Here is a 42,876-nt window from a genome sequence, read left to right as displayed (position 1 = left end):
CCGCGATCGCGTCGTCGAAGTTCAGCGCCTTGCCGACCCCGCCGATCAGGTACGCGGACACCAGCGCGAGACGCGCGAGCGGCAGCACCCACGGCTGCGCAAGCAGCGCGCGGATCCAGGCGGGATTACCGCGGCCGGTCAGTGTCGTCATGTCAGACTGCCCAGCAAGAGCAGCCTAGCGCGCCCCAAAAACTCTTGAGATCCGCGACCGGGAGCTTGCTGCTCCATGCGCTCGCGTGCCGGTGCGCGTGAATCCCGCAATTGTTCGCACACGTGCAAGTGCTCGCGGCCTCCCGCACCACACGCTGCAACGACACGCCGGCATCGGTGTCCGCCCAGCCCGCATACCCGCCAAACGTGCGCGCGGGTGACCAGTCGGGCATCGCCGGCGGCGGTGCGCCGTCGTCGTGCTCCGCGAACGGACCGGCGCCGTAGACGACCTTGCCGCCCACCATCGTCAACAGCGACGTGGTATCCGCGATTTCCGCTTCAGCGCATGCAAAGAAATCGCGGTCGGGCACGATCAGGTCGGCGAGCTGCCCGGCCTCGATACGTCCCTTCTTGCCGATCTCGTTCGAGAACCACGTCACGTTCTCGGTCCACATCCGCAGCGCGGTTTCACGGTCGAGACAGTTCGCGCGCGGATACAGTTGCAGGCCGCCGACCGTCTTGCCGGTCGTGAGCCACGACAGCGACACCCACGGGTTGTAGCTCGCGACACGCGTCGCGTCGGTGCCGGCCGACACCTTCACGCCTTTCGCGAGCATCTTCGCGACAGGCGGCGTCGCCTCGGCCGCCGCGTTGCCATAACGCTCGACGAAGTACTCGCCCTGGTAGGCCATCCGGTGCTGCACCGCGATCCCGCCGCCGAGCGCGGCGATCCGGTCGATCGATTGGTCCGAGATCGTTTCCGCGTGATCGAAGAACCAGTGCAGCCCTTCCAGCGGGATATCGCGATTCACGCGCTCGAACACGTCGAGCGCGCGGCTGATCGTTTCGTCATACGTAGCATGCATACGCCACGGCCAGCGGTTCTGCGCAAGCACGCGCACAACCTCCTCCAGATCGCCCTCCATCTCGGGCGGCATGTCGGGGCGCGGCTGCCGGAAATCCTCGAAATCCGCTGCGGAGAACACCAGCATTTCGCCCGCACCGTTGTGGCGGAAGTAGTCCGAGCCGTCCTGGTAGCGCGACGTTGCGGTCCAGTTCAGGAAATCCTCCTTCTCCTGCTTCGGCTTCTGCGTAAACAGGTTGTACGCGAGGCGGATCGTCAGCTGGTTCGCCTTCGCGAGCTGCTCGATCACCGCATAGTCGTCCGGATAGTTCTGGAACCCGCCGCCCGCGTCGATCGCACCGGTCACGCCGAGCCGGTTCAGCTCGCGCATGAAATGTCGCGTCGAATTGACCTGATAGTCGAACGGCAGCTTCGGCCCCTTCGCGAGCGTCGCATACAAAATCGCCGCATTCGGCTTCGCGATCAGCAGCCCGGTCGGATTGCCGGCCGCGTCGCGGACGATCTCGCCGCCAGGCGGCTCAGGCGTGTCCTTCGTATAGCCGACCGCCCGCAGCGCCGCGCCGTTCAGCAGCGCGCGGTCGTACAGATGCAGCAGGAACACCGGCGTGTCCGGCGCGACGAGGTTCAGTTCCTCGATCGTCGGCAGGCGCTTCTCGACGAACTGGTGTTCGGTGAAACCGCCGACCACGCGCACCCACTGCGGCGCTGGCGTGACGGCCACCTGCCGGCGCAGCATGTCCATCGCGTCCGCCAGGCTGCGCACGCCATCCCAGCGCAGCTCCATGTTGAAGTTCAGGCCACCGCGAATGATGTGCAGATGGTTGTCGATCAGCCCCGGCAGCACGAGCCGCCCTTGCAGGTCAATGATCCGCGTGGCGGGTCCGGCCAGTTGCAGCGTCTCGTCGCCGCCAACGTGCACGAAGCGAGCATCGCGAATCGCCACGGCGGTGGCATGCGGATTGGCGCGATCGAGCGTCGCGAAACGGCCGCGGTGCAGGATCAGGTCGGGATGCGCGGTGTTCTCAGCCATGGCGATGTTCTCCGGGATTCGTCTCGGTGGTACCGGCGGACGCGACCGTCGGCGCCGGCGATTTCGGGCAGGTCGGCAACTGGCCGAACATGTGCGGTTGCACCTGATGCCGCAGGAACGACGTCTGCTGTGCCTGGGGCGCGACGAGACGCTTCACGAGTGGTGGCACCTGCTCACCGAGCAGGATGCCGAGCAGGCCGACCAGCGCAATGACAGGCGGCGCCGGCGAGCGCACGTTGAATAGGCCGTAGATGACGCCGACGAGGACGCCCATCGCGAGTGACGCAACGTAGACTTTCATGACTGAAGGTTCCGTGAATGCCGCCCCGTGTGCGCCGGGCGGACGTACGACGCGATCGCCGGCGCCACGCATGCGCTGCGCGAGCGGCGACTCATGTCCCACTATCTCAGCGCCGCGCGGATCCGTATTGAACGTAAGTCGCCAGATTTGAACAATTGCCGCAACGCATGCAGTCACGCAACGCGGGGCGACAGGCGGACACGGATTGCGTCGCGCGCTTCACGCGACTTGCCGACAAATTTCGCCACTATCGTTCAAGACCGTGCGCGATCGGCCACCTAACATTCGTCGTGTCATGGACGCTGGTCGCGCCGCTCCTCGTCGATCGGGCAGCGCGCTTGGTCACGCCCATGCAGCGCGTGCTGCATCGCACTGCGATGCAGCCGCGACCCGCACCGTCGGGCGTCACCCGCTCGCACCCTCTTCGATACCGGATCATCACGGAGCCCACCATGGCAAACCCGAAGCTTGAAGTCCTCACGCCGCACAACAGCCAGCTGATCTTCATCGATCACCAGCCGCAAATGGCGTTCGGCGTGCAATCGATCGATCGGCAGGCGCTAAAGAACAACGCGGTCGGTCTGGCGAAGGCGGCGAAGATCTTCAATATCCCGACAACGATCACGACCGTCGAAACCGAATCGTTCTCCGGCTACACGTATCCGGAACTGCTCGACGTGTTCCCGAACCAGCATGTGCTCGAACGCACGTCGATGAACTCGTGGGACGACCAGAAGGTGCGCGATGCTCTGAAGGCGAATGGCCGCAACAAGGTGGTCGTGTCGGGCCTGTGGACCGAGGTCTGCAACAACTCGTTCGCACTGTGCGCAATGCTCGAAGGCGGCTACGAGATCTACATGGTCGCCGACGCATCGGGCGGCACCAGCAAGGACGCGCACGACTACGCGATGCAGCGCATGATCCAGGCCGGTGTCGTGCCGGTCACCTGGCAGCAGGTGCTGCTCGAATGGCAGCGCGACTGGGCGAACCGCGACACGTATGACGCGGTGATGAAACTCGTGAAGGAACACTCCGGCGCGTATGGAATGGGTGTCGATTACGCGTACACGATGGTCCATAAGGCGCCGCAACGCGCCGAAACGCCGCACGAGGCGCTCGCCCCCGTTCCGGCACGCTGACGCAAGCGACACCGGCCGCCGCGACGCATCGCGAAGCGACAGCCGGCGCGCGGGCCGCTTCGAACCGGCCCGCGCGCGGCGTTCATTCGCCGAGCGCCCCGCCTACCCGTTTCTCAATGTCGTCCCGCCTCTGTATGTCGCAGCAGTGACATCAGCGGCCTGCATGCGCGTTCGCAGTTGCGCGAGCAGGCACGCCTGTCGCGGCGAGCGCGTGCGGGCCGTGGCACGTATGTCGATCGCCGCCGCACACGGTGCCGGCGATCGCCCGATCGGCGCGCAAACGGCGTGACGTGTCGCGCGTGCAACGAGCTGTCGGAGCATCCATGAAACACAAACGACTCTGGTTCCGCGTCGCCGGGATTGCGCTCGTCGGCCTGGCGATCGCGATCGGCATCATGGTCGAGCCGTCGATCGCACCGGTCGCACCGCCAGCGCCTGCCTCATTCGACGCGCAGCTCGTGCGCGCGGGCGCGCGCGTCGTCGCGCTCGGTGACTGTGTCGTCTGTCATACGGCGAAGGACGGCAGGCCGTTAGCGGGCGGCTTGCCGCTCGCGACGCCATTCGGCACGATCTACGCGACCAATATCACGCCCGATCCGGACACAGGCATCGGCCGCTGGTCGCAGGAAGCATTCGCTCGCGCGCTGCGCAGCGGGATCGCGCGCGACGGCCATCAGCTCTATCCGGCGTTTCCGTACACCCATTTCACGCGCATCTCCGACCACGATATCGCGGCCGCCTATGCGTACCTGATGACCCGCGAGCCCGTGCACGCGTCGACACCTGCGAACGCGCTGATCTTCCCGCTGAACTTCCGCCCACCGGTAGCGTTCTGGAACATCCTGTTCCTGCGCAAGGGCGAGTACCAACCCGATGCAACGCAATCGGCACAGTGGAATCGCGGCAAGCTGCTCGTCGACGGCCTCGGGCACTGCGCATCCTGCCATTCGCCGCTGAACGCGATCGGCGGCGAACAGTCCGGCAAAGCGTTCGACGGCGGGATCGTCGATGGCTGGGAAGCGCCGCCGCTCAACGCGCTCGGTCATGCGGTGCAACCGTGGACGCAGGCACAGCTCGTCACGTATCTGCGGACGGGTCGCGCGAGCGAACACGGTGCGGCCGCCGGGCCGATGCTGCCGGTGACGCGTGATCTTGCGACGGTGCCGCTCGAGGACGTCGAGGCGATCGCGACGTACATCCTGTCGATCCAGAAGCCGGGAGCCACGGCACAACCGGTGATGACGAAGGTCGTAGGCAAGGCGATGACGCCCGCCGAGCAGCGTGGCTCGATGCTGTTCCAGGCATCGTGCGCGCAGTGTCACGGGCCCGGGTCGCCGATGCAGGCCATCGGCGAGCGGCCGACGCTCGCATTCAGCAGTGCGATCAGCGCGGATACACCGCGCAACGCGATCCAGATGATGTTCAACGGCATCGGCTGGCATGGCGAGGACGCCCTCAATTACATGCCGTCATTCATCGACCAGTACGACGACCAGCAGATCGCCGATCTCGCCGCGTACATCCGCGGCGCCTATTCCGGCCAGCCCGCCTGGACCGGCGTCGACACCATGGCCGCGAAGCTCAGAAAGGAGGACAGCGCGCGATGATTACCCTCACCGTGAATGGTGTCCAGCACACGCTCGACATCGACCCGTCCACCCCGCTCCTGTATGCGTTGCGCAACGACCTGCATCTGCACGGCGCGAAATTCGGCTGTGGTCTCGGACAATGCGGCGCATGTACCGTGATCGTCGACGACAAGCCGATGTTCTCGTGCCTGATTCCGGTCGCCGCCATCGGGAACCGCCGCGTCAGAACCGTCGAAAGTCTCGGCACGCCCGATCATCCGGGACCGCTACAACGTGCATTCATCGATCATCAGGCTGCGCAGTGCGGCTACTGCATCGCCGGGATGATCATGCGTGCGCAGGCACTGCTGGAGCACAACCCCAAGCCGACCGAGCACGAGTTGCGCGCGCACATGGAACCGAATCTGTGCCGTTGCGGTACCCATATGCGGATCCTGGCGGCCGTGCGCCAGGCCGCCGGCCTGCCGGTACCGGACGGCGCTTCCCAACCCGTCACAATCAACAGGCCGATCTGATGAACCACCACGACGACATCGATGAAGGCCGCCGGCATTTCATGGTCTCGGGCGCGCTGTTCGTCGCGTTCAGCCTCGCGCCAGCCGCCCGCGCGATCGCGCAGGAAGTGATCGCCGACGAAGGCGCCGCCGTCCATATATCGAAGGCAACGCAAGCGCTGGCGGGCAGCCTGAAAACCAATCCGCTGCTGGACGCGTGGATCAGGATCACGCCCGAAGGCAAGGTCACCGTGTTCACGGGCAAGGTCGAACTCGGTACCGGCGTGCGTACCGCGCTGTTGCAGGTCGCCGCCGAGGAGCTAAACATGAAGCCCTCGCTGATCACGTTCCTGACCGCCGACACCGGCGCATCGCCCGACGAAGGGCTGACCGCCGGCAGCCATACGATGGCTGACAGCGGCAGTGCACTGCTGAACGCCGCCGCGCAAGTGCGCGGACTGCTGGTCGATGGCGCCGCGAAGCACCTCGGCGTCGACGCGCGTACGCTGACGGTCAGCGACGCGGTGATCAAGGCGCCCGACGGCCGCTCGATGAGCTATCGGGATGCAGTGCGGATCGTCGACCTGCATCGCAAGGCCACGCCCACTTCGCCGCTGAAGGATCCGGCCACGTTCACGGTGATCGGAACGTCGCTGCCCCGGCTCGACATTCCGAACAAGGTCAGCGGCGGCGTCAGCTACGTGCAGGACATGCAGTTGCCCGGCATGCTGCATGCCCGCATCGTGATGCCGCCCGTCTATGACGCGAAGCTGCTGTCGTTCGACGAGGCAGCGATCGTGCGAATGCCCGGCGTCGTGCGGATCATCCGTAACGGGAGCATGCTCGCCGTCGTCGCGCGCGGCGAATGGCAGGCGGTGCAGGCGCAGCGCGCACTCGCCGCCGGCTGCCGCTGGTCGCCTGGCCGCCCGCTCCCCGATCGCGAGAAGGTTCACGACGAGCTGAAACGCATCGCGACGCAGCGTATCGAGATCGCCAACACGCACACGGCGGTCGCGCCGGCAACCAGGACCTTGACCGCGACCTTCCGGAAGAACTACCTGCTGCACGGTTCGATCGGGCCGTCATGCTCGGTCGCGCAACTCGAGAACGGAGTCCTGACCGTATGGACCCACTCGCAAGGCGTGTATCCGCTGCGCGATGCGCTCGCCGAGATGCTGTCGATGCCGAAGTCAGGCATCCGTTGCATCCACACCGAGGGCTCCGGCTGTTACGGACATAACGGTGCGGACGACGCAGCCGCACACGCGGCTTTGATCGCGACTGCGATGCCGGGCCAGCCGATCCGCGTTCAATGGATGCGCGAGCAGGAGCACACGTGGGATCACTTCACGCCCGCGATGGTCACCGAGGTCCGTGCATCGCTCGACGCAAGCGGCCATATCGTCGACTGGCAGTACGCGCTGTGGAGCAGCTCGCACAACGAGCGGATCGTCAACGCCGGTCGGCTGCTGCCCGCGCGGATGCTCGAGCCGCCGTTCGTACCGGCGCCGTCGACGCCGATGCTGCAGCCCGAGGGCGGTGGCGACCGCAACGCGATTCCGCTGTACGCGCTCCCGAACCTGCACATCGTCAACAACTTCTCGCCGACGATGCCGCTGCAGACGTCAGCGATGCGATCGCTCGGCGCGCACACGAACGTGTGCACGATCGAGAGCTTCATGGACGAGCTCGCGCACGCGGCCGGCGTCGATCCGGTCGAATTCCGGTTGCGCCACATGCAGGATCCGCGCGCACGCGCGGTGATCCAGCTCGCCGCGAAGCAGTTCGGCTGGCCGCGGCCGCCGCGCGCACGCAATCGTGGCGTTGGCTTCGCGTTCGGCAAGTACAAGAACCTGATGGCTTATGTCGCGATGGCTGTCGAGATCACGGTGGTGCCCGAAACCGGCCAGGTGATCCTCGATCATGCGGACGTGGCCGTCGATGCCGGCCAGATCGTCTCGCCCGACGGCATCCGCAACCAGATCGAGGGCGGTATCATCCAGGCAGCGAGCTGGACGCTGTACGAGGCGCTGAAGTACGACACGCAGAGGATTCGCAGCTTCGACTGGAGCAGCTATCCGATCCTGCGCTTCTCCGCGGCGCCGCGCGACCTGCGGGTCCACCTGATCAATCGCCCCGGCGCGCCGTTCCTTGGCGCGGCCGAGGCATCGATGGGGCCGACCGCCGGCGCGCTCGCGAACGCGATCTTCGATGCGACTGGCCAGCGCATGCGCGAAATGCCGTTTGCCGGCGACGGGCTCAGGAAACGCGTCGACGCGTAGACGCACGAAAAATCACTGGCGCGCTAGCGCCGACGATCCACCGGGAGGGGATCCGCCACTCATGGACACATTGCTTTCGATGCGCGTATTCACACGCATCGTCGAGACGGGCAGCCTCACACGCGCGGCGGATACGTCCGGCCTGACGACGCCGCGCGTGTCTGCGCTGCTGCGTACGCTGGAACAGCATCTCGGCTGCCGGCTATTGAACCGCACGACACGCAGGCTGTCGCTGACCGAGGACGGGCAGGCCTATTACGAACGCTGTGTCGCGGTGCTGTGCGAGATCGACGACATGGAAGCGTCGATGTCCCACTCGCGCAGCGCGCCGCGCGGCCGCCTGAAGGTGAGCCTGCCGCCGGCGATGGCCAAGCAGATCGTGGTTCCTGCATTGCCCGCCTTTCTCGCTGCCCATCCGGACATTACGGTGGAGCTCGGCGTGACCGACCGTCAGATCGACCTCGTCGGCGAGGGTGTCGACTGTGTCGTGCGGGTCGGCGCGCTCGACGACTCCGGGATGATCGCGAAGCGGATCGGCAGCCTCACGACCTGCACGTGTGCGTCGCCCGCGTATCTCGAGCGACATGGCGTGCCGGAAACGATCGACGATTTGACCCGGCATATCGCGGTCAGCCACGTGTCGGCCGACACGGGCCGGCCGCGAAGCTGGGATTTCGTCGTCGACGGCGACACACACATCGTGCAGATGCGCGGCACGGTCGCGGTCAACGAGGCCGATACCCACATCGCCTGCGGGCTCGCAGGGCTCGGATTGATCAAGACCACGCTGTTCTTCGTCGAGCCGCATCTGAAATCCGGCGCGTTGCAGGAGGTTCTGTCCGAGTTCAGCCCGCCGCCGCGGCCGATCTCCGTGCTGTATCCGCCGAATCGGCACGTACCGGCCAAGCTGAAGCACTTCGTCGACTGGCTCGCCAGCGTGTACGCGCAGATCCCGACACTTCAGGGCAAGCGGTGCTGAGCGGCGGCGGATGCGCAACCGGCGTGTCCGCGCCGGATAGTCAGCAAAACGCAAGGATTCCGACTTGCTTCGCGAATATTGACGCATGCTAGGATCGATCCACATGTCGACCATCGACCTGACCGGACTCGCATCACTGGCAGCCGAACTGCTTGCAAAGCTTCCACAAGCCGACGGCGCATGGCAGCCTGAACCCGCGTGGGAGCAGGGACTCGACAGGCTGGTGGAACGGTTGTCCGGCGGCGATACCGTCACGGTCCAGTTCTGCGGGTTGCTGCGCGATGCGCTTGCACGTCCGCACGCGCTGACACGGGACGTCGTCCACGGATTGCTGGTCGCGATTTACGGCTATGCCGCCGGATCCGGCAGCGCGACGCGCGCGTTCGAGCACCAGATCCGCGGGATGACCGAACGCCAGTACCGGGCGTTGCAGGACCATATCGACGCCAATCTGTCCACTTCGCTCTCGCTGGCCGATCTTGCCGCCGCATCGGCAATGACCGTCTCGCAACTGACGCGCACGCTCAAACGAGCGACCGGCGAGACACCGAAGCGCTGGCTGCAAAGGCGGCGCGTCGAACAGGCAAAGCAACTCCTCATACGAAACAACGGGTCGTTGAGTGAGATCGCCATCGCTTGCGGCTTCTCGAACCAGAGTCATCTGACGCGTGTATTCGTGAAACTGACCGGTACCACACCGCGTACCTGGCAGGCATCGAGACGGACAGCCGCGCAATCGCGGCCGGCAAGAGCGGGCACCGGCCCGGCCAGACCGCGTCGATCGCCGCCAACCCGCCCGCCGTTGCGCTGAGCCGGCGGACGCGAGCGGTCGCGCTACGCTCACTTGTGCCAACCCGCAGGAATTCGACGATGTCCGACCGATACGGCGACGATGCCGCGCAGTACTTCAACCTGCCGCCAATGCCGGTGCTCAGGAGTTCGATGCTCCAGACGCCTGACGTCACGATTACCCGCCTGACGTCCACGCCGGGCGCGGTCAACCTGACCGAACCGATCCCGCAGGAAAACGCGTTCGTGCTTTGCCTTCAACTGCAGCCGCTACCGAAGCACGAGCTGTGGCTGGACGGCAAACCGGAACGCGTCGCCCCCTATGCCAGCGGAGCCGTGTCGGTGGTCGACCTCGCTGCGCGGCCTTCCGCATTTCTGCCCACCGCATTCGATTGTTTGCAGTTTTACCTGCCGGAAGGCTCGCTGCACCGGATCGCCGCGGCGGAGGACTGCGTTGCGATCCGCGAACTTGCGATTCCGCATGGCATCCAGGATCCATTCATTCAGACGATCGGCAATATGCTGCTCCCGGCGCTCGCGGGCAAACCCGCGCCGCAACTGTTCGTCGACGGCCTGCTGATCGCGCTGCATGGTCATCTTGCTGCAACCTACGCTGGTGTTCGAATCGTTGACGCGCGCAAGACTGGCGGGCTCGCGCCGTGGCAGGAAATGCGCGCGAAGGCGATGATCGATGCGCACCTCGAAGACGGCCTGTCGATCTTCGAACTCGCCGCTGCGTGTGAGCTGTCACCGGCCTATTTCTGCCGCGCGTTTCGTCGCTCGACCGGGCTCGCACCGCATCAGTGGCTGACGCGCCGACGTATCGACGTCGCGCAGGATCTGCTTGCGCGCAGCAGCCTGCCAATCGCTGAGATCGCTATCTCATGCGGTTTTGCCGATCAGAGCCATTTCACGCGCGTGTTCTCGCGAATGACCGGCGTCGCGCCACGCGCATGGCGGCAAGTTCGGCAGCCACAAAGCCACGCTCCGGAATGAGACGGCGCCCGCCGTCCAACACTTGCGCCACGTGGCCCGCCGTCAGCCGTTCAGAAACGCGAGCAGGTCGGCATTGACCTGATCCGCATGGGTCACGCACAGGCCGTGCGGCGCGCCGGGATAGACTTTCAGCGTCGCGTCCTTCACGATCTGTGCGGACAGACGGCCGGAATTGTCGAGCGGGACGATCTGGTCGTCGTCGCCATGCAACACCAGCGTCGGTACGTCGATCTTTTTCAGGTCGTCGGTGTAGTCGACCGCGGAAAACTCGCGGATGCACGCATACTGGCCGAGCACGCCGCCCGTCATCCCCTGCGCCCAGAATGCGTCGACCGTCCCTTTGGACAGCTTCGCATCAGGTCGATTGAAGCCGAAAAACGGTATTGCGAGGTCCCGATAAAACTGCGAGCGATTCGCGGCGACACCATCGCGAATGCCGTCGAACACACTGAGTGGCAAGCCGCCAGGATTCGCTTCAGTTTTCAGCATGATCGGCGGCACCGCGCCGATCAGTACGACCTGCGCGACACGCGCGCTACCGTGGCGGCCGACGTAATGAGCGACCTCACCGCCGCCAGTCGAGTGCCCCACGAGCGTCACGTCGTGCAGGTCGAGCGCATCGATCACCGCGGCCAGATCGTCCGCGTAGGTGTCCATGTCGTTACCTTGCGACGGTTGCCCGGAACGGCCATGGCCGCGACGGTCGTGCGCGATGACGCGAAAGCCTCGCTGCGCGAGGAACAGCATCTGTGCGTCCCACGCATCCGCGTTCAGCGGCCAGCCATGCGAGAACAGCACCGGGCGCCCCGCGCCCCAATCCTTGTAGAAAATGGACGTGCCATCTTTCGTCACCACATTACCCATTTGCCGCCTCCGTCTTGTTTGTGGAGCAGGTTGTCATGCCCCACTATCTCAGCGCCGCGCGGATTCGTATTGAACGTTAGTCGCCTGATTTGAACGATTGCCGCAACGCATGCAGTCAAGCAACGCGGGGCGACATCCGGACACGGATTGCATCACATCGTGAAGCGATGGTCGGCTGCGGGCCGCTTCAAACCGGCCCGCGCGCAGCGTTCATTCGGCGAGCGCCCCGCGTACCCGTTCGGCGAGAAACGCGACGAAGGTCTGCACCTTGCGCGAATGACGCCGGTTTGGCAGATAGGCCGCATAAACCTGCGCGTCGCCCGTCACCGGCTGCACCGACCACGCGTCGAAGAGCGACAGCATCTCGCCGGCGACGAGATCGTCCTGCACGAGCCAGGTCGGCACAAGTGCGATCCCCTGGCCGTTCAGCACGCCTTCGCGCAGGATGTCGAGGCTGTTCGCGGTTAACCTGCCGTTCACACCCACCTTTTCCGTATGCCCTTCGCGTGTGAACACCCAGCTCTGCCGGCCCTGCCGGTACGGAAAGCGCAGGCAGTGATGCGCGGCCAGATCCGCCGGCGCCGTGGGGATGCCCATCCGCTCCAGATAAGCACGACTCGCGACGACGACGCGGCGATTGTCCATCACCTTGCGCACGATCAACCCCGGATCCTGCGTCGGCACGCCGATCCGCACCGCGACATCGAGCCGGTCGGCTGCCAGGTCGAGAAAGGCATCCGACACGACGAGATCGAGCGACACGCGCGGATACGCATCGAGAAACGCCGACAGGTGAGGCCCGAGCACGATCCGCGCATACGTGACCGGCACCGACACGCGCAACGTGCCGACCGGTTCGCCTCCCGCGTCCGCGACGCTCTCGTCGGCCTCGACCAGTTCGGACAACAGCCGACTCACCTGCTCGTGATGCGGGTGTCGCGCTGACCGACGTGACGCAGCACAGCGACGGCGTCGAGGCGGCACTGTCGGACGGGACACGGATTCGCGCCGATCTGCTGATCGGCGCCGATGGCCCGCAATCGACGACCCGAGCCCTGCTGCTGCCCGGCGCGCAGCCTGCCGCGCAGCCCGCCTATGCCGGCTACGTCGCATGGCGCGGGCTCGTGCCGGAAGCCGCACTCGACCCGCAATCGACCGCGCAGCTGGCGGATGCGTTTACGTTCCAGGAAGGCGCTGGCCATCAGTTGCTCACCTATCTGATTCCTGGCGACGATGGCTCGACGCGGCCCGGCGAGCGACGCTGGAACTGGGTCTGGTACCGTAGGCTGCCGGCCGGTGCCGAACTGGACGCGGCGCTAACGGACCGCGACGGCGCGCAGCGCACGCATTCGATCCCGCCCGGCGCACTGCGAGACGTGTATCGTGCGTGGCTGCGCGATGACACGTCGAGACGACTCGCGCCCGCGCTCGCGGCGCTCGTCCACGCGGCCGACGCACCGTTCCTGCAGATCATCCAGGATTACCAGGCGCCGCGGCTCGTCTACGGTCGCGTGGCACTGATCGGCGATGCGGCGTTCGTCGCGCGTCCGCATACCGGCGCGGGCTCCGGCAAGGCGGCTGCGAACGCGGTGTCGCTCGCACGCAGCCTGCAGATGCACGGCCACTCGATCGATGATGCGCTAGCCGAGTGGGAAACCGTGGAATGGCGCAACGGCCAGCAGCTGGCGCAGCTCGGCACGATGCTCGGCGCGCGCATCATGGGTGGCGGCGATGCGCATCTGAGTGCGTGAACGGCGCGCGTGAATCCGATGGTCACTTGAATAGCCAGTGGGCAACGAGCCGCGTATAGCGCGGCATCACCACATAGACCATCAGGAATACGATCGCCGCCGTCACGGCCGCCTTGTCGATCAACGAATCGCGGGAGAAGCCGAGGTGCGCGAGCACCGGCACGACGCCCCACGGGACGACGATGCTGAGCGGCAGAATGGCGCTCCACGTGACGAGCCACTGCTTCCATGCAGTCGGCACCTTGACCGGCGCGTTTTTCGGCAAGAACCAGAAATCGAGCCCGGTCCTGATCTCGTAGCGGTCGCCCTTGCGCAACGACGCCTGCATCCGAGCGATATGCTCGCGGCGCACGTCGGACTCCATCCATGCACTCAGTCTCGCGAAATCCGCAAACCGGATGATGGTCGCGTATTCGCGGCTCGTGCCGACGGGGCGGATCACGTCGGTACTCAAGTACCCGGGAAATGCCGAGCACGCGACGCGGATGTCCGTGAGCCATGCTTCGTACTGCTCGACTGCATCGGGTTCGACTTCGTGGACGATGATGCTCGTGACGATGTCCTGCGGATTGACCGGGCTCGGGTTCATCATCAAGCGAGCGCCGGGTAGTCGGTATAGCCGGCGTCGGCACCGCCGAAGAAAGTGGACGGATCGGGCGTGTTCACCGGATGCCCACCCGCGATCCGCGCGGGCAGATCCGGATTCGCGAGGAAGGGCCGGCCGAACGCGACCAGATCCGCACGGCCGCTCGCGATCGCCCGCTCGGCGCTGTCCGCGTCATAGCCGCCGGCGATCATCAGCACGCCGTCGTAGGCATCGCGCAGCGCGACCATCAGCGCGTCCCAACGCGGATCGATGTTGTCGTCCTTCGCGGTGCCGACCACGGCCGGTTCGACGAGGTGCAGGTACGCAAGCGGCCACGCGTTCAGCCGCTCGACGATATGACCGAAAGTCCGCTCCGGCGTGTCGTCGCCCATTCCCATGAAGCGCCCCATCGGCGTCAGCCGCACCGCGACACGGTCCGCGCCGATTTCGTCGCTGACCGCCGCGACCACATCGAGCAGGAAGCGCGCGCGGTTCTCCGGGCTGCCGCCGTACGCATCGGTGCGCCGGTTGCTGTTCGAATTGATGAACTGGTCGATCAGGTAGCCGTTGCCTGCGTGAATCTCGACGCCGTCCATCCCGGCTGCGATCGCGTTGCGCGCGGCCCGCCGGTAGTCGCCGACGATCGCTGCGATCTGCTCGACCGTCAGCGCCTGCGGTTCCGGCACGTCAGCCCATTCGCCGCCACCTGCCGAGTTCACGATGAACGTCTTGCCCGGTGCGCGGATCGCGCTCGGCGCGACCGGGGCCGCGCCGCCAGGCTGGAACACGGGATGCGACACGCGGCCGACATGCCACAGCTGCAGGAAGATCGTGCCGCGTTGCGCATGCACGGCGTCGCTGACCGCTCGCCAGCCGTCGATCTGCTCGGCGCTGTGGATGCCGGGGGTCCAGGCGTATCCCTGCCCCTGCTGCGAAATCTGGCTCGCCTCGGTGACGATCAGCGCGGCGGACGCGCGCTGCCGATAGTATTCGACGTTCAGCGCGTTCGGTACGTTGCCGGGCTGGCCGGCGCGCGAGCGAGTCAATGGCGCCATCGCAACGCGATGCGCAAGCGCGCGGCGGCCGATCACGATTGGTTTGAACAGATGCGGGTGCATGAGGGTTCTCCAGTCTTCCAGGCTATGAAATGAAGCCGACGGGGCGGCAGCCAGACGAAGGTTAAGACGCGGCCCTCCGCGTCGGAATGCCCCCGCATCACAATCCGGCGTTGCGCACACGGCAAAAGTCTCGGCTCACGCGATGCGTGCCGCGCTCCCGCCTCCTTTGCGCTGCGGACAATGCGGCGTTGCGTGTGGGCCGGACGGCTGGCAAGCGACGATGCATGATTTCGTGCTGGTCGAGATCCCGTTTGCGGTCCTCACCGATCTGGCTGGAGAGCGTGAAGTCCGCGGCTTCACGCCAACGGTCGCACACCATGATCGCCTGCTCGGCCAGATCGGCCGCACCGTCGCGCTCGCGCTGGCTTCCGACGACGACGCGAAGCCGCTGCTGCTCGATCACCTCGGACTTGCGATCGGCTCGCACGTGATGCAAACGTACGGGCAGGCGCCGCGCCTACGCGGCGCGCTGCACACGACGCCACACCAGTGGCTGATCGAGCAGCGTGTTGCGTCCGCGAAGGAACTGCTGTCGCGCAGCGACTGGACACTCGAGCGGATTGCGCAGCACTGCGGCTTCTCGAGCCAGAGCCACTTCACGCACGCGTTCGCGAGGCTGACCGGCACGCCGCCGGGTGCATGGCGCCGCAGGGCCGATGCGGTCGAACCCGAGCGTTGAATGCGAGGCGCGACGATTCACACTATTCGCGGCGCTCGCGCCGCCAGGTCGCCGGCGGTGTGCCGACCATGCTGGTAAATACGCGCGTGAGATGCGCCTGATCCGAAAAACCGCATTGCTGCGCGATATCCGCGATCGGCTCCATATGTGCGAGCAGGCATTGCTTCGCCCGCTCGATCTTGTGCTCGAGCAGCCAGCGATGTGGGGTCGTGCCGACCGTCTGCCGGAACGCCTTGATGAAATAGCTGCGCGACAGCCCGCAGGCGTTCGCGACATGCGAAATCGAAATTTCGGCATTCGCATGCTCCGCGAGGATCGCCTTCGCGCGCTCGACCTGCCAGCCGGCCAGCATCCCGCGTGCCGGCAACGCGCGTTCCGCCGTGCCGTAGCGCTGGACGACATGAAGCTGGATCGCGTGCGCCAATTGCCCGGCGAGCATCGGGCTAGCCGGGGTGCCACTGCCGGCCGCCGTCAGCAAGCCACTCGACAGGCATTGCAGTACCGCATCGGCCTTGCCGCGCGGACAATCGAGATCGCCGACATCACGCAGGCCCATCGTGCGTGCCGATTCGATCAGCGCGCACCGCGGCAGGCAGGCGAACAGCAGGTCGAACGGCTGGTCCAGCCGTGCGTGGTAGCCGTCGCCACCACGCGTGATCCACACGCCGGTGCGCGCCACGGGTCTGCCTGCATCCGCTGGCGGTTCGCCAGGCTCGCCCACCAGCGACATCCTGATCAGATAATGATCCGGTGACACGGCAAGCGCGACCGCGCCGAAACCCGGTGCGTCGTATCGAACGCGCGTCAATCCCGCGAAGCCATGCATTTCCGTCGATGCGTCGAGCGAGTCGATCGATGCGCCGTCGAACGCGGCCCGGATGCTCGTGGGCATTGCTTCCATCACGTTCATCGATTGGCTCCGTTCGTGTCATGATTCAGACCGTCCGCCCGCCGCGCTGCCCGACCAGCGCGTCGCCGGGAAGACGACATACGCGCAAGCATAGTTGTGCGGATGCAGCATCGATAGAACAAAGTCGCACTTTTTTCAGAAATGTCGTTCGGCTTGCCCAAGCACGCCCTTGCCCGCCTGTTTCCGCAAGCGGACGTTCCGCCGGAAATCAATCAGGCAAGAGGCTAGCTGCCACGCACTCGTCATTCTTTCCTGTCACGAACTCTTCACGCTGCCAATCCTGCCGACGAAGCATCCGGACTGTCCGCGTTGAACCGCGTCATGCAGTTCAGGTCGAGCCGCACCGGCGGACCGCCGCGAACGCGAACCGTGAATCAGCGTCGTTCGAGCCACTGGTCGAGCGTGATGCGGCCAAGTCGCGCATCGCCAAGCGGCACGAGCGACTGTTCCTCGACACGCCCGCCGTAGTACCGCGCGTCGGGATCAGTCACCACCGGGCGCGCGTCGCCGACCGACTTCAGGTAGTGCGCCACGATCTGCGCAAACGGCGCGCGGTCCGGGCCCGCGATCTCGACCGTACCGTTCAGCGGCACGGCAAGCGCGACCTGCGCAAGGATCGCCGCAACGTCTTCCGCGGCGATCGGCTGGAACAGGCCGTCGCCGATGCGCACCGTACCGCCGTCCGTGCCGAAATCCGCAATGCCACCGATGAACTCCATGAACTGCGTCGCGCGCACGATCGTGTACGGCACGCCTGCCGCTTCGATCGCCTGTTCCTGCGCCACCTTGGCCGCGAAATAGCCGTTCTCCGGCATCCGATCACAGCCGACGATCGACAGCGCAACATGATGACGCACGCCTGCGGCCACTTCGGCCTTGCCCAGATTGCGTGCCGACGTGCGGAAGAAGTCCAGCACCGCTTGCGGCTCCCATGACGGCGCATTGGCCACGTCGACGACGACGTCGGCGCCCGTCAACGCGTCGGTCAGGCCTTCGCCGGTGATCGTGTTGACGCCGGTACGCGGCGATGCGGCGAGCGCGTCATGGCCCGCGTCGCCGAGCAGCGTGACGACCTGCGAGCCGATCAGGCCCGAACCACCGATTACAACGATCTTCATCGTAAATTCTCCTGACGAAAGGACTTCACTGAACGGGGCGGTGCGGGGCGGGCGCCGTGTCGGATCGGGGTGGCCACGACCGTCGCATCGCGTGACGCAAGTGTGGAAGAATCATGTCCTATCGATAAGTGCCAAGAATCGTCGACCGGACTGATCCATCGCGGTTCCGCCCGGCCCCCTCCCCGCGAGACCGTGATGACCGCGCCAGCGCCCGCCCTCACCATCGAAATCGATCGCCGGCATCAACAGCCGATCTACCTGCAGATCTGCGAACGGTTCAGAACCGCGATCGCCGCGGGTCACCTGCGTCCCGGCGATCGCGTGCCCGCGCTGCGTGGCCTGGCGACGCAGCTGAACACGGCGCGCGGCACCGTCGAACAGGCTTACACGATCCTGGTTGACGAGGGCTACCTGCAGATGCGCGGCGCGGCCGGTACGTTCGTGTCGTCGTCTCTGCCCGAATCGCTGACACGCCCCGCGCCCGCGCGAATCGCCGAACCGGCGCAACACGCCGAAGCGGCCAGCACGCCTGCGGCATCGGACCCATCGCGCGATCGTCAACCGCCGCCACGCCAGCCGCCGATCGCCGTTGCGATGAGCGGGGAGCCACGCCCGTTGCAACCCGGCCTTCCCGCACTCGATGCGTTTCCGCGCAAGGTGTGGCACCGGCTCGTGTCGCAGCGCGCGCGTAGCGGCGAACGCGCGCTGCTCGGCTACCCGCATCCGGCCGGCTACCGGCCGCTGCGCGAGCACATCGCCACCTACCTGGCGCTGTCGCGCGGCGTGACCTGCGTGCCGGAGCAGGTGTTCGTCACCGGCGGTTACCGCGCGACGCTCGAACTCGTGCTGCGCAGCCTCGCGCGCCCGAACGATCGCGTCTGGTTCGAGGATCCCGGCTATCTGCTCGCACGCGGCTTTCTGTCCGAGACCGGCGTGCAGCTCGTTCCGGTGCCAGTGGACGCCGACGGGATCGACGTCGAGCGCGGCATGCAACTGGATGCGCACGCGCGCTTCGCGCTGGTCACGCCGTCGCATCAGAGCCCGCTCGGACATACGCTGTCGCTCGCGCGGCGGATCGCGCTGCTCGATTGGGCCGAGAAAGCGTCGGGCTGGATCGTCGAGGACGACTACGACAGCGAGTTTCGTTACGCGGGCCGCCCGCTGCCGGCGCTGAAGAGTCTCGACCGGCGCGATCACGTGATCTACTGCAGCACGTTCAGCAAGGTGATGTACCCCGGTTTGCGACTCGCGTACGCGGTCGTGCCGGAGCGTGCGGTGGAACGCGTCGAACGCGTTGCATGCAGCATGAATGCCGGCTCGCCGACGCTCCTGCAGGCAGCCATGGCCGATTTCATCGAGCAGGGGCACTTCGCGCGGCATCTGAAGCGGATGCGCACGCTGTATGGCGAGCGGCGCATGCTGATCGTGCACGCATTGCAGCAGGCGTTCGGCGAGCGGTTGATCGTCGAACTGCCGGCGGGCGGCGTCCAGTTCGCGGTGCAGTTCGCGCAGGGCTCCGACGGCCCGGTCGACGACGTCGCGGTGGCCGCGCGCGCCCGCGACGCGGGGCTCGCGGTGCTGCCGCTTTCGATCTGGTATGCGAATGGCCGCACGCAGCACGCGCAACGCGGCCTGGTGATCGGATTTGCGAACATCGTCGATGCCACCGAAGCGCGCCGCCTCGCACGCACGCTGCGCGCGTGCGTCGACGGCTGACGCACCGCGTGCGCGCGGCGTTAATAGGATGGTCAGCCCGATCCTCACTCAGTGGACTACGCTGAGTGAGGATTTTGTCATTTCAGGGGGCCGCATTCGGTCCTGATCGACCGATGCGGCGCAGCGGGCGATCTAACCGTCATACTGGACATCATCAAGATTGCGTCGCTCGCGCGTTCCGAACTGCCCAGAACGGACAGGCACTGTGATCATCAGTATCACGGAAAGCAGTAGCGCGGCGGCCATGAAGATGTACGAGGTCGACGGGCTTCCGGTCGCACCATTCAGATACCCAACTACCCACGAACCGAGAAACGCGCCTAGCGCTCCGCTCGAATTGATGATGCCGATCGCGCCACCGAGCACGTTACTCGGGATGAGCTCCGACACGAGCGCGAAGAATGGTCCATACGGTGCGTACATAGTTGCGCCCGCAACGACTAGAAGCATGAACGAGATCCAGAAATGGTCCCCTCCGACCATGTACGAAGCGGTTAGAGCTATAGTTCCGACGAGCAGCAGCGGCCAGATGAAAAGCTTGCGGTTTCGCGTCTTGTCCGAAAACCACGATGCAAGCAGCATCAGGATAATCGCGGCAACATATGGAACGGCCGCGAGCCAGCCAATCGAAACGATATCAATGTTCGCAGCGGTTTTGAGAATCGACGGCAACCACATGATGAAGCCATATACGCCGATGCTCCAGAGGGCGTGGACCGCACTGCACTTCAGCACGACCGACGAACGGAATGCAGCCTTGTAGTCGCGAACCGGCGCGATATGGGCCTGCTCGGCCTTCAGGCGCGCGTCGAGTTCAGCTTTTTCGGCATCGGTCATCCACGTTGCGTCGGCAGGTCGATCCTTGACCGTCAACCACCAGACGACTGCCCACGCGAGTGCCGGAAGTCCTTCGATAACGAACATTTCCCGCCAGCCGAAGCTGCGTACCAGATAACCCGAGACAATAGACATCCACAGCACCGTCACCGGATTGCCGAGAATCAGGAACGTATTCGCGCGCGAGCGCTCGCTACGCGTGAACCAGCGGCTGATGTATATCAGCATCGACGGCATCACCGCGGCTTCTACCATGCCAAGCACGAAGCGCAGCGCCATTAGCATCGGAATGTTACTGACCATCCCGGTCGCCGCAGCGCACAAGCCCCATACGATCAGACTGACGAAGATCAGTTTCTTCACGCTGTTGCGTTGCGCGTAGATCGCGCCGGGCACCTGGAACAGGCAGTAGCCAAGAAAGAACAATGAGCCGATCAGCGACGACGTGCCGTGCGTGATGCCAAGGTCCCTGTCGATGCCGGCCGCAGCAGCGAAACCATAGTTGGCGCGGTCCAGGTAGGCCAGGCTGTAGGTAATAAAGATGACTGGCATCAAGTACCACCAGCGTTGAACGGCTACCGATTTTGTCTCTTCCATTTTGTTTCTTGATAGTTGGTTTCAAACCTTCACGAACACACAATCCCCACCTGGGACGTATCATCTGTTCTCTACCCTGGATTGCGCCAATGGTCTTTTCTGATCTGGTTATCAAGAGCGCTGATCACCGGCACCGGTCACCGATGGGCCACCCCCAATGGAATTCAAATAGCTGCGCGCATCTGTCACGTTTGCGGAAGATCTGCATCTCCGTCGCGTAGCGCAGCGCGTGTTCGTCGTGTAGTCCGCACTGAGCATGCCGACCAAGGCGCTCAACGAAGAAGCGGGCGTGTACTCCGCCGACGCCCGGCCAGGTCTTGGCGCGGCGCATCGCAGGATTGATTTCGGGATGATCTGGCCGCCCGCTGCACTCGACGCGAGCTTCAGAGCGCTATCTCAACGCGAGAGGAAGCCACCGTCGATTGGAATATAACCACCGTTGACGAATGAGGCACCCGTACTGCTAAGGAGGGCAACCACCTCGCCAACCTCCTCAGGCTCCCCCATACGTCCTGCTGGATGCAGTTGCGCAAGCGAGTTGCGGGACGTTTCGGCGAGGCCTGCCTCCAGCCCGGTCTTCATGAATGCCGGGCCAACACTGAAAGCACGAATGCCAAGCGCCGCATAATCCACGGCGATCTGCCTGGTAAGGCCGATGACACCATGTTTCGCCGCAGTGTATGGTGCGAGCCCGGGAAACGCCACCTGTCCGAGGATACTGGCCATGTTTACGATAACGCCCCCACCGGTGGCGAGCATCGCGTTGATCTCGGCGCGCGCGCAATAAAAAACAGAGTCGAGATCCATCCGAATGACCCGGCTCCATTCCTGATCGCTGTAGTCAGCAACAGGCGTCGCAAGCGGCGCAATTCCTGCATTATTAAACGCGATGTCCAGCCGTCGCTTCTTCTGCACTATCACGTCGATCATTGCCTGGATTTGCTGTGGCGACGTTACATCGGCAAGAACAAAATCAGCCTCGCCTCCAGCTGCCTCGATCTCCGACACGGTCTCTTCGCCAGTCACCCTGTCTATGTCATTGACGAAGACATGGGCTCCGTATTTGGCATATGCAAGCGCGCTTGCCTTGCCGAGTCCGTGTCCGGCACCCGTGACCAGAGCAGTCTTTCCTTCGAGAATCTTCATGGCATCTCCTGTGTTCTGTATTTTTCATCTCATGAACACAGAGCATACCCACGTGTCACCGTCCAAACCCCTATAGAAAGATAGGTTTCGTGGCGTTTCCCCACTTGAAGGTCCAACGAGACTCACTGCCTGATTGATCTCGGAATTCTGCCCCAGGTCACGTTGTCAAGCGCGCGAATCCAACGGCCCCGCCCCCAGCGTGACGCTACTCAGCTTCGCGTCCCAGTACGCCTGGCAAAACTCGAGATACGCCCTTACGATCGATGACGGATGTCGGTGCGAAGGGAACAGCAAATTCACCTCAACGGCGGGAAATGGATAGTCGTCCAATATCGAGACCAGTCGACCGTCACGCAGATCGTCCATTACAAGAAACGGCGGGAGTTCAGTCACAACTTGCCCGACGAGCACACGGTTGCGCAGATGCGAGTAATCGTTCGTCGTCAGCACGGGGCGCGGATGAAATTTCGTGTCGCCGAGGTGCCACACAGGCGGCGCGTACGCACCGCGCCCCCAGGTCGCACACGGTAAGCGGTGCAGATCGTCTGGCGTCGTCGGTCGACCGTGACGCTCCAGCAATGCAGGGCTCGCGACGAGCCGATGCCGATAGGTTGCGATCTTGCGTGCCACCATCGACTCCTGCTCGATAGCACCGACACGCAATGCAACGTCGATGCCGTCGAGAATCAAATCGACGCGACGCTCGGTAGTATGAACGAACAGGCGAATACCCGGATAACGCGCCTGAAACTCGCCCAGTAGCTCCCACCAGATTTCAAACGTCGGCGGCAGCGACAAACGCAGGAACCCTTTCAATTCGTGCTGCGCGCCCACCACTGCCTCGCGTGCCTCGACCAGCGCCTCGATGCCGCGACTGGCGTGTTCGTAAAGCCGCACGCCGGCGTCCGTCAATCGCGTGCCACGCGCTGAACGTTCGAGCAATTGCACGGCCAGTTCGCTTTCGAGGGCCCGGATTCGACGGCTCAGCGTTGGAAGCGGAATACCCGTACGCACCGCAGCTGCCGACAGGCTGCCTGCCTGCACGACGATCACGAACATCTCGACAGCATTCAGATCCATATCAGCCTTTCGAATTTGAGAGGAAGATTATCAGATTTGCCGATTCCACATCATGCTTCGAACAGGCACAGTGATCAGCCAAACCGGCCGACATCCAGGCCCACTGGAACAGCAATGGAGTTCACATGACTGCTCGACGCGATGTGCCCGGCATCCGGGCGTACGATGGCCCCGCCGGCGGCTGGGGCGCACTTCGTGCAACGGCGGAGGCGGTCCGCACGCAGATGGAATCGCTCAAAGCACCGATCACGCTACTCAGGACCAATCAGCCTGACGGCTTCGATTGCCCCGGATGCGCATGGCCCGACAAGGAACACAAGTCCACGTTCCAGTTCTGCGAGAACGGCGCGAAAGCCGTCACGTGGGAAGCGACGACCAAACGCGTGACGCCCGAGTTCTTCGCGGCCAATACCGTGTCATCGCTGCTGCACATGTCGGACTACGAACTTGAGAACATGGGTCGGCTCACGCACCCGCTCGTCTACGATCGCGCGACTGACACGTTCCGCGCGGTCGAATGGCACGACGCGTTCGCACGCATCGGCGAGGTGCTGCGCGGCCTCGCGCCCGAGCAGGTCGAGTTCTATACGTCCGGCCGCGCGTCGAACGAGGCCGCGTATCTGTTCCAGTTGTTCGCACGCGAATACGGGACCAACAACTTCCCCGACTGCTCGAACATGTGCCACGAGCCGACGAGCGTCGGGCTGCCTCAATCAATCGGCATCGGCAAGGGAACGGTATCGCTGGACGATTTCGACGTGTGCGACCTGATCATCTCGATCGGCCATAACCCTGGAACCAACCATCCGCGCATGATGGGTACGTTGCACGAAGCCGCGCGCCGTAACGTTCCGATCATCGTGTTCAATCCGCTGCGAGAGCGTGCGCTCGAACGCTTCGCCGATCCGCAGAACGCCGTCGAGATGGCCACCTATGGGTCAACCCGCATTGCGTCGACTTACTTTCAGGTCAAGGCCGGCGGCGACGCGGCCGCGCTCAAGGGCATCATGAAGGCGCTGCTTGCGTTGGACGCCGCACAAGGTAACGTGCTGGACCGTACGTTCATCGCTGAGCACACCGAAGGCTTTGACACGTTCGCCGCCGATCTCCTGGCGACCGGCTGGGCGGACATCGAGAAGGAAAGCGGGCTCACTCGCGCGGAACTCGAACAGGTCGCCGCTGCGTATGCAAAAGCGAATGCGACCATCGTCACGTACGGGATGGGCATCACCCAGCACAACAAGGGCACCGCGAATGTTCGCCTGATCGCCGACCTGCTGCTATTGCGCGGCAACATCGGCAAGCCCGGCGCAGGCATCTGCCCGCTACGCGGTCACTCGAACGTGCAGGGCAACCGGACGGTGGGCATCACCGAAAAACCGTCCGACAGCTTCCTGCAACGGATCGAGCACGTGTTTGGCTTCAAGCCGCCACGTGCGCACGGCCACGACGCCGTCAAGGGCATGCAGGCGATGATCGATGGCGCGGCCAAGGCACTGATCTGCCTCGGCGGCAACTTCGCGGTCGCGCTGCCCGACTCCGGGCAATGCTTTCCGGCAATGGGGAGGCTCGACCTGAGCGTCCACCTCGGCACTAAACTCAATCGCTCGCATCTCCTGGTAGCGAAGGAGACTTTCGTGCTCCCCTGTCTGGGGCGCACCGAACTCGACGTGCAGGCGGGCGTCCCGCAGTCGGTCACGGTCGAGGATTCGATGTCGATGGTCCATGCGTCGTCGGGCAAGCTGACGCCGGCGTCCGATCACCTGCGCTCCGAACCCGCGATCGTCGCAGGCATCGCGCACGCGACGCTGCCGGGCAGCAAAGTCGCGTGGCTGGACCTGATCGCCGACTACGACAAGATCCGCACGTTGATCGAACGGACCATTCCGGGCTTCGAGAACTTCAACGAACGGATCAGGACCCCCGGTGGATTCCGCCTGCCGCTGCCACCGACGGAACGCAAGTGGCCGACGGCGACCGGTAAAGCGATGTTCTCGGTGTTCAGCGGCGTGGAGGAAGACGCCCCTGTTCACGGCGACGACATCCTGCGCCTCGTGACGCTGCGCAGCCACGATCAGTACAACACCACGATATACGGACTCGACGACCGCTATCGCGGCGTGTTCGGCCGACGCGACGTGCTGTTCATGAACGAGGGCGATCTGTCCGCGTGCGGGCTCGAACATGGCGATCTGGTCGACATCGAGACGGTCACGCCCGGCGGCCGGCCACTGCGCCTCGAGCAGATCACGGCGATCGCCTATGACATCGCGCCGGGATCAGTAGGCGCGTATTACCCGGAAGCGAACGTGCTTGTCCCGCTCGACTACATCGACAAGGAAAGCGGCACGCCGTCGTACAAATCGGTACCGGTTCGCGTGGTCCGGTCGGAAATGGTGTGAACCGGTGGCGAGCACCAGCGCGATGTCTTTGGGTATCGTGTGGCTGCACAGTTCGGCGGCTGGTGGAAGGGCCAACGCGTCGCGACAAATCACTTTTTCCGTCAGCGTCCGGTTCGCTGAAAAGCGCATCATCGAATCCGTGCAGGTATCCTGAAACCGATCCACCCCAAATTATCTACAAAACAGAAACCAGATACTCACTTAATCTCGCATTGAATTTTCTCGCCGTTTCGCCAGGCATGAAGTTGAATCCATGAACAGCCCCAGCCACCACCTCCATGGAAATTGGCACCCCTGCGCAACTGAGTTTCCTGGCATACTCAAGGCTTTCCTCAAGCAACAGGTCGAGACTGCCAACTGCAATGTAGGCATTTGGCAGATTATCAAAGCTCGATGCGTACGACGGCGAGTAATACTGAATTTCGATGCCCGACACCTTCTTTCCGCCAAGAAGATATTTCCACCCAAAGTCATTCAACTCGTGGGTCCACACATATTCGCCGACGTATTTGTTCTTGAACTCACCGGGATTCGCGGACGTTTTATAATCCAGCATCGGGAACATCAGCACCTGGTTTTTCGGGGTTATGTTCGTCTTGTCCCTGAGGTAATGGCACAACGAGGCAGAGAGGCCGCCGCCCGCACTCTCCCCCATCACCGTTATTCTCTCCCGGTCAATACCGAGCGCCTCCGAGTTATCATAAACCCACGATATGCCGGCAACACAGTCGTTCAGTGGCGTAGGGTATGGATTTTCAGGCGCCAACCTGTAATCCACCGCGACAACGACACAGTTCAGCTTTATAGCTGCGTCATGGTGCTCGTTATCGTATAGATCGGCGGATCCCGAAACATATCCCCCGCCATGAATATAATATATTGCAGGCAGCAAGGTATTTTTGCTTGTTTTTTGCGGCTCATATACAAGCACGCTCACATCCTCATTTACTTTGACTCTTTTCCCGAAAAACGTATCATCCACTTTCGAGCTGAACATGCGCACGGCGGCCCTTGTCGCCTCGATATCGTCCTTTGTCCGCAACCTCAAGCGAATTGGTGATTCGGTGACTGAGATTACCTGATCCTTCGCAATGAGATGACTTGAATTGCTCATATATCTGAATCCTGTGGTCATACGAGATCGCTCGGCCGTCGCGTTCAAGTTCAACTGACGCGTTTGCCGGAACCAGTCTGGCGCCGGCTGCTCCAACGCGCCAGGATTCGCGGTCCTGCGCATCGCGACTGCCGGTGTCGCACGCGTCATGCGTGTGAATGTCGTGCGTTAATGCGCAGTCATGCCGCCATCGGCAAGCCAAACCGCACCTGTAACGAATGACGCCGCAGGAGAACACAGGAAAAGCACCACGCCGGCCATTTCCTCCGGTTCCGCCGCACGCCCCATCGGACTGCTCGCCATCAACGCTTGCGTCATGGCCGGATCCCTCAGCCAGCGGTCCGTCATCGGCGTGCGGATCAGGCCCGGCGCCAGCGCATTCACGCGAATTCCCTTGGTCGCGTAGTCGAGCGCCGCCGCTTTCGTCAAGCCGATCACCCCGTGTTTCGCTGCCGCATAGGGCGCCATCCCGGGATCGGCGATCACCCCCGCGACCGAGGCCGTGTTGACGATCGCGCCGCCGCCCGTTTTGAGCATTGCGTCGATCTCGTATTTGACGCACAGGAACACGCCCTTGAGATCGACGGCGATCACCCGGTCAAAATCTTCTTCCGTCATCTCGGCGAAAGGGGCCGTTCGCGGCAAGATCCCCGCATTGTTGAAAGCGGCGTCGATCTTCCCGTAAGTCTCGACCGCCGTTGCCACAAGTGCGTGAACAGCGTCGGCGTTGCTGACATCGGTCTTCACAAAGATCGCTTCTCCACCCAACGCGTGGATTTGCTCGACGGTCTCGTTGGCGCCTTGCCCCACATCGCCAATCACAAGCCGAGCGCCGCGCTCGGCAAACGCCAGCGCCGTGGCCCGGCCGATACCCGATGCCGCTCCCGTGATCAGCACAGTCTTGCCGGAATAATCGAATTGCTCGTTGTTACCCATTTTTTAATCTCCTGCGTTAATGCAGCGCTCGCTGCCTGTCGGAAATAGCGGACGGTGACAGCCGACGCCCAAAATGTCCGCGCCTGGCTCAGACTCGCACCACCAGCTTTCCATGTGCGCGATTGCTGTCGATCCACTCGTGTGCTTCGCGCACTTCATCGAACGCGAATGCGTGTTGAAGATGCGACGGCCAGTGAGCCGCAGCGATGTCGTTGACGATCGAGCGCAGCGGCGAGTGTGTCAGCGGGAGCGCCGCCGAGCCAAGCAACTGCGCCGGGAAAAAGGCCAGCCGAACCGCCGGCGGCAGATCGGCCATCAAAATGCGCGGACCCGGATGCGAACTTCATCCGCGTTCGGCGCAATGGACGGGATGTCACGGAGCTGCAGGACTTCCGGCCCGCCGATACGGTCGATCACATAGGCTTTCAAGGCGCTTCCTTCGCAATGGAGTGGGTCTGGCCGATCGTGCAGTCGGGGTGGTGCGATCACTATGCACGCCCGGATCTCGATGTGGAATCGACAAAACTGACAACCCTCCTTTCAGATTCGAGAGGATGGTGTGAATCTGGACGCCATGCCGTTACGCATCTATTGACCACGCGCATACGCCCCTACACAGGACGCACCGCTCGATGACAGACCGCTCACTCCGGCCGGATCATTAAATCGTTCTTGACCGCGGAGACGCCGCTTACCGAACCGGCAACGGCCGCCGCCACGTCCGCCTGCCTCGCGTCCACGACCGAGCCATGCAGCGTGACCTCCCCGTGGCGCGCGATGACGGCGATATTCGTCGCGTTCAATCCCCGCGCACTGGATAGCGCCCGGATCACGGCCTTCTGCAACCTCCGGTTCTTTGCTTTCGCCACTTTCTTGTCCGGAGTGCTGGCCGGTCCAGGCGATACGGCGCCCGCAGTTTCGCCGCCCTGTGCGTATGCGCTTGTCACGGCGACAAGTGCGAGCGCAGCCACCAGCACCTTCAGATTCCTCGCGAGTTTCATCATCGTGATTTCCTCCTTCAGTCAGGCGACGCGCCATGCAAAAGAACCGCAGCGCCGCCCGGAGTGTGTCTAGAAATATTTGCGGATACCCAGCGCACCACCAAACGACGTGCCCGACACTTCGTAAAGCGCGCCGACCATCGACAAGCCGGTGTTCATCGCACCGTGGTTGTTCACCATCCCGATCTCGGCGTAAAGTGTCGTCGATTTTGACAGGTAGTAGTCCGTACCAATTGACGCAAGAAAAGAATGATTCGTCGTGTGATTCCGGTCACTCGTCAGCCATGCGCCGCCATTGATATCAAGCGTCGGCAACACGAACCAGTCGATTCCACCGCCATAGACATTGCTATCGAATGAACCGGCCACCTTGTAATTCACGAACGATGCTTTCGCGGTGAGCGAACCGAACTGGTACCCGACACCGAGCATGCGTCCGTTGAATTCGACATTGGTCGGAACCGGTGTGCTGCTCGCGCCGCCGGCGTTCCCGCTATAAAGCGCCGCGTTCAGCGTGAGGCCGCCCAAATGGTAGCGAACGCTTGCGGAATATTGCCGGCCTGCGCTGAAGTCGCCCGGCTTCCCGCCGAACGCGATCAACGCACTCACGTTGAATCCGGCAATCGTCGGACTGGTGTACGACACCGAGTTCGAGTTGAAGACGCCCGTCGCGAACACGCTGCCAACGTAATGGATCGATTCGCTGCCGAATAGCGAAAGACTGCGAGGATCGGCATCGTATACGGCGAGAAAAAACGGCGAGAACTGCAAGCCCATCTTGAGCTCGCCGGCTGAGCTGGCAAGCGATACCCAAGCCTCGCAGCCGAAAAAATTGCCGTTGCAGTGGGACAGCTCGCCACTCGTCGCGCTGATCCCGCTCTGGAGCCGGAATTTTGCCTGGATGCCGCCGCCCAGGTCCTCCGTTCCGGTCAGGCCGAACTGTGAATAGTAACGCCCGCCGTCGATCATCGAAATCTGCTTCCCGGCATTCAAGCCGGTGACGGGATCGCGTGTCTTGTTGGTATACAGCATTGCAACATCGACCACACCGAACAGCGTGACGCTACTTTGCGCATGCGCGGGACCGCAAGCTGCGGTTGCCAACAGGCAGCCGACGAATCCCAGTGCACCCTTCGTTTTCACTGACATCCTTGTCTCCGTTACCTGCCGCATGAAGTGCGGCAATATTTTCGTTATCGGTCCCGCGTCGCGCCGCCGTGCGCAATCCCGCAAGTCACGTTCGCCGCCCTCGAGCCTTCAAGCCTGCACGACCGGCGGCAAGTCACCTCCGCCGGCACCGCGTCAATACCGGCGGTCCTGGTCAGCCTCGAGCCACGGATATCGACCCGTGTCCGCGCCCGCATAGTCCGGATCCAGGTAGATGTGGCAGCGGTGGATCCGGAAGTCCCGAATCTCGAAGACATCGCACCAACGGCCAGCATGTGTGGTTCCCGCCCGCCACTGAGCACCGTTTTTCAGCTTGCCGCTCGACAGCCCCTCGACGCAGACGAGGTCACCCTGCTGGATGACATTCAGATACGAGGTTTCGTGCAAGACGCCGTCGATAATCGTCATCAGGTCGGAAAACAATTTCTCGATCTCCTGCTTGCCGCGAGCGAGACCCCATTTCGGGAAGTACACTTCCGCATGTTCGTCGAACAAATCCAGAATGTTCTCACCGCGATCGAGCCGCTTGAGGTACTCAAGGGCCAGGGCTTTCCTCTGTTCGTCAGTCATCGATCTGATTTCCATCACGTCCTCCTCCTTTTCATGGAATCGTGTAAATTGACATTTGCATTCGCACCCGTAACTGACAGCCTCGCAGGCGCGGTTTCACTTAACGACAGCACAACGACGAGTCCAACCGTCAGCGCGCCCATGCCGAGCTGCATGATGTACTGGATGCCGAAATGCTTCGCGACGTAACCTGCTACCGATGGGGCCACGCCACCACCGAACACCTCACCGACACCGATGACGAGACCGGATGCGGTTGTCATCAGTTTTGCGGGAACTGCCTCCGCACTGATCGGGCCGACCGTCAACGTAATTGCGCTGAAGACGAAAAAGATCGTGCCCAACAACCCGAAGAACAACCGTGCCGGATCTGCACCGGTTCGCGCCAGTGCCCACAGTCCGATGAACGCGCCGACCACCGAGATCACCATCACCGGCTTGCGGCCGAGACGGTCGGACAACGCCGGCATGATGAGTCCGCCCAGGGTGCCGCCCACGCCGATCGCCGACAACACGAAGCCCATCTGCTCGAGCGTCAGGTGTAGATAGTCGGTCAGATAATTCGGCATCAATGCGCTCAGCACGATCAGGCAAGTCAGCCAGCAGAGCATCCCAAGGATGTTGAGCGGCACATTGCGGTAGCGCAGGACCTCATGCCACCGATGGCTCGCGGCGTCATGCATTTCCGTATGCTGCGCGGCGTCCGTCACGCTGGTATTGCGCAGGATCTTCCAGGTCAGCACGGACAGCGCGAGCCCCGGCAGCGCGACTATCGCAAAGATCCAGTGCCACGGAACGAAATTGAGCAGTTGGGTGACGAAGATCGGCGCGATGCCGAGTCCGAGGAGCGGCAGCGTTGCTTGCTGGATCCCGATGTTGAGCCCATGCCGGGCAGGTTTCGACGCATCGAGCGTAGCTGTAATGCTCGGCGGCGTATAAGCTCCCTCGGCAAGGCCCATCACCGCGCGAATCAGCATCAGGCTGCCGACACTCCAGGCGAGACCGCTCGCACAGGCCAGAACCGAAAATGCGAGCATCGCCGGAATGATGACTTTGCGATGTCCGAAGCGGTCCGACAGGTTGCCGGCGAATATCGCGGACAAACCCCACGCAATGGACAAGGCGGCGGTAATGTGTCCGAGGTCCTGGTAATCGAGATTCAGCTCGCGCATCATCACCGGGAAGAGTGGCATGATCATGAACCGGTCGATGCCGACCAGTCCGAAGCCGAGTGACAGCAGTGTCACGATCTTCCACTCGTATGCGACATCCCAGTCAGGATCTGGTCGGTCTTCCATGTCGATGGTCTCCATTCATTGAGTTTTCACGCGCCGGTTTCATGCTCGCTAACCGTCGCCAGGGGAAATTCGAAGACGGCCCGGACGCGGGGTGCCGTCGGCAGGTCACGTCGCGCCGGCGTGTGTGCCGGGAGGCGTGCCATCGAACGCGTCCTGCAACAGTTTGCGCAACGCTTGCCGCTCGAGCGGCCGCGGGTTCCAGTACGGATTCGCGGCGGCGATGTCGGCGGCATGATCGAGGTCAGCCTCCTTCATGCCGAGCGCCTCAAGGGAAACCGGCGCGCCGTTGTCGCGCGCGAGATCGTAAAGGCCGCGCGCCGCATCATCTACGCCTATCGCACGCGCGATGCGGCGCATCGCGTCGGGCACATGGGGGGCGTTATAGGCGAGCGCGTGCGGCAGCACGACGGTATGCGTCTGCGCGTGCGGCAGATTGAAGCTGCCGCCGAGCGTGTGGCACAGCTTGTGATGCAATGCCATTCCGACGTTGCCGAGCACCATCCCGCACAGCCACGCCCCGTAGAGCGCATCGCGGCGCGCGCCAAGGTCGGCAGGGTTGCCCCGCACGCCCGGCAAACCTTGCGCAAGCGCACGGATGCCCTCTTCCGCAATCAGGCTCATCACCGGACTCGCGTTATTCGCATAGAGGCCCTCGGCCGCGTGAGCGATCGCATTGATGCCGCTTGTCACCGACAGCTCGACGGGCAGCGTCACGGTCAGTTCGGGGTCGTAGATCACCGTCTTCGGCAGCACGCGCGCGTCCGTGCCGGTACGCTTGATACCGCCGTCGGTCACGCCGTAGATCGGCGTCATTTCGCTGCCCGCATAGGTCGTCGGAATCGCGAGGATCGGCAGGCTGCTTTCGAGCGCGATCGCCTTGCCGAGCCCGACCGTCGACCCGCCGCCGATCGCGATCGCGCAATCCGCGCCGCATGCGCTCGCAAACGCGCGGGCGTCGCGGGCAATCTCCAGCGGGACATGCATCGTCGCGCGGTCGTAGAGTCCTGCCGCGCGCGAGCCGAGACGGTCGACGACGGCCAGTGCGAGCGCGCGCTGTTCCGGCGTGCACAGCACGATCGCGCGTTCGGCGCCAAGTTCCACCACCTCGCGTTCGAGATGACGCAGGCTCCCCGCACCGAAAATCACGCGTGCGGGACGCGCCTGATAGATGAAATCCACGTTGCTCTGCATGTTGCCTCCGTCATTGCATGACGTAATCGACCTGGTGGCGCGCAATGCGCACACCCGCAAGTTCATTGCGAACGCGCATGTGCTCGGGATGTGTCGCATAGCTGTCCAGCGCTTCGCGCGAATCGAATTCGGCGACGAGCACCAGATCGCACGCGTAGTCGGCCGCGCTAAAATCGGCCCCCACTTCCAGGTACGTCATCCCCGGCACGCGTCCGCGCAACCCTTCGAACGCGGCCTTCACGCGCGCTCTCGCGTGAGTGCGCTCCCGATCGGTCGCTCCGGCCACCTTCCACATCACGATGTGCCGGATCATGCGTCGTTCCTCCCCGGATTCAGGATGAAATCGAAATCGAGCGTGTAATACGGCACGTCGACGTGTGTGCCGTCAGGCGCCGTGCCAGGTGCGTGCCTGGCCCAGTCGGCGATGAGCGTCGAACGCACGCCGAAGACCGCGTCGGAATCGAGATAGCGGTCGCCGTCGCGAAAGACATGCGTGATCAGGCGTTCATAGCCAGCAGCCTGGATCATGAAATGCAGGTGCGCGGGCCGCCACGGGTGACGGCCGAGCGCGTCCAGGAGCACACCCACCGGGCCGTCGTGCGGGATCGGATACGATTCGGCGAGGATCGAGCGAAACGCGAAGCGTCCGTCAGCATCCGTGCGCAGCCGACCGCGCGCGCGATGCGCGACCGGGTCGCCGTCGCCAGCCGGCAGTTGTACGTCGTAATGCCCGTCCTGATCCGCCTGCCAGACTTCGAGCAACGCATTTTCGACCGGCGTACCGTCGAGTGCGCGCACGTGCCCGCTGACGAAACACGGTTCGCCGCACGCGCCGTTCGAGATGTCGTCGAACTGGTCGTACACCGGGCTGCCTTCGACGTAGAAGGGCCCAAACACTGTAGCTTCAGTGCATCCCGCAGGTTTCGCATGGTTCTGCGCGATGACGAGCGTCGATAGACCGAGTACGTCGGACAACAAGATGAACTCCTGACGCTTGTCGTCGGTGATGTGGCCCACTGCCGTCAGGAACCCGATCGCCGTCTGCCATTCGGCTTCGGTCAGTTTCGTGTCACGTGCGAACGAATGCAGATGCTGAACGAGGCTCGTCATGATGGTGCGTAGCCGATCGTCACGACAGCCTCCGAGCGAGGCAATGACAGCCTGCGTAATCGTGTCTTCGTTCAGGTTTCGCATGTTCGTTGTCTCCGGGTGATATTCAATCGACTGAAGGGACGCTGCCAATTCATTCTGAGAAATGTAAACAGGTACGTTCTTGAAATAATCAGCGCGCATGGAATTTGAGATCGACGGGTTTCATGTCGAACAGGCGATCGCATCAGAAAGCAGACCGGGCCGACCAAGAAGCAACCACATCCGGTCAAGATCGCCCTGCGCCCTGGCAGTCCGCACGGCAGTGCTCGAAATGCGATCGCCGAACGCCTTTACATCGCGCTGGGTTTCAATATCAAAGCCCAACGCACGACCGGCCTCGCTTAACATCGCAAGATCACCCCGTCTCCTCGCACCGAAGCGAAAGTCCTCGCCTACAAGAAGCCATTGCACGCCCAAACCTTTCACGAGAACCCGTGATACAAACAGCTCAGCCGACATGTTGGCCATGTGGCTATCGAATGGGCAAACATAGAGTCGGTCGACGCCATATCGCTCCAGCAGGGCCGCCTTTTCGCTCAGCGTGGTGAGTCTTCGCGGTGCGATTTCGGGAAACAGATATTCTCGTGGGTGTGGCTCGAACGTCAGTACGCATGCAGGCAGGTCTCTCGATTTGGCCTGACATTTCAACTTGTCTATCATTGCCTGATGGCCAAGATGAACGCCATCAAAGTTGCCAATCGTGAGTGCCAACGGTCCGTCTGGACTTGTCGGCAAGGTGTCAACGATCTTCATAAGTTGCTCCAGGACCATCTTCAGGGATAACTCGGCGTCGAACCCGAGAGACGGCAGCAATGCTTGAGCGCCGTTGTTGCCGTGAGGCGAAGCATCCCCCAAAATTCAGTTCGTCATGCTACGAAAGCGGGAAGCTCACTTCCACCCAAAGTTTCTCGCCCTGCGGACGATTGCGTACGGCGAATTCATGCTGGTACTTGAACACGATTCCAGCTGCCGGTGACCACATGTACCGCAGTTGCGGCCCTATAGCGACCGCCTGTCCGCGAAAACCACCGTCCGGAACCGGGACGCCGTTCACGGTGTCGTCGGTAACCTGCTTCAGAAAATATCCCTGCAAACCGAGCTGAACCTTGTTGTTCAACGAATAGCCGACGAGATAATCCAGGGTTCCAACCACGCCCGAGTGATAGTGCGTGGCAGAATTCGGCGAGTGTATTTCGACAAGTGTTGTCGTCGAGATCTCCCACGCGGGAGTGGGAAACCACGTCGCACTGATGTAAGGCATCAGCGCATACGTGTTCAATCCGGTATTGGCCACGCGGTTCACGGAATACGCTCCACTTGGCACCGCAACGTCGGTGGCAAAAAATGCAAAGAATGTGTGCGACGGATTCGTATAGTTGATCAGCCAGGGTTGAAGAATGACGTCCCCAAGCGCGGTCCGATTACCCGTTCCTCCAGGCGTGGTCACGTGCAGATGGAATACCGGGGCAATCACACCACTGGAGACACTGAATGGACCAAAAGTCGTGCCCCACGTATGGACGACTCTCGGCGCATCGACAAACGCATCGAGGTGAAACCCGGGAATCAGATTTTGTCCGTTAGATCCAGCAAACTTGTTCGCAAAGTAATAGAGCGTGTAGTTATAGAATTGAGTGGCGCCAGGCGGAGGCAGCACACCGTTCAGAACAGTATTGACGCCGACGGGATAGCTGATCAGGCCGTTCTCGGTCGCATCCGCGCTTGAATTCAGAAACAGCAGAATCGCTATCATCGAAGACAGCAGTTTTCTAACATGCCTCAGCATCCTCCCTCCCTTCCATTACATAGGTGTACTTATATAATCATCGGGAACGTGCACCACGTACCCAGCATCCCCGCCCCCGAGACTCGCTGCGCGAAAGCTATTCGACGCGCAGGAAATCGCTCACTGCGGCCACTGTTTCGGCAAGTTTCTCCACTTGTGGAATGTGACCGCAGGCATCTATGACAGCGGCTCTGGACTCCAGGAGTCGAGCCTGCCATTCGTCGACATATCCGACCGGAACCAGCCTGTCTTCCCGTCCCCATACCAGCAGGACCGGTTTAGTGATCCGATGCAGCCTTGTGGCAAGGCCTCGGTCGGGGATAGGCCAGGCGAACTTCCCAGTACAGCCGAAAGCCCAAACCCGCGCCGCGATGGCAGCCGCCGCCAAATCGGGATCGTCAGGCAGTGCAAGCATGGACTGTGCAGCCGGACTCTCTGGATCGTGGAACAGCAGCGACGGAAGTTCATCTGCCCGAGCGGAAATCCAGTCCCCAACGGGCAAGTCTTCGCGCCACAGGCCAACAGGATCTAGCAGCACGACCCGGGAGGCGAGGTTGGGAAAGGCCGCCGCAAGTTCTGCTGCAAGCATGCCTCCGAATGACTGGCCAATCAGTATGGGCTTGACGAGCCCCAAGGAGCGGATGACCTCCTCGTACACAAGCACGATGTCGCCAAGCGAATTGATCGAATGAATCGCATAGGGGTCACCCGCGCTCGTGCCGGGAAACTCGGGAGCATAGACAGTGAAGTTTTCAGACAGCCAGGACAGAAATGGATCCCAGCCAAGTCCAGCCGACGGATGCATGTAGACGACCGGTTGTCCCGCACCCGCGACCTTTACGCGCATGTTGATGCGACCACCCCACACGCGCAGTGTCCGTTCAGTGATGTCCGGACCAGCAGCCCGGGTTGACGTATTCATGGAACAGTCTCCTTTTAACATGTGTGCTCTAAAGCCAACTCACGACCTTAACGGCCTGGTTTCTGCGTTGCCGAACCGCCGACGGTTGCGCGCGTGCCATTGGTAACCGGGCCTGGTCGCCCACCGAGCTTTGCCGGCCACCAGTGATGTTCGTGGTCCGAATCTTTCCAGATGTCGCGCAGGTAGGGCGCGACTTCCTTTGCGAACAGTTCGACGTTCTTGATGGCAAGGTGCCGAGGGAGGGATCCGAATGTCAACATGGCGTGGAGATTCCCGATGCCGTATAGCTTGATGTATTCGGCCAATTGTTCGCGTACCGTTGCCGGGCTGCCGGCAATCACGCAACCAGCATTGACGAGGTCACGATAGGAGGCGTCGCGCAACTTTTCGACCATCCCGAAGTCACCGGGGTCTTTGATCAGTGCTTCAACACCCTTGATATCGATGCCTCCCGGCAACCCCAGCTTTTCGATCGGGATGGCCCCCAGGCCTTTTCGGAATCCGTACTCCAGATGTTGCGCGTAGTCGATCTCTGCCTGCGCGTCGGTTTCTGCTACTGCAATGGTCTGCACGAATCCCATCCGAAAGGGATTGCGAGCTACGCCGAGCTGGTCGGCGGTTTCCCAAAAACGGTCAAAGATCCGCTTGCCGGTCAGCTTCGCCCCAAACCAGCTCAGGTAGTTGAACGCCATATTGCGTTCCAGGCACATCTGCATCGTTCGGGGATTGCCGGTGCCCGTGATATAGACCGGGATATTTTCCTGTAAGGGCCTCGGCCAGATGTTGACTGTCGCGTGCTGACTGAATCGTCCGTTGAACGGGAATGGCTCTTGTTCCGTCCACGTCCGCAGAATCAGTTCGAGCCCTTCGTCGAAACGGGGCCGAATGTCGATTGGCGCTATGCCATTGTTGATCGCCGCGTCGTACGACAAGCCGATCGGGAACCCCGCCACAAGTCGGCCGCCGCTGATTACGTCGATCATCGCGTATTCCTCGGCGACGCGAAGCGGTTCGCGGGCCTTACCGAGCGAGCGACCCATAGGAATGATGGCGACCGGAATGTTTTCCGACTCGGTCATATAAGCCAGCGCACTGGCAATGAGGTCTGGATTCGGGACGATGTCGTACGCCGACTGGCTGTGTTCCGTTACAGCGAGGCCATCGAATCCGGCTCGCGCGGCGACCATCAGCACATCGAGGAAGTCTCGAACGTCCGCGTAAATGCCATCTCGATTGGTCAGGGAGTACGGGGTGCTGCATACCGACTCGTATTGGTGTTCGAAGTCTGCGGGCAACCCCCGATACGCCGCTTGGGAAAACAGACTGATTTTCATCTCTGCTCCTGTGATGGTCTTGACTGTTGAGTAGTGCTTATGCCAGGTCAGCCGAGTTCGGCCCCATGGTGGCCCGACTGGCGACACCGTGCCGGGCTGGCGCCGGCCGATCATCTTGACGGAATGCGAGTGGTCAACTGACCAACGGAAGACCCATGCTCATGAACCGCCCGTCACTGAATGCAAGTGGGTCTCCATCGCGCAAGATGCTCGATGTCACCTCGCCGACGACCAGCACATGGTCACCCCCGTCGTACTGCCGCCATGGCTTGCACTGAAAGACAGCAATTGCATCGGCAAGAGCAGGTGTTGTGTCCGACGCGCCGTCGTCGTTCCAGACCAGTTCGATGCCGTCCTTGCACCGACCTGCAAAGTGCGAAGCGATATCGACCTGATCGGATCGGAGAACATTGATGGCGAAAGGCTGCGCATCAATAGCGGCGCACGTGCGGGACGACCGGGCAACCGAGATCAGCACGAGTGCAGGATCGAGGGATACCGAGGTAAACGAATTCATCGTCGCGCCACGCGGACCTTCAGCAGTGCGGTAAGTCACCACGGTTACGCCTGTCAGAAAGCGGCCGAAGCATCTGCGCAGATCTTGCGCATGCGTCTGAGTGTTCACGTCTGTGTCTCCATATGTTTCTCGCGCCACAGCAGAGCTTTGGGAAATGACGCTTCTGGTGCATCAATGTAGTAATCGATGGACGTTCACGCACCTGCATAAAGGAAGGTGACGTGCAATGTTCGAGCTGACTTCGACAGGTGTCGTTGACGCAGCGCCCGCGCGTCACGGGTGACGGGTGCCACTAGGTGTTTTCCCTCGGCGATCCCATCGATCCGTTTTCGACTTCCGGACGATAGGCCTCCAAAGAAGGCGAACGCGACAAACCTATCTTTAGATAGGAACCTGAATGCAGGCACGCGTGTATGCTTTTGTGAGGAGACGAGAAACCAAATGACCGGAAGCTTGCTTGCGAGCGGCTATAAGGTCGGAGCAGGAGGACGAAGATGCAACCCGTGGTCGCGACCCGGCTACGCCCGCCAACGAGAGCAGGTGCCGCGGTACCGCGAGAGGTACTGCCAACGGCGCTGGCACACTTGCGTATGCGCCGATTGCTGCTTGTGCGCGCACCAGCCGGTTATGGCAAGAGCCTGTTGATGGCACAGCTATATGACGCGCTGCGTGCCGAAGGGGAAGCGGCCGTGGGGTGGACCAGCGTGGGGGAGATTGGCGCATCCCTTGCCGAAGTCGCGATGCATTGTGCAGCGGCCCTTGCCAAAATCGCGCCTGGTCTCGACAGCGCGATGCAGACCCTGTTCGAAGCGCAGCGCAACGTATCGCCGGAAACGATCGCCGCGATGTTGTGCAACGAACTGGAGAACGCTGAAGGCGATGGTTTCCTCTTTGTCGATGACCTTCATGCCATTGCCGGAACGCCCGGCGAACGGCTGTATGAGTGCTTACTGCGCGACGCACCGCAACGGATGCACTTTGCGATAGCAAGCCGGACAGAACCTGGCTTCAGCGTCGCACGGTTACGCGCCCGCGGCGAGCTCGGCGAGATCGACTCGACCACGCTCAGGTTCTCGGTCCACGAAGCTCATCTGTTCTTCAAGAGCAGCAACGCGAGTCCACCAAGCGCCAGGCTGGTCGAACTCGCGTGCGAAAAGACGGAAGGCTGGGCTGCAGGACTCCAGTTGGTCTCGCTATCTGTAGGCAGCGGCGATAACTGGGACGAGCGACTTCACGCCCTTTCCGGTAGCAACCGTTCTGTCGGCGCGTTTCTCGCCGACGACGTTTTCTCGGCGCAAAGTGAAGACGTCCAACGCTTTCTGCTCGAGTCGTCGGTTCTCCGGCAGTTCTGCTATACGTTGTGTGACGACGTGGGGCAACGCAACGATAGCCGGGCTATCATCAAGCAGCTCCAGCGACAGGGCCTGTTTATCTTTTCGCTCGATGAAGAAGAAAATTGGTATCGGTATCACCATCTTTTCTCGCAATTCCTGCAGAAACGACTGAGCGAAAGCAGTCAAACCCGGTTATATGCGCTACACCGGCGGGCAGCCCATTGGTTCTGCACCAATGGAATGCTGGACGACGCGATGTTCCATGCCGTCTCGTCTGGCGACTTCGGGTATGCCGCGAGCATTCTCGACGAAGCATGTAACGACCTTTTTTACCAGGGCAAGCTTCTGTCACTCATGGCGTGGGTCAAGCAGATTCCGGAGTGCGTGCTCAATGAATACCCAAAGATACAGCTCATTCGTGCCTGGAACTTGACGCTCGAATGGCGCTTCGACGAAGCCGGATGCGTTCTGAACTCGGTACTCAAGTGTATTCGCGCGTCGGTCGAGAAAGAGTCGCTCACGCCTGAAGCTGCCGCGCGGCTTTTCCAGATTTACCAGCATCGAAAAATGATGCTTGCGCATTTTTCCGATGACATGTGCACAGTAGAACGAATGTGTCCTGAGCTGCTCGTCGATTTCCCGGACGATGACCCATATCTCCTCGGCAGCGTCGAGTTGTGTCTTCTTTGCGCTCGGCGTGAGCTGTATCACCTCGAGGCCATCGATCGCCTCGACATGGCGGCCCGTGGTTTTTTCGAGCGCGCCAACAGCCAGTTCGTTCTTGTCTGGCATGAAAGCATACTGGGACCCGCCCTGATTCAGCGCGGCGATGTTGCGAAGGCTGCGAGTGGATACCGATCTGCGGTCGATATTGCGCACGGAATCGCCGGACATGCCAGCCCATTGGGCGCAATGCCCGCGGTCCTGCTTGCCGAGCTGCTGATGGATTGCGGCCAATACGATGTATCGAGATCCCTGTGGGACCAGTATCTGCCTCTTTGCGACGAACTGGGCCTCGTCGACCATCTTATTGCCGCCTATGTCGGACGTGCAAGACTGGCGTCGGTATACGAAGAAAACGAGACAGCCGAATCATTGTTGGCGCATGCCACGCGATTTGCCTCGGCGAAATCCTTCGACCGTCTTTTCTGGCATGTGACTGCAGAAAAAATCAGGCGGGCGGCGCAAAACAACGATGTCGATGGCGCGCTGCGGATCGCCAATGAAGCCAAACTTCCTCGCGACGCAACATCTCTGTACCCGTCCGATCAAACCACGACGAAAACCGAGGCGATGGCTATCGCATGGATCAGGCTGGCTTTGGCGCGCGGCTTCGCAAAGGAGGCCGAAGCACTGGCAAAGCGGTGGATCGCGTTCGCACTGCCACGTTCTTGCCTGCGTACCGAGATTCGCATGCGCATTCTACTTGCCGCGTCGAAGCTGGCCTCTGCAGATACGCGTGGAGCGACGAGAGCATTGATCGACGCACTTGCGCATGCGGTGCCACGGGGAATTGTCCTGCCGTTCCTTGAAGAAGGTGACGCGGTCAAGCGGGCGCTCGCTGCGATCTTTGACATCCCGGACAATCTTCAGTCCGACGTCGAGTTTTCTGATGCCCTTCGGCAGGCTTATGCGGCGGGATCCGAGCGTGTCTTGCTGCGTCCACGCGTTGCGGTGGAACCGGCAGCTTCTCTGCCACCTGCAACTGACGGGAAGCTGTCACAACGGGAAATCGATATTCTCGAATTCGTCTCGCAAGGATTGCAAAACAAGGAGATCGCGGACCGGCTCGGCCTTGCCGAAGGGTCAGTCAAATGGTACATGCAGCAGATCTACGCCAAACTTGGCGTTAGACGGCGATTGAATGCGTACCAGAGGGCGAAAGCGTTGGGGTTAGTCCGATAGTCGTCGGTACCCCGTTGCGGTGATTTCGGATCGATGGCGACGAGCTTTGCGCCGCCCGCTACCGGGCTGGGAAAATTCATCGCTCGCCGTCGTCGACATCGGGCACACCTCGCTTCGACTCAAAGCCGGTAGTGGGCAGCCATACTACAACGCAGCCACGATTCCGGGCAGCTCTTCGAACAGGTCGCCGACAAGACCGTAGTCGGCCACGCTGAAGATCGGTGCTTCGGGATCCTTGTTGATCGCGACGATCACCTTCGAATCCTTCATGCCGGCCAGGTGCTGGATCGCACCCGAGATACCGACCGCGATGTACAGCTGCGGCGCGACGATCTTGCCGGTCTGGCCGACCTGGTAGTCGTTCGGCACGTAGCCGGCGTCGACTGCGGCGCGCGATGCGCCGAGTGCCGCGCTTAGCTTGTCCGCCAGCGGCTCCAAAACCTTCGTGTAGTTCTCGCCGCTACCAAGACCGCGGCCGCCCGACACGATGATGCTGGCGCTCGTCAGTTCCGGACGGTCCAGCTTCGTCACTTCACGGCTGACGAACTGCGACTTGCCTGCGTCTGCCGCCGCTTCGATCTTCGCGACCGCTGCGCTGCCGCCTTCTGCGGCTACCGGGTCGAAGCCCGTCGAACGCACCGTGATCACCTTGATCGCGTCGCTCGACTGCACCGTCGCGATCGCGTTGCCTGCATAGATCGGGCGCTCGAACGTGTCGGCCGAATCGACCGCCGTGATGTCCGAAATCTGCGCGACGTCCAGCTTCGCGGCGATGCGCGGCGCGATGTTCTTGCCGTAGGCGGTGGCCGGCGCGAGGATGTGCGAATAGTCCTTCGCGATGTTCAGTGCGGTCGCTTCGACGTTTTCCGCGAGGCCCGCTTCGAGTTGCGGCGCGTCAGCCAGCAGCACCTTCGAAACGCCAGCAATCTTCGCTGCTGCATCGGCAGCCGCCTGCGCGTTGTTACCCGCGACCAGCACGTGGATGTCGCCGCCGACGAATTTGCCAACCTCGGTGGCAGCCGCCACCGTGTTCAGCGTCGCCGCCTTGATCGACGCGTTGTCGTGTTCCGCAATAACCAGAATCGTCATTTCTATCCGCTCCCTCTTACAGCACCTTGGCTTCGGTCTTCAGCTTCTCGACCAGCGTCTTCACGTCCGGCACCTTCACGCCGGCTGCGCGCTTCGGCGGCTCCGCCACCTTCAGCGTCTTCAGACGCGGCGTGACGTCCAC

The 42,876-nt window shown here is 62.5% G+C and carries 37 protein-coding genes and 4 pseudogenes; 12 read left to right on the top strand and 29 right to left on the bottom strand.

The annotated features are described in order from the left end of the window. The 3 genes and pseudogenes from G3N94_RS42505 to G3N94_RS20025 form a co-directional block, all read right to left on the bottom strand. A pseudogene (locus G3N94_RS42505) lies at positions 1 to 151 on the bottom strand (DoxX family protein); the annotation flags it as partial. A 1-nt stretch (position 152) separates the two neighbouring features. Further along, entirely contained in the window at positions 153 to 2,045 is a 1,893-nt protein-coding gene (locus tag G3N94_RS20030; RefSeq protein ID WP_205794316.1) for an amidohydrolase, read from the bottom strand. Continuing rightward, a complete protein-coding gene (locus G3N94_RS20025) occupies positions 2,038 to 2,346 on the bottom strand; it encodes a DUF1427 family protein (protein ID WP_124601079.1) in 309 nt (102 codons plus the stop codon). Before G3N94_RS20025 ends, G3N94_RS20030 begins: the two co-directional genes overlap by 8 nt. 452 nt (positions 2,347 to 2,798) lie before the next feature. On the opposite strand from G3N94_RS20025, the gene G3N94_RS20020 reads away from it, so the two are divergent. The 7 genes from G3N94_RS20020 to G3N94_RS19990 all read left to right on the top strand — a co-directional run bounded on the left by G3N94_RS20020 (position 2,799) and on the right by G3N94_RS19990 (position 10,614). Beyond that, entirely contained in the window at positions 2,799 to 3,485 is a 687-nt protein-coding gene (locus G3N94_RS20020; RefSeq protein WP_205794315.1) for a hydrolase, read from the top strand. 323 nt (positions 3,486 to 3,808) lie between these two features. Next, a complete protein-coding gene (locus tag G3N94_RS20015; RefSeq protein WP_205794314.1) occupies positions 3,809 to 5,092 on the top strand; it encodes a c-type cytochrome in 1,284 nt (427 codons plus the stop codon). Further along, a complete protein-coding gene (locus tag G3N94_RS20010) occupies positions 5,089 to 5,589 on the top strand; it encodes a (2Fe-2S)-binding protein (protein WP_205794313.1) in 501 nt (166 codons plus the stop codon). Before G3N94_RS20015 ends, G3N94_RS20010 begins: the two co-directional genes overlap by 4 nt. After that, positions 5,589 to 7,850: a molybdopterin cofactor-binding domain-containing protein gene (locus tag G3N94_RS20005; RefSeq protein ID WP_205794312.1), complete on the top strand. Its 2,262-nt coding sequence runs from the start codon at positions 5,589 to 5,591 to the stop codon at positions 7,848 to 7,850. Before G3N94_RS20010 ends, G3N94_RS20005 begins: the two co-directional genes overlap by 1 nt. A 61-nt stretch (positions 7,851 to 7,911) precedes the next feature. Beyond that, positions 7,912 to 8,829 carry a LysR family transcriptional regulator gene (locus G3N94_RS20000; RefSeq protein ID WP_205794311.1) on the top strand — a complete coding sequence of 306 codons (918 nt, stop codon included), beginning with the start codon at positions 7,912 to 7,914 and terminating at the stop codon, positions 8,827 to 8,829. A 103-nt stretch (positions 8,830 to 8,932) separates the two neighbouring features. After that, positions 8,933 to 9,640 (top strand): helix-turn-helix transcriptional regulator, encoded by a 708-nt coding sequence (locus G3N94_RS19995; RefSeq protein WP_205794310.1) that lies wholly within the window; start codon positions 8,933 to 8,935, stop codon positions 9,638 to 9,640. A gap of 59 nt (positions 9,641 to 9,699) precedes the next feature. Further along, positions 9,700 to 10,614 carry an AraC family transcriptional regulator gene (locus G3N94_RS19990; RefSeq protein ID WP_205794309.1) on the top strand — a complete coding sequence of 305 codons (915 nt, stop codon included), beginning with the start codon at positions 9,700 to 9,702 and terminating at the stop codon, positions 10,612 to 10,614. Between the two features lie 42 nt (positions 10,615 to 10,656). On the opposite strand, the gene G3N94_RS19985 is transcribed toward G3N94_RS19990, so the two are convergent. Together G3N94_RS19985 and G3N94_RS19980 are read right to left on the bottom strand one after the other, a co-directional pair. Continuing rightward, positions 10,657 to 11,478: an alpha/beta hydrolase gene (locus G3N94_RS19985; protein ID WP_205794308.1), complete on the bottom strand. Its 822-nt coding sequence runs from the start codon at positions 11,476 to 11,478 to the stop codon at positions 10,657 to 10,659. 210 nt (positions 11,479 to 11,688) lie between these two features. Next, positions 11,689 to 12,387: pseudogene (locus G3N94_RS19980) on the bottom strand (substrate binding domain-containing protein); the annotation flags it as partial. A 29-nt stretch (positions 12,388 to 12,416) separates the two neighbouring features. Between G3N94_RS19980 and G3N94_RS19975 the strand changes: the two are divergent. Then, positions 12,417 to 13,229: pseudogene (locus G3N94_RS19975) on the top strand (FAD-dependent monooxygenase); the annotation flags it as partial. 22 nt (positions 13,230 to 13,251) lie between these two features. Here the strand turns inward: G3N94_RS19975 and G3N94_RS19970 are convergent. After that, the gene (locus G3N94_RS19970; RefSeq protein ID WP_241021957.1) at positions 13,252 to 13,821 is read right to left on the bottom strand and encodes an antibiotic biosynthesis monooxygenase; all 570 of its coding nucleotides are present in this window, start codon (positions 13,819 to 13,821) and stop codon (positions 13,252 to 13,254) included. After that, a complete protein-coding gene (locus G3N94_RS19965; RefSeq protein ID WP_205794307.1) occupies positions 13,821 to 14,933 on the bottom strand; it encodes an alkene reductase in 1,113 nt (370 codons plus the stop codon). Before G3N94_RS19965 ends, G3N94_RS19970 begins: the two co-directional genes overlap by 1 nt. 220 nt (positions 14,934 to 15,153) lie before the next feature. On the opposite strand from G3N94_RS19965, the gene G3N94_RS19960 reads away from it, so the two are divergent. After that, positions 15,154 to 15,612 carry an AraC family transcriptional regulator gene (locus G3N94_RS19960; protein ID WP_241021956.1) on the top strand — a complete coding sequence of 153 codons (459 nt, stop codon included), beginning with the start codon at positions 15,154 to 15,156 and terminating at the stop codon, positions 15,610 to 15,612. Between the two features lie 22 nt (positions 15,613 to 15,634). Here G3N94_RS19960 and G3N94_RS19955 read toward each other — a convergent pair whose 3' ends face one another. Continuing rightward, a complete protein-coding gene (locus G3N94_RS19955) occupies positions 15,635 to 16,522 on the bottom strand; it encodes an AraC family transcriptional regulator (RefSeq protein WP_205794305.1) in 888 nt (295 codons plus the stop codon). A 374-nt stretch (positions 16,523 to 16,896) separates the two neighbouring features. After that, entirely contained in the window at positions 16,897 to 17,640 is a 744-nt protein-coding gene (locus G3N94_RS19950; RefSeq protein ID WP_205794304.1) for an SDR family oxidoreductase, read from the bottom strand. 195 nt (positions 17,641 to 17,835) lie between these two features. On the opposite strand from G3N94_RS19950, the gene G3N94_RS19945 reads away from it, so the two are divergent. Continuing rightward, on the top strand, positions 17,836 to 19,356 hold the full coding sequence (locus tag G3N94_RS19945) for a PLP-dependent aminotransferase family protein (protein WP_205794303.1): 1,521 nt from the start codon (positions 17,836 to 17,838) through the stop codon (positions 19,354 to 19,356). 132 nt (positions 19,357 to 19,488) lie between these two features. Here G3N94_RS19945 and G3N94_RS19940 read toward each other — a convergent pair whose 3' ends face one another. The 3 genes from G3N94_RS19940 to G3N94_RS19930 all read right to left on the bottom strand — a co-directional run bounded on the left by G3N94_RS19940 (position 19,489) and on the right by G3N94_RS19930 (position 23,016). Next, positions 19,489 to 20,790 (bottom strand): MFS transporter, encoded by a 1,302-nt coding sequence (locus G3N94_RS19940; protein WP_205794302.1) that lies wholly within the window; start codon positions 20,788 to 20,790, stop codon positions 19,489 to 19,491. A gap of 396 nt (positions 20,791 to 21,186) precedes the next feature. Further along, positions 21,187 to 21,936 carry an SDR family oxidoreductase gene (locus G3N94_RS19935; protein WP_205794301.1) on the bottom strand — a complete coding sequence of 250 codons (750 nt, stop codon included), beginning with the start codon at positions 21,934 to 21,936 and terminating at the stop codon, positions 21,187 to 21,189. Between the two features lie 165 nt (positions 21,937 to 22,101). Further along, on the bottom strand, positions 22,102 to 23,016 hold the full coding sequence (locus tag G3N94_RS19930) for a LysR family transcriptional regulator (protein ID WP_205794300.1): 915 nt from the start codon (positions 23,014 to 23,016) through the stop codon (positions 22,102 to 22,104). 125 nt (positions 23,017 to 23,141) lie between these two features. Between G3N94_RS19930 and G3N94_RS19925 the strand changes: the two genes are divergently transcribed. After that, a complete protein-coding gene (locus G3N94_RS19925) occupies positions 23,142 to 25,418 on the top strand; it encodes an FdhF/YdeP family oxidoreductase (protein ID WP_205794299.1) in 2,277 nt (758 codons plus the stop codon). 175 nt (positions 25,419 to 25,593) lie between these two features. Here the strand turns inward: G3N94_RS19925 and G3N94_RS19920 are convergent, their stop codons facing one another. The 15 genes from G3N94_RS19920 to G3N94_RS19850 form a co-directional block, all read right to left on the bottom strand. After that, on the bottom strand, positions 25,594 to 26,532 hold the full coding sequence (locus G3N94_RS19920; protein WP_205794298.1) for an alpha/beta hydrolase: 939 nt from the start codon (positions 26,530 to 26,532) through the stop codon (positions 25,594 to 25,596). Between the two features lie 168 nt (positions 26,533 to 26,700). Beyond that, the gene (locus G3N94_RS19915; protein WP_205794297.1) at positions 26,701 to 27,468 is read right to left on the bottom strand and encodes an SDR family oxidoreductase; all 768 of its coding nucleotides are present in this window, start codon (positions 27,466 to 27,468) and stop codon (positions 26,701 to 26,703) included. A gap of 88 nt (positions 27,469 to 27,556) precedes the next feature. After that, a complete protein-coding gene (locus G3N94_RS19910) occupies positions 27,557 to 27,784 on the bottom strand; it encodes a zinc-binding dehydrogenase (protein ID WP_205794296.1) in 228 nt (75 codons plus the stop codon). 328 nt (positions 27,785 to 28,112) lie between these two features. Further along, on the bottom strand, positions 28,113 to 28,472 hold the full coding sequence (locus tag G3N94_RS19905; protein WP_241021955.1) for a BON domain-containing protein: 360 nt from the start codon (positions 28,470 to 28,472) through the stop codon (positions 28,113 to 28,115). A gap of 66 nt (positions 28,473 to 28,538) precedes the next feature. Next, the gene (locus G3N94_RS19900) at positions 28,539 to 29,618 is read right to left on the bottom strand and encodes a porin (protein WP_205794295.1); all 1,080 of its coding nucleotides are present in this window, start codon (positions 29,616 to 29,618) and stop codon (positions 28,539 to 28,541) included. Positions 29,619 to 29,771: 153 nt separating this feature from the next. Then, positions 29,772 to 30,221, bottom strand: a complete 450-nt coding sequence (locus G3N94_RS19895) for a nuclear transport factor 2 family protein (protein WP_205794294.1) — start codon at positions 30,219 to 30,221, stop codon at positions 29,772 to 29,774. Beyond that, complete coding sequence (locus tag G3N94_RS19890; protein WP_241021954.1) at positions 30,221 to 31,519, bottom strand: MFS transporter; 1,299 nt, start codon at positions 31,517 to 31,519, stop codon at positions 30,221 to 30,223. Before G3N94_RS19890 ends, G3N94_RS19895 begins: the two co-directional genes overlap by 1 nt. A gap of 90 nt (positions 31,520 to 31,609) precedes the next feature. Beyond that, positions 31,610 to 32,695 (bottom strand): maleylacetate reductase, encoded by a 1,086-nt coding sequence (locus tag G3N94_RS19885; RefSeq protein WP_241021953.1) that lies wholly within the window; start codon positions 32,693 to 32,695, stop codon positions 31,610 to 31,612. 10 nt (positions 32,696 to 32,705) lie between these two features. Further along, a complete protein-coding gene (locus G3N94_RS19880) occupies positions 32,706 to 33,008 on the bottom strand; it encodes a Dabb family protein (protein WP_205794293.1) in 303 nt (100 codons plus the stop codon). Then, the gene (locus G3N94_RS19875; protein WP_205794292.1) at positions 33,005 to 33,889 is read right to left on the bottom strand and encodes an intradiol ring-cleavage dioxygenase; all 885 of its coding nucleotides are present in this window, start codon (positions 33,887 to 33,889) and stop codon (positions 33,005 to 33,007) included. Before G3N94_RS19875 ends, G3N94_RS19880 begins: the two co-directional genes overlap by 4 nt. 120 nt (positions 33,890 to 34,009) lie before the next feature. Beyond that, positions 34,010 to 34,600 carry a hypothetical protein gene (locus tag G3N94_RS19870; RefSeq protein ID WP_205794291.1) on the bottom strand — a complete coding sequence of 197 codons (591 nt, stop codon included), beginning with the start codon at positions 34,598 to 34,600 and terminating at the stop codon, positions 34,010 to 34,012. Between the two features lie 118 nt (positions 34,601 to 34,718). Next, positions 34,719 to 35,600 (bottom strand): transporter, encoded by an 882-nt coding sequence (locus G3N94_RS19865; RefSeq protein WP_205794290.1) that lies wholly within the window; start codon positions 35,598 to 35,600, stop codon positions 34,719 to 34,721. Positions 35,601 to 35,730: 130 nt separating this feature from the next. Then, positions 35,731 to 36,555, bottom strand: a complete 825-nt coding sequence (locus tag G3N94_RS19860) for an alpha/beta hydrolase (RefSeq protein ID WP_205794289.1) — start codon at positions 36,553 to 36,555, stop codon at positions 35,731 to 35,733. A 47-nt stretch (positions 36,556 to 36,602) separates the two neighbouring features. After that, complete coding sequence (locus G3N94_RS19855) at positions 36,603 to 37,889, bottom strand: LLM class flavin-dependent oxidoreductase (RefSeq protein WP_205794288.1); 1,287 nt, start codon at positions 37,887 to 37,889, stop codon at positions 36,603 to 36,605. A gap of 133 nt (positions 37,890 to 38,022) precedes the next feature. Continuing rightward, positions 38,023 to 38,514 (bottom strand): flavin reductase family protein, encoded by a 492-nt coding sequence (locus tag G3N94_RS19850; protein WP_205794287.1) that lies wholly within the window; start codon positions 38,512 to 38,514, stop codon positions 38,023 to 38,025. Positions 38,515 to 38,900: 386 nt separating this feature from the next. Here G3N94_RS19850 and G3N94_RS19845 point away from each other — a divergent pair, with 386 nt between their 5' ends. Continuing rightward, entirely contained in the window at positions 38,901 to 41,645 is a 2,745-nt protein-coding gene (locus G3N94_RS19845) for a LuxR C-terminal-related transcriptional regulator (protein ID WP_205794286.1), read from the top strand. A 144-nt stretch (positions 41,646 to 41,789) separates the two neighbouring features. On the opposite strand, the gene G3N94_RS19840 is transcribed toward G3N94_RS19845, so the two are convergent. Next, entirely contained in the window at positions 41,790 to 42,734 is a 945-nt protein-coding gene (locus G3N94_RS19840; protein ID WP_205794285.1) for an FAD-binding protein, read from the bottom strand. A 16-nt stretch (positions 42,735 to 42,750) separates the two neighbouring features. Next, a pseudogene (locus tag G3N94_RS19835) lies at positions 42,751 to 42,876 on the bottom strand (electron transfer flavoprotein subunit beta/FixA family protein); the annotation flags it as partial.

The organism is Burkholderia sp. Ac-20353 (genome assembly GCF_017104785.1).
Lineage (GTDB): Bacteria > Pseudomonadota > Gammaproteobacteria > Burkholderiales > Burkholderiaceae > Burkholderia.
The sequence above is the reverse complement of the archived record's forward strand: the minus strand, read 5'-3'. Positions and strand labels throughout refer to the sequence as shown.

Coding starts and splice junctions, on each gene's coding strand:
- G3N94_RS20030 (WP_205794316.1), bottom strand. CDS start 2,045: ATGGCTGAGAACACCGCGCATCCCGACCTGATCCTGCACCGCGGCCGT.
- G3N94_RS20025 (WP_124601079.1), bottom strand. CDS start 2,346: ATGAAAGTCTACGTTGCGTCACTCGCGATGGGCGTCCTCGTCGGCGTC.
- G3N94_RS20020 (WP_205794315.1), top strand. CDS start 2,799: ATGGCAAACCCGAAGCTTGAAGTCCTCACGCCGCACAACAGCCAGCTG.
- G3N94_RS20015 (WP_205794314.1), top strand. CDS start 3,809: ATGAAACACAAACGACTCTGGTTCCGCGTCGCCGGGATTGCGCTCGTC.
- G3N94_RS20010 (WP_205794313.1), top strand. CDS start 5,089: ATGATTACCCTCACCGTGAATGGTGTCCAGCACACGCTCGACATCGAC.
- G3N94_RS20005 (WP_205794312.1), top strand. CDS start 5,589: ATGAACCACCACGACGACATCGATGAAGGCCGCCGGCATTTCATGGTC.
- G3N94_RS20000 (WP_205794311.1), top strand. CDS start 7,912: ATGGACACATTGCTTTCGATGCGCGTATTCACACGCATCGTCGAGACG.
- G3N94_RS19995 (WP_205794310.1), top strand. CDS start 8,933: ATGTCGACCATCGACCTGACCGGACTCGCATCACTGGCAGCCGAACTG.
- G3N94_RS19990 (WP_205794309.1), top strand. CDS start 9,700: ATGTCCGACCGATACGGCGACGATGCCGCGCAGTACTTCAACCTGCCG.
- G3N94_RS19985 (WP_205794308.1), bottom strand. CDS start 11,478: ATGGGTAATGTGGTGACGAAAGATGGCACGTCCATTTTCTACAAGGAT.
- G3N94_RS19970 (WP_241021957.1), bottom strand. CDS start 13,821: ATGATGAACCCGAGCCCGGTCAATCCGCAGGACATCGTCACGAGCATC.
- G3N94_RS19965 (WP_205794307.1), bottom strand. CDS start 14,933: ATGCACCCGCATCTGTTCAAACCAATCGTGATCGGCCGCCGCGCGCTT.
- G3N94_RS19960 (WP_241021956.1), top strand. CDS start 15,154: ATGCATGATTTCGTGCTGGTCGAGATCCCGTTTGCGGTCCTCACCGAT.
- G3N94_RS19955 (WP_205794305.1), bottom strand. CDS start 16,522: ATGAACGTGATGGAAGCAATGCCCACGAGCATCCGGGCCGCGTTCGAC.
- G3N94_RS19950 (WP_205794304.1), bottom strand. CDS start 17,640: ATGAAGATCGTTGTAATCGGTGGTTCGGGCCTGATCGGCTCGCAGGTC.
- G3N94_RS19945 (WP_205794303.1), top strand. CDS start 17,836: ATGACCGCGCCAGCGCCCGCCCTCACCATCGAAATCGATCGCCGGCAT.
- G3N94_RS19940 (WP_205794302.1), bottom strand. CDS start 20,790: ATGGAAGAGACAAAATCGGTAGCCGTTCAACGCTGGTGGTACTTGATG.
- G3N94_RS19935 (WP_205794301.1), bottom strand. CDS start 21,936: ATGAAGATTCTCGAAGGAAAGACTGCTCTGGTCACGGGTGCCGGACAC.
- G3N94_RS19930 (WP_205794300.1), bottom strand. CDS start 23,016: ATGGATCTGAATGCTGTCGAGATGTTCGTGATCGTCGTGCAGGCAGGC.
- G3N94_RS19925 (WP_205794299.1), top strand. CDS start 23,142: ATGACTGCTCGACGCGATGTGCCCGGCATCCGGGCGTACGATGGCCCC.
- G3N94_RS19920 (WP_205794298.1), bottom strand. CDS start 26,532: ATGAGCAATTCAAGTCATCTCATTGCGAAGGATCAGGTAATCTCAGTC.
- G3N94_RS19915 (WP_205794297.1), bottom strand. CDS start 27,468: ATGGGTAACAACGAGCAATTCGATTATTCCGGCAAGACTGTGCTGATC.
- G3N94_RS19910 (WP_205794296.1), bottom strand. CDS start 27,784: ATGGCCGATCTGCCGCCGGCGGTTCGGCTGGCCTTTTTCCCGGCGCAG.
- G3N94_RS19905 (WP_241021955.1), bottom strand. CDS start 28,472: ATGATGAAACTCGCGAGGAATCTGAAGGTGCTGGTGGCTGCGCTCGCA.
- G3N94_RS19900 (WP_205794295.1), bottom strand. CDS start 29,618: ATGTCAGTGAAAACGAAGGGTGCACTGGGATTCGTCGGCTGCCTGTTG.
- G3N94_RS19895 (WP_205794294.1), bottom strand. CDS start 30,221: ATGGAAATCAGATCGATGACTGACGAACAGAGGAAAGCCCTGGCCCTT.
- G3N94_RS19890 (WP_241021954.1), bottom strand. CDS start 31,519: ATGGAGACCATCGACATGGAAGACCGACCAGATCCTGACTGGGATGTC.
- G3N94_RS19885 (WP_241021953.1), bottom strand. CDS start 32,695: ATGCAGAGCAACGTGGATTTCATCTATCAGGCGCGTCCCGCACGCGTG.
- G3N94_RS19880 (WP_205794293.1), bottom strand. CDS start 33,008: ATGATCCGGCACATCGTGATGTGGAAGGTGGCCGGAGCGACCGATCGG.
- G3N94_RS19875 (WP_205794292.1), bottom strand. CDS start 33,889: ATGCGAAACCTGAACGAAGACACGATTACGCAGGCTGTCATTGCCTCG.
- G3N94_RS19870 (WP_205794291.1), bottom strand. CDS start 34,600: ATGAAGATCGTTGACACCTTGCCGACAAGTCCAGACGGACCGTTGGCA.
- G3N94_RS19865 (WP_205794290.1), bottom strand. CDS start 35,600: ATGATAGCGATTCTGCTGTTTCTGAATTCAAGCGCGGATGCGACCGAG.
- G3N94_RS19860 (WP_205794289.1), bottom strand. CDS start 36,555: ATGAATACGTCAACCCGGGCTGCTGGTCCGGACATCACTGAACGGACA.
- G3N94_RS19855 (WP_205794288.1), bottom strand. CDS start 37,889: ATGAAAATCAGTCTGTTTTCCCAAGCGGCGTATCGGGGGTTGCCCGCA.
- G3N94_RS19845 (WP_205794286.1), top strand. CDS start 38,901: ATGCAACCCGTGGTCGCGACCCGGCTACGCCCGCCAACGAGAGCAGGT.
- G3N94_RS19840 (WP_205794285.1), bottom strand. CDS start 42,734: ATGACGATTCTGGTTATTGCGGAACACGACAACGCGTCGATCAAGGCG.